55 protein-coding genes (1 of these 55 cut by a window edge) are annotated in these 57,671 nt (G+C 49.0%); 33 read left to right on the top strand and 22 right to left on the bottom strand.

The window, feature by feature from the left end:
* Positions 1 to 21: 21 nt before the first annotated feature.
* The 4 genes from ACRJJO_RS02210 to ACRJJO_RS02195 are packed head-to-tail and all read right to left on the bottom strand — an operon-like array spanning position 22 to position 2,819.
* Entirely contained in the window at positions 22 to 342 is a 321-nt protein-coding gene (locus tag ACRJJO_RS02210; protein ID WP_125219502.1) for a non-heme iron oxygenase ferredoxin subunit, read from the bottom strand.
* 15 nt (positions 343 to 357) lie between these two features.
* Positions 358 to 1,137 (bottom strand): class I SAM-dependent methyltransferase, encoded by a 780-nt coding sequence (locus tag ACRJJO_RS02205; RefSeq protein ID WP_431064331.1) that lies wholly within the window; start codon positions 1,135 to 1,137, stop codon positions 358 to 360.
* A gap of 6 nt (positions 1,138 to 1,143) precedes the next feature.
* A complete protein-coding gene (sufU, locus tag ACRJJO_RS02200) occupies positions 1,144 to 1,596 on the bottom strand; it encodes a Fe-S cluster assembly sulfur transfer protein SufU (protein WP_125219500.1) in 453 nt (150 codons plus the stop codon).
* Positions 1,596 to 2,819, bottom strand: a complete 1,224-nt coding sequence (locus ACRJJO_RS02195) for a SufS family cysteine desulfurase (RefSeq protein ID WP_431064330.1) — start codon at positions 2,817 to 2,819, stop codon at positions 1,596 to 1,598. The genes sufU and ACRJJO_RS02195 overlap by 1 nt, the downstream gene beginning before the upstream one ends.
* 229 nt (positions 2,820 to 3,048) lie before the next feature.
* On the opposite strand from ACRJJO_RS02195, the gene ACRJJO_RS02190 reads away from it, so the two are divergent.
* Entirely contained in the window at positions 3,049 to 3,609 is a 561-nt protein-coding gene (locus ACRJJO_RS02190; RefSeq protein WP_431064329.1) for a Uma2 family endonuclease, read from the top strand.
* An 85-nt stretch (positions 3,610 to 3,694) separates the two neighbouring features.
* Here ACRJJO_RS02190 and sufD read toward each other — a convergent pair whose 3' ends face one another.
* From sufD to ACRJJO_RS02165, 5 genes are all read right to left on the bottom strand, one after another.
* Positions 3,695 to 5,017, bottom strand: a complete 1,323-nt coding sequence (sufD, locus tag ACRJJO_RS02185) for a Fe-S cluster assembly protein SufD (RefSeq protein ID WP_431064328.1) — start codon at positions 5,015 to 5,017, stop codon at positions 3,695 to 3,697.
* Between the two features lies 1 nt (position 5,018).
* Positions 5,019 to 5,771 carry a Fe-S cluster assembly ATPase SufC gene (gene sufC / locus ACRJJO_RS02180; protein ID WP_431064327.1) on the bottom strand — a complete coding sequence of 251 codons (753 nt, stop codon included), beginning with the start codon at positions 5,769 to 5,771 and terminating at the stop codon, positions 5,019 to 5,021.
* 64 nt (positions 5,772 to 5,835) lie between these two features.
* A complete protein-coding gene (sufB, locus tag ACRJJO_RS02175) occupies positions 5,836 to 7,284 on the bottom strand; it encodes a Fe-S cluster assembly protein SufB (RefSeq protein ID WP_404361291.1) in 1,449 nt (482 codons plus the stop codon).
* A gap of 14 nt (positions 7,285 to 7,298) precedes the next feature.
* Positions 7,299 to 7,748, bottom strand: a complete 450-nt coding sequence (locus ACRJJO_RS02170; RefSeq protein ID WP_404361290.1) for an SUF system Fe-S cluster assembly regulator — start codon at positions 7,746 to 7,748, stop codon at positions 7,299 to 7,301.
* 105 nt (positions 7,749 to 7,853) lie between these two features.
* Positions 7,854 to 10,127: a DNA internalization-related competence protein ComEC/Rec2 gene (locus ACRJJO_RS02165; RefSeq protein WP_431064326.1), complete on the bottom strand. Its 2,274-nt coding sequence runs from the start codon at positions 10,125 to 10,127 to the stop codon at positions 7,854 to 7,856.
* An 83-nt stretch (positions 10,128 to 10,210) separates the two neighbouring features.
* On the opposite strand from ACRJJO_RS02165, the gene ACRJJO_RS02160 reads away from it, so the two are divergent.
* The gene (locus tag ACRJJO_RS02160) at positions 10,211 to 10,717 is read left to right on the top strand and encodes a DUF2062 domain-containing protein (protein ID WP_125219492.1); all 507 of its coding nucleotides are present in this window, start codon (positions 10,211 to 10,213) and stop codon (positions 10,715 to 10,717) included.
* A gap of 277 nt (positions 10,718 to 10,994) precedes the next feature.
* On the opposite strand, the gene lolD is transcribed toward ACRJJO_RS02160, so the two are convergent.
* Genes lolD through fur form a run of 3 tightly spaced genes read right to left on the bottom strand, consistent with a single transcriptional unit; the run spans position 10,995 to position 13,362 of the window.
* Positions 10,995 to 11,678: a lipoprotein-releasing ABC transporter ATP-binding protein LolD gene (gene lolD / locus ACRJJO_RS02155; RefSeq protein ID WP_431064325.1), complete on the bottom strand. Its 684-nt coding sequence runs from the start codon at positions 11,676 to 11,678 to the stop codon at positions 10,995 to 10,997.
* Complete coding sequence (locus tag ACRJJO_RS02150; RefSeq protein ID WP_125219490.1) at positions 11,671 to 12,918, bottom strand: lipoprotein-releasing ABC transporter permease subunit; 1,248 nt, start codon at positions 12,916 to 12,918, stop codon at positions 11,671 to 11,673. The genes lolD and ACRJJO_RS02150 overlap by 8 nt, the downstream gene beginning before the upstream one ends.
* A 27-nt stretch (positions 12,919 to 12,945) precedes the next feature.
* Positions 12,946 to 13,362: a ferric iron uptake transcriptional regulator gene (gene fur, locus ACRJJO_RS02145; RefSeq protein ID WP_014148470.1), complete on the bottom strand. Its 417-nt coding sequence runs from the start codon at positions 13,360 to 13,362 to the stop codon at positions 12,946 to 12,948.
* A 452-nt stretch (positions 13,363 to 13,814) separates the two neighbouring features.
* Here fur and ACRJJO_RS02140 point away from each other — a divergent pair, with 452 nt between their 5' ends.
* Complete coding sequence (locus ACRJJO_RS02140) at positions 13,815 to 14,282, top strand: outer membrane protein assembly factor BamE (RefSeq protein WP_125219489.1); 468 nt, start codon at positions 13,815 to 13,817, stop codon at positions 14,280 to 14,282.
* A gap of 56 nt (positions 14,283 to 14,338) precedes the next feature.
* Here the strand turns inward: ACRJJO_RS02140 and ACRJJO_RS02135 are convergent, their stop codons facing one another.
* From ACRJJO_RS02135 to ACRJJO_RS02125, 3 genes are read right to left on the bottom strand one after another with little or no spacing between them, the layout of a single operon-like run.
* Positions 14,339 to 14,608 carry an RnfH family protein gene (locus tag ACRJJO_RS02135; RefSeq protein WP_216844647.1) on the bottom strand — a complete coding sequence of 90 codons (270 nt, stop codon included), beginning with the start codon at positions 14,606 to 14,608 and terminating at the stop codon, positions 14,339 to 14,341.
* Between the two features lie 7 nt (positions 14,609 to 14,615).
* Positions 14,616 to 15,047: a type II toxin-antitoxin system RatA family toxin gene (locus ACRJJO_RS02130; protein WP_125219487.1), complete on the bottom strand. Its 432-nt coding sequence runs from the start codon at positions 15,045 to 15,047 to the stop codon at positions 14,616 to 14,618.
* 2 nt (positions 15,048 to 15,049) lie between these two features.
* Complete coding sequence (locus tag ACRJJO_RS02125) at positions 15,050 to 16,411, bottom strand: sodium-dependent transporter (protein WP_431064324.1); 1,362 nt, start codon at positions 16,409 to 16,411, stop codon at positions 15,050 to 15,052.
* A 103-nt stretch (positions 16,412 to 16,514) separates the two neighbouring features.
* Between ACRJJO_RS02125 and smpB the strand changes: the two genes are divergently transcribed.
* From smpB to ACRJJO_RS02100, 5 genes are all read left to right on the top strand, one after another.
* Positions 16,515 to 17,000, top strand: a complete 486-nt coding sequence (smpB, locus tag ACRJJO_RS02120; protein ID WP_431064323.1) for an SsrA-binding protein SmpB — start codon at positions 16,515 to 16,517, stop codon at positions 16,998 to 17,000.
* A gap of 79 nt (positions 17,001 to 17,079) precedes the next feature.
* Positions 17,080 to 17,433 carry a HopJ type III effector protein gene (locus ACRJJO_RS02115; RefSeq protein ID WP_431064322.1) on the top strand — a complete coding sequence of 118 codons (354 nt, stop codon included), beginning with the start codon at positions 17,080 to 17,082 and terminating at the stop codon, positions 17,431 to 17,433.
* Between the two features lie 39 nt (positions 17,434 to 17,472).
* Complete coding sequence (locus tag ACRJJO_RS02110; RefSeq protein WP_431064321.1) at positions 17,473 to 18,552, top strand: NAD(P)/FAD-dependent oxidoreductase; 1,080 nt, start codon at positions 17,473 to 17,475, stop codon at positions 18,550 to 18,552.
* Positions 18,518 to 19,090, top strand: a complete 573-nt coding sequence (locus tag ACRJJO_RS02105) for a class I SAM-dependent methyltransferase (RefSeq protein ID WP_431064320.1) — start codon at positions 18,518 to 18,520, stop codon at positions 19,088 to 19,090. Before ACRJJO_RS02110 ends, ACRJJO_RS02105 begins: the two co-directional genes overlap by 35 nt.
* A 123-nt stretch (positions 19,091 to 19,213) precedes the next feature.
* On the top strand, positions 19,214 to 19,576 hold the full coding sequence (locus tag ACRJJO_RS02100) for an exosortase system-associated protein, TIGR04073 family (RefSeq protein ID WP_404361282.1): 363 nt from the start codon (positions 19,214 to 19,216) through the stop codon (positions 19,574 to 19,576).
* Between the two features lie 295 nt (positions 19,577 to 19,871).
* Here ACRJJO_RS02100 and ACRJJO_RS02095 read toward each other — a convergent pair whose 3' ends face one another.
* Positions 19,872 to 20,141 (bottom strand): oligonucleotide/oligosaccharide-binding-fold domain-containing protein, encoded by a 270-nt coding sequence (locus ACRJJO_RS02095; protein WP_431064319.1) that lies wholly within the window; start codon positions 20,139 to 20,141, stop codon positions 19,872 to 19,874.
* A 222-nt stretch (positions 20,142 to 20,363) separates the two neighbouring features.
* Between ACRJJO_RS02095 and hemP the strand changes: the two genes are divergently transcribed.
* From hemP to ACRJJO_RS02060, 7 genes are all read left to right on the top strand, one after another.
* A complete protein-coding gene (gene hemP / locus ACRJJO_RS02090; RefSeq protein WP_431064318.1) occupies positions 20,364 to 20,549 on the top strand; it encodes a hemin uptake protein HemP in 186 nt (61 codons plus the stop codon).
* Between the two features lie 344 nt (positions 20,550 to 20,893).
* On the top strand, positions 20,894 to 23,014 hold the full coding sequence (locus tag ACRJJO_RS02085) for a TonB-dependent siderophore receptor (protein ID WP_431064317.1): 2,121 nt from the start codon (positions 20,894 to 20,896) through the stop codon (positions 23,012 to 23,014).
* Between the two features lie 62 nt (positions 23,015 to 23,076).
* Positions 23,077 to 24,684 carry a pyridoxal phosphate-dependent decarboxylase family protein gene (locus tag ACRJJO_RS02080; protein ID WP_431064316.1) on the top strand — a complete coding sequence of 536 codons (1,608 nt, stop codon included), beginning with the start codon at positions 23,077 to 23,079 and terminating at the stop codon, positions 24,682 to 24,684.
* Positions 24,677 to 26,008: a lysine N(6)-hydroxylase/L-ornithine N(5)-oxygenase family protein gene (locus ACRJJO_RS02075; protein ID WP_431064315.1), complete on the top strand. Its 1,332-nt coding sequence runs from the start codon at positions 24,677 to 24,679 to the stop codon at positions 26,006 to 26,008. Before ACRJJO_RS02080 ends, ACRJJO_RS02075 begins: the two co-directional genes overlap by 8 nt.
* Positions 26,005 to 27,177, top strand: coding sequence for an MFS transporter (locus ACRJJO_RS02070; RefSeq protein ID WP_431064314.1), 1,173 nt, complete (start codon positions 26,005 to 26,007; stop codon positions 27,175 to 27,177). The genes ACRJJO_RS02075 and ACRJJO_RS02070 overlap by 4 nt, the downstream gene beginning before the upstream one ends.
* A gap of 43 nt (positions 27,178 to 27,220) precedes the next feature.
* Positions 27,221 to 29,611 carry a GNAT family N-acetyltransferase gene (locus tag ACRJJO_RS02065; RefSeq protein WP_431064313.1) on the top strand — a complete coding sequence of 797 codons (2,391 nt, stop codon included), beginning with the start codon at positions 27,221 to 27,223 and terminating at the stop codon, positions 29,609 to 29,611.
* Positions 29,608 to 30,792: a PepSY-associated TM helix domain-containing protein gene (locus ACRJJO_RS02060; RefSeq protein ID WP_431064312.1), complete on the top strand. Its 1,185-nt coding sequence runs from the start codon at positions 29,608 to 29,610 to the stop codon at positions 30,790 to 30,792. Before ACRJJO_RS02065 ends, ACRJJO_RS02060 begins: the two co-directional genes overlap by 4 nt.
* Positions 30,793 to 31,275: 483 nt before the next feature.
* Here ACRJJO_RS02060 and hrpA read toward each other — a convergent pair whose 3' ends face one another.
* A complete protein-coding gene (gene hrpA, locus ACRJJO_RS02055) occupies positions 31,276 to 35,166 on the bottom strand; it encodes an ATP-dependent RNA helicase HrpA (protein WP_431064311.1) in 3,891 nt (1,296 codons plus the stop codon).
* A gap of 328 nt (positions 35,167 to 35,494) precedes the next feature.
* On the opposite strand from hrpA, the gene ACRJJO_RS02050 reads away from it, so the two are divergent.
* Entirely contained in the window at positions 35,495 to 35,878 is a 384-nt protein-coding gene (locus tag ACRJJO_RS02050; RefSeq protein ID WP_431064310.1) for a hypothetical protein, read from the top strand.
* Positions 35,879 to 36,090: 212 nt separating this feature from the next.
* Entirely contained in the window at positions 36,091 to 36,405 is a 315-nt protein-coding gene (locus ACRJJO_RS02045; protein ID WP_431064309.1) for a pyrimidine/purine nucleoside phosphorylase, read from the top strand.
* A 60-nt stretch (positions 36,406 to 36,465) separates the two neighbouring features.
* On the opposite strand, the gene ACRJJO_RS02040 is transcribed toward ACRJJO_RS02045, so the two are convergent.
* Both ACRJJO_RS02040 and ACRJJO_RS02035 read right to left on the bottom strand, forming a co-directional pair.
* On the bottom strand, positions 36,466 to 37,152 hold the full coding sequence (locus ACRJJO_RS02040) for a metallophosphoesterase family protein (protein ID WP_431064308.1): 687 nt from the start codon (positions 37,150 to 37,152) through the stop codon (positions 36,466 to 36,468).
* A gap of 143 nt (positions 37,153 to 37,295) precedes the next feature.
* Positions 37,296 to 38,417, bottom strand: a complete 1,122-nt coding sequence (locus ACRJJO_RS02035) for an aminotransferase class V-fold PLP-dependent enzyme (protein WP_431064307.1) — start codon at positions 38,415 to 38,417, stop codon at positions 37,296 to 37,298.
* Positions 38,418 to 38,622: 205 nt separating this feature from the next.
* Between ACRJJO_RS02035 and ACRJJO_RS02030 the strand changes: the two genes are divergently transcribed.
* On the top strand, positions 38,623 to 39,030 hold the full coding sequence (locus tag ACRJJO_RS02030; protein WP_404361276.1) for a ketosteroid isomerase-related protein: 408 nt from the start codon (positions 38,623 to 38,625) through the stop codon (positions 39,028 to 39,030).
* Positions 39,031 to 39,103: 73 nt separating this feature from the next.
* Here ACRJJO_RS02030 and ACRJJO_RS02025 read toward each other — a convergent pair whose 3' ends face one another.
* Entirely contained in the window at positions 39,104 to 39,544 is a 441-nt protein-coding gene (locus ACRJJO_RS02025; RefSeq protein ID WP_431064306.1) for a VOC family protein, read from the bottom strand.
* 193 nt (positions 39,545 to 39,737) lie between these two features.
* Between ACRJJO_RS02025 and hypB the strand changes: the two genes are divergently transcribed.
* From hypB to ACRJJO_RS01990, 7 genes are all read left to right on the top strand, one after another.
* Entirely contained in the window at positions 39,738 to 40,595 is an 858-nt protein-coding gene (gene hypB, locus ACRJJO_RS02020; protein WP_431064305.1) for a hydrogenase nickel incorporation protein HypB, read from the top strand.
* A gap of 9 nt (positions 40,596 to 40,604) precedes the next feature.
* Positions 40,605 to 41,729: a hydrogenase formation protein HypD gene (hypD, locus tag ACRJJO_RS02015; protein WP_431064304.1), complete on the top strand. Its 1,125-nt coding sequence runs from the start codon at positions 40,605 to 40,607 to the stop codon at positions 41,727 to 41,729.
* Between the two features lie 20 nt (positions 41,730 to 41,749).
* Entirely contained in the window at positions 41,750 to 44,023 is a 2,274-nt protein-coding gene (gene hypF, locus ACRJJO_RS02010; RefSeq protein ID WP_431064303.1) for a carbamoyltransferase HypF, read from the top strand.
* Positions 44,024 to 44,565: 542 nt separating this feature from the next.
* Positions 44,566 to 44,745, top strand: coding sequence for a hypothetical protein (locus tag ACRJJO_RS02005; RefSeq protein WP_431064302.1), 180 nt, complete (start codon positions 44,566 to 44,568; stop codon positions 44,743 to 44,745).
* A complete protein-coding gene (locus tag ACRJJO_RS02000) occupies positions 44,742 to 45,059 on the top strand; it encodes a hypothetical protein (RefSeq protein WP_431064301.1) in 318 nt (105 codons plus the stop codon). Before ACRJJO_RS02005 ends, ACRJJO_RS02000 begins: the two co-directional genes overlap by 4 nt.
* A gap of 169 nt (positions 45,060 to 45,228) precedes the next feature.
* Positions 45,229 to 45,384: a hypothetical protein gene (locus ACRJJO_RS01995; RefSeq protein ID WP_431064300.1), complete on the top strand. Its 156-nt coding sequence runs from the start codon at positions 45,229 to 45,231 to the stop codon at positions 45,382 to 45,384.
* 145 nt (positions 45,385 to 45,529) lie between these two features.
* Positions 45,530 to 46,204 carry a response regulator gene (locus ACRJJO_RS01990; protein WP_404361269.1) on the top strand — a complete coding sequence of 225 codons (675 nt, stop codon included), beginning with the start codon at positions 45,530 to 45,532 and terminating at the stop codon, positions 46,202 to 46,204.
* Between the two features lie 473 nt (positions 46,205 to 46,677).
* On the opposite strand, the gene hypE is transcribed toward ACRJJO_RS01990, so the two are convergent.
* Positions 46,678 to 47,703, bottom strand: coding sequence for a hydrogenase expression/formation protein HypE (hypE, locus tag ACRJJO_RS01985; protein ID WP_431064299.1), 1,026 nt, complete (start codon positions 47,701 to 47,703; stop codon positions 46,678 to 46,680).
* 200 nt (positions 47,704 to 47,903) lie between these two features.
* On the opposite strand from hypE, the gene ACRJJO_RS01980 reads away from it, so the two are divergent.
* The 7 genes from ACRJJO_RS01980 to ACRJJO_RS01950 all read left to right on the top strand — a co-directional run bounded on the left by ACRJJO_RS01980 (position 47,904) and on the right by ACRJJO_RS01950 (position 54,778).
* Positions 47,904 to 48,491, top strand: a complete 588-nt coding sequence (locus ACRJJO_RS01980; protein WP_431064298.1) for a HupE/UreJ family protein — start codon at positions 47,904 to 47,906, stop codon at positions 48,489 to 48,491.
* 20 nt (positions 48,492 to 48,511) lie between these two features.
* On the top strand, positions 48,512 to 48,748 hold the full coding sequence (locus ACRJJO_RS01975) for a HypC/HybG/HupF family hydrogenase formation chaperone (protein ID WP_341328889.1): 237 nt from the start codon (positions 48,512 to 48,514) through the stop codon (positions 48,746 to 48,748).
* The gene (gene hypA / locus ACRJJO_RS01970) at positions 48,741 to 49,091 is read left to right on the top strand and encodes a hydrogenase maturation nickel metallochaperone HypA (RefSeq protein ID WP_431064297.1); all 351 of its coding nucleotides are present in this window, start codon (positions 48,741 to 48,743) and stop codon (positions 49,089 to 49,091) included. The genes ACRJJO_RS01975 and hypA overlap by 8 nt, the downstream gene beginning before the upstream one ends.
* Before the next feature lie 126 nt (positions 49,092 to 49,217).
* On the top strand, positions 49,218 to 49,385 hold the full coding sequence (locus ACRJJO_RS01965; protein ID WP_404361265.1) for a rubredoxin: 168 nt from the start codon (positions 49,218 to 49,220) through the stop codon (positions 49,383 to 49,385).
* Between the two features lie 11 nt (positions 49,386 to 49,396).
* A complete protein-coding gene (locus ACRJJO_RS01960; protein WP_431064296.1) occupies positions 49,397 to 50,410 on the top strand; it encodes an NAD(P)/FAD-dependent oxidoreductase in 1,014 nt (337 codons plus the stop codon).
* A 60-nt stretch (positions 50,411 to 50,470) separates the two neighbouring features.
* Complete coding sequence (locus tag ACRJJO_RS01955) at positions 50,471 to 52,741, top strand: PAS domain S-box protein (protein ID WP_431064295.1); 2,271 nt, start codon at positions 50,471 to 50,473, stop codon at positions 52,739 to 52,741.
* Positions 52,742 to 53,023: 282 nt separating this feature from the next.
* Positions 53,024 to 54,778 carry a protein kinase domain-containing protein gene (locus ACRJJO_RS01950; RefSeq protein ID WP_431064294.1) on the top strand — a complete coding sequence of 585 codons (1,755 nt, stop codon included), beginning with the start codon at positions 53,024 to 53,026 and terminating at the stop codon, positions 54,776 to 54,778.
* Between the two features lie 430 nt (positions 54,779 to 55,208).
* Here ACRJJO_RS01950 and ACRJJO_RS01945 read toward each other — a convergent pair whose 3' ends face one another.
* Entirely contained in the window at positions 55,209 to 56,570 is a 1,362-nt protein-coding gene (locus ACRJJO_RS01945) for an autotransporter outer membrane beta-barrel domain-containing protein (protein WP_431064293.1), read from the bottom strand.
* A gap of 605 nt (positions 56,571 to 57,175) precedes the next feature.
* On the opposite strand from ACRJJO_RS01945, the gene ACRJJO_RS01940 reads away from it, so the two are divergent.
* Positions 57,176 to 57,671 carry the 5' end (the start) of a protein kinase domain-containing protein gene (locus ACRJJO_RS01940; RefSeq protein ID WP_431064292.1) on the top strand. Its footprint extends 1,388 nt past the window's final position, so only the first 496 of its 1,884 coding nucleotides appear in the window; it begins with the start codon at positions 57,176 to 57,178; the stop codon falls past the right edge of the window.

Below are 57,671 nucleotides of genomic sequence, written 5' to 3'. Positions count from 1 at the left end.
AAACGAAAAACGATTGAACGGCTAACCCCAACGATCGTCGCGAACTTGAAGACGGTGGTTTTCGATACGCAACGGAAAACATGCGATGTCTTCATAAGCCGGCGCGGACTTGACTGCGCCGGTTTTGACGCAGAATCGAGCGCCGTGTCTCGGACAAACGATTTCGTCTCCGTCGAGTTCGCCGCTGGCGATTTCTGCACCGTCATGCGTGCATACATCCTCAATCGCGAAAAATTCGCCGTCTATTTTGAATATCGCGACATCGGCGCCATCGACTTCAACAACGACATGTTCGCCATCGGCCAATGCATCTTGATCGACGACATCTATCCAATCGGACATGATAACTCCTGAGTTTTAGCTTTTGATATACACATCGTAACGCAACAGTTTGCCATGAAAACTCTGACTCGGTTTCCCGCCGAGCGGCTGCGCATAATCGGGACTCTTCACGACCACTTTTTTCTCTGCTGCCTGCATCGCGATTTCAAACAAGGCGTCTTTATCCGGATCATCGCCGAGTAGTTCGTGCAAGATTGTCATCGATTTTTTCGCCAACGCCGATTTTTTGCGTTTCGGCGGAAACATCGGATCGATATAGATGCAGTCGGGCTTCGGGTCGAGCCCAGCGAGAATTTGTATGGCATTGCCGGCGATCAATTCGGGTAATTCGAGCGATAGGTTTTTGACCCACTTCAATTCGCCTAAACGTCGAAAAGCATCTTGCAATAGCTCAACCATGACCGGCGAACGTTCGATGCAGCGCAGCCGGTAGCCCATTCTGAAAATATGCAGGCTGTCCTGGCCCCAACCAGTCGTCGCGTCGACGACGGTCTGCGTTTTTCGCCCCAAGGACTGACCGAGCGGCGTGTTTTTCGGCGCGGGCCAGGACCTTTGCTCGCCGGGCCGTGGTTCGATATCGACCGCCAGACCGCCTTTTTTCAGCAGTTCACGATCGAGCAGTTTCAGCACACCGTCGCGCCAGGTCAAATAAAATGATTCAAGCGGATCGAAGTTGGGTTCGGACGGCACTCTAAGCGGAACGCCCAATCTTTCGGCCAATCGCTTAAAATCAGCGGCATCGCCCTGCCCTTCATAAAGCACCGCGAGTTTACCGATATAAAGTTGCTCGGACAAAGGCGCTTATTCGGTCGAAACCGCTTGTTTTTCGTTCTTCAGCGCGGCATCGAGCGTATGCCAAGCCAGCGTCGCGCATTTGACTCGTGCAGGATATTCCCTGACGCCGGCCAACACGGCCAGCTTGCCGACCGCTTCGAGATTGATCTGTTCGTCCTTGCCGGTCGTCATTTCGTGAAAAGTCTTGAACAAGGCTTCGGCTTCGGCTTCGGTTTTGCCTTTGACGATTTCGGTCATCAATGAAACCGACGCGGTCGAAATGGCGCAGCCTGAACCCTGAAAGCTCGCGTCTTCGATCACATCGCCGTTCATTTTTAAGTAGAGCGTCAGGCGGTCGCCGCACAGCGGATTGAAACCGTCCACTTTCCTATCTGCATTCTCGATGATCCTGAAATTACGCGGATTGCGGTTGTGGTCGAAAATGACCTCTTGGTAGAGATCTCTTAAATCGTCAAACATTAACCAAATACCTCTATTAAAGATTCTATGCCGTTCATCAATACATCGATTTCTTGCTTCGTATTATATATCGCGAACGACGCTCGCGCGGTTGCGGGCACTTCGAAAAAGTCCATGACCGGCATTGCACAGTGATGCCCGGCTCTCACCGCGATGCCTAGGCTGTCCAGCATCGTGCCGATATCGTGCGGATGGATTTTGTCCAGTACGAAGGATAGGATAGCGCCTTTTTCGGCTGCTTCGCCGATGATTCGAAGGCCTTTGATTTTCTTAGCCTGTTCGGTCGCGTAATCGAGTAGCTCGGCCTCATATACGGCGACAGCGCCCATGCCGATTTCGTTCAGATAATCGATTGCTGCGCCAAGGGCTATTGCGTCGGCGATGCTCGGCGTACCGGCCTCAAATTTATAAGGCAGCGTATTGTACTCGGTTTCTTCGAACGTGACTTTGCGAATCATGTCGCCGCCGCCTTGATACGGAGGCATCGATTCGAGCAAGGCTTGTTTGCCGTACAACACGCCGATGCCGGATGGGCCGTATAGCTTATGGCCGGAAAAAGCATAAAAATCGCAGTCGAGATCGAGCACATCGACAGGCATGTGAGGTATCGCTTGTGCGCCGTCGAGTAATACCGGAATGTTCTTGTGATGCGCGGCTGCGATGATTTGTTTGACCGGATTAATCGTACCCAAGGCATTAGACATATGAGCGATCGAGATCAGACGCGTTTTATCGCCGATCAATTTGATGAATTCGTCGAGAATCAGTTCGCCGCGAAGATTGATCGGAGCGACTTTCAGTATCGCGCCGGTCTGCTCGCTCAACATTTGCCATGGCACGATGTTGGAATGGTGTTCCATCGCGCTGATCAGAATTTCGTCGCCGGCTTTGATGTTGGCTTTCCCATAGCTTTGCGCGACCAGATTGATCGATTCGGTAGTGCCCTTTGTGAAAATGATTTCCTTGCCCGATTCGGCATTGATAAAATCTTTGATCTTTTCCCGAGCTCCTTCGAACTTATCGGTCGAGCGTACGCTGAGCGTATGCACTCCGCGATGCACATTTGCATAATCATGGCGATAGACGTGACTGATGCAATCGATCACGACGTTCGGTTTCTGGCTTGAGGCCGCATTGTCCAGATAGACCAGCGGTTTATTACGGATTTTCTCGTTCAGGATCGGAAAATCGTTGCGTATTTTATCGATAGGAAATTGAGTCATGGTTTGCTAGTTTGGCGTATATTCTTTATATTTTATCTTTTTGTAACTATTCAGCGCATGCGGTAGGTTGGTGTCAGGCATTGATTTCTAAGCACGCGTGAATACATCCCTGTAAGCTCTGACTGCAACGTCCTGTTGCAGACAGACTTATAAAGCAATGCCCGACACCTTCTCATACATGAGTTATGCTGAATAATTACATCTTTTTTAAAATCAACCGGTTTCAATTATGGTGATCGCGAATCCTCGAAAACATCTGACCAATATCGACGAATGGCGCAGATTGGGCGAAGCCAGCATTTTCCCGCCCGACAGCCGTCTCGAACTGATCAACGGAGAAATCTTGGAAATGTCCCCAATAGGCTGCAATCATGCCGGTCATGTCATTCGGCTAATGAATTTCTTTGCCATGCGCGTAGCGGGAAAGGCTATCATGAATGCGCAAAACCCGTTGCAACTCTGCGATCTGTCCGAACCGGAACCTGACTTCATGCTCTTGAAGCCGAACCCGGATTTTTACTCGACCCGTCATCCTGTCGCCAACGATGTCTTATTGCTGATCGAAGTTGCCGATTCGTCGCTCGATTTCGACCGTAACCAGAAAATGCATCTTTATGCTTTACACCAAATTCCCGAGTACTGGCTTCTCAACCTGAAAGATTCCTGTGTCGAAATTTACCGAAAGCCGGCCGGCGATCTTTATGCAGAGAAGCGAACATTGACGTTCGGTGATTCGATCGCCTTGTCCGAACTCCCTGAAATCACAATCGATATCGGCGACATACTTTAACCCAGCCTTGGTATAACCCCAGCCTACGCCGTGTTTTGAACTGGTCGGCTGGGATGAAACAAAGCGAAATCCCGGCAAATACCCCTTACAGCCAATCTTGCGTGATCCCTTGCTGCGGAAAGCGCTTCAGCACTTCGGCAAGCACCAGGTCGTGTAGGCTTTTTTGCTTTATCTTAGTAACCATCTCGTTCGCGAACGCGAAAGTCAGCATGTTACGGGCGGTTTCCTCATCGACGCAGCGCGATTGCAGATAAAACACCGACTTTTCGTCGAGCTGTCCGACCGTCACGCCATGCGCGCATTTGACATCGTCGGCATAGATTTCCAGCTGCGGCTTGGTGTCGACTTCAGCATCGTTCGATAACAATAAATTGCGATTGTTCATTTCCGAATCGGTCTTTTGTGCATCCTCGGCGACAACGACACGCCCTTGAAACACGCCGCGCGCTCTGTCGTCCAACACGCCTTTATAAACTTCGCGACTGACTGCATACGGTTCAAGGTGATTGATGCGCGTATGGTTGTCGAGATGCTGCCGTTTGATACCCAGATACAAACCGTTCAAATTACATTCGCTCGCATGGCCGAGGTCGACATGAATATCGCTTCTCGCCAATAGGCTTCCGAAGGCGAAATTGTGATGACTGAAACGTGCGTCACGAGACTGTTTCACATAAGTACCGCCGAAGTGATACGCTTTTTCCGATTCGCATTGCAGTTTGAACATAGTCAAATCGGCGTTCGGCTCGACGAACACTTCGGTGACCGCCGCCGATAGATAGGCTTGATCGACGCCGACGTAGGTTTCGATCATTTGCGCCTGCGCCATCGATTCGGCAATCACGAGATTACGCGTCGCCGCCAAGCGATTCGGGTCGGTGACGACATGCAGCAATTGCACGGGCTTGTCGAGCAAGGTTTTGGCCGGTATGCGTATGAATGCGCCATCGCCGAACCAAGCGGTATTAAACGCGACGAAACTGTGCTCATCAATGCTAACCGCTTTGCCGAAGTAAGATTCGACTTGCTCGGCATCGGCGTCAAGTAGTTCGTTTAGGCTCTTTATCGTGACGTTTTTCGGAATGCCTGCTAGGTTGGACAATTCAGCCGAGTAATAGCCGTCGACTAACACAATTTGCCAGCAATCGGCCAAACAATAATTTTTGAGCCAATCTTTGTCTATTTGTTGATCGCTCGGCTCAAGACGAGGTTCGAACAAATTTTTCTCGATGCTGGATACGTTCGTATAGCGCCATTCTTCTTCCCGCAGCGACGGAAAACCGCGCCCGGAAAATTGTTTCAGCGCATCATTGCGCAATTCGAGCAGCCACGGCAGCGATCCTCCGGGCAACTTCGCTTCGATTTTCGAATATTCTGCCGTATAACGGCTAGCGGTTTGCGTAGTCATATCAAGCGGCCTGTTTGTTTTCAACCCAGCTATAACCTTTTTCTTCGAGCTCCAATGCCAACTCCGGCCCGCCCGATTTGACGATTTGTCCGTGCGCCAAGACATGCACGAAATCCGGCTTAATGTAATCGAGCAGCCGTTGATAATGCGTAATCATCACGAACGAACGCTCCGGCGAACGTATTGAATTGACGCCCTCTGCGACGACTTTCAATGCATCGATGTCGAGACCGGAATCGGTTTCGTCGAGAATGCATAGTTTCGGCTCTAACACCGCCATTTGCAGGATTTCATTGCGCTTTTTCTCTCCGCCCGAGAAGCCTTCATTGACGGCCCGGTACAGGAATCTTTCATCCATTTCGAGCAGACGAACTTTTTCTTTGATCAACGTCAAAAAATCCATCGCGTCGACTTCGGGCAAGCCTTGGTGTTTGCGAATCGAGTTCAGCGCAGCTTTCAATAAGTAAATATTGCTGACCCCCGGTATTTCGACCGGATACTGAAAGGCCAAAAACACGCCTTCGCGGGCTCTGATTTCAGGCGCCATTTCAGTCAGGTCTTTGCCTTCATAAGTTACTTGACCTTGGGTGACGGTATAACCGCTCTTGCCTGACAAAACATGGGATAGGGTGCTTTTTCCGGAGCCGTTAGGCCCCATGATGGCATGAATTTCGCCGGGTTTCACTTGAAGATTAATACCTTTCAAAATTGGTTTGTCGCCCACGCTAACGTGGAGATTTTCAATGTTGAGCATGTTGATTTCCTAAAAATTTATATGGTTTGATCGTTATAAAGCCGCGTTCATTAGATGATCGTCGCTAACCTACCGATCCTTCCAAACTAAGCCCTAACAAAGCCTGCGCCTCGACTGCAAATTCCATCGGCAATTCCTTGAAGACCTCTTTACAGAAACCGTTGACAATCATGGAAACCGCGTCTTCGGCCGAAAGTCCGCGCTGCTGGCAGAAAAACAATTGATCCTCGCTGATTTTCGATGTCGTCGCCTCGTGTTCGACCTGCGCTGAAGGTTGTTTGACCTCGACATAAGGGAACGTATGCGCGCCGCATTTGTCGCCGACCAAGAGCGAATCGCATTGCGTATAGTTGCGCGCATTTTCGGCACCTTTCAAGACTTTGACCAAGCCGCGATAAGTGTTCTGCGCCCTGCCCGCCGAAATGCCCTTAGAAATGATCGTGCTGCGCGTGTTTTTGCCGATATGAATCATTTTCGTGCCGGTATCGGCTTGTTGATAATTGTTAGTCAACGCGACAGAATAAAATTCTCCGATCGAATTATTGCCGGTCAATACACAGCTTGGATACTTCCAGGTGATCGCCGATCCGGTTTCGACTTGCGTCCACGATACCTTGGAGTTTTCACCACGGCAATCGGCGCGCTTAGTCACGAAATTATAGATACCGCCCTTACCCTCCTTGTCGCCGGGATACCAATTTTGTACAGTTGAATATTTGATTTCGGCATTATCCAATGCGATCAATTCGACGACTGCGGCATGTAATTGGTTCTCGTCGCGCATTGGCGCTGTGCAGCCTTCGAGATAACTGACATAGCTGCCTTCGTCGGCGATAATCAAGGTTCTTTCGAATTGTCCGGTGTTGGCTGCATTGATTCGAAAATAAGTCGACAACTCCATTGGGCAGCGTACGCCTTTCGGAATATAAACGAAAGAACCGTCGGTAAACACGGCAGAGTTCAGTGCTGCGAAAAAATTATCTCCGGTCGGCACGACCGAGCCGAGATACTGTTGAACCAAATCCGGATATTCGCGCAAGGCTTCGGAAATCGGGCAAAAAATTACCCCGGCTTCTTTCAGCTTACTCTTAAATGTAGTCGCGACCGAGACGCTGTCGAACACCGCATCGACCGCAACACCGGCCAGGCGCTCCTGTTCGTCGAGCGGAATGCCGAGTTTTTTGTAGGCTTCTAGAATTTGCGGATCGACTTCGTCGAGACTTTTCGGTCCGTCTTCCTTACGCTTAGGCGCCGAGTAATAACTCACTGCTTGATAATCGATCGGGTCGAACTTGACGAAAGCCCACTCCGGCGACTTCATCGTTTGCCAATGACGAAACGCCTTCAGTCTGTACTCCAGCATAAACTCGGGTTCATTTTTGATTTTCCAGAGCTTATGAATCACTTCTTCGTTCAGACCGGGCGGAAAAGTGTCGGTTTCCAATTCTGTGACAAAGCCTTGCTTGTATTCTTTTCCGATCAGTTGTTCGATTTCTTTTGCGCTTGCTGACATTTCGTTCTCCGTCGTTACCGGTAAAGACTCGCTACCGGCACATAAAATTCTTCCGGCTTCGATGCCGGCAAAATCAAATCCGCTAGTGTAATTGAATCAAGCGCATTAAAGATAGCTTGATTGATTTTTCCCCAACTGCCGCGGATTTCGCAGCCGCCGGCCTGTTCGCAGTTTTGTTGCGAAATACTGCATTCGGTTAAAGCAATAGGGCCTTCTACGGCGCTAATAATGCTCGCCACAGTAATATGTTCGGGTACGTTCGCCAGCTCATAACCGCCTTTCGCTCCTCGAGTCGAGCAAACTAGGCCGGCCTTGGCGAGTTGTTTTAGAAGCTTACTGACCGTTGCCGGTGCAATACCGGTTATATCGGCGATTTCATTGGCGGCATGCATCTGGAAACGGTTTTTTGCCATATAGCTTAAAATCACTGTCGCATAATCTGTTAACTTGCCTAGACGCAACATACCCTGCTCCAAAAATTCAGGACTATTTTAGTCCTATTTAATACCATAGTAAAGTACTTGGTTATTATTTTTTTTCCATTAGGCTTTTTTATGGGGTTAGGTTAATCATGGGGACGCATGCCAATAGCGCCGATGGGCTAGGCGCTGTGCTTCCAATTTTAGCGTGCGTTTTGTCGTCGTTACGGTCAAAGCACCATGGCGCCCAGTATCAAACCAATTGATGTTTAAATCATCCAAACGTTCGATGACTTCTTGATGAGGAAATCCGAAACGGTTCTTATAACCGGATGGAATCAGTGCGTAACTTGGGGAAACGGCTTGCAAAAATGCATGCATCGAAGATGTCTTACTGCCATGATGCGGAACGATCAAAATATCGGCAAGCAAATCGTAAGCGTATTTTTCAATTAACCAAGCTTCAACGTTTTTTTCAATATCGCCGGTCAACAAGATACTTCCCTGTTCTGTAACAACCTTGAGTACGCAGGAGTTATCATTATTTGAGCGAAAACTGGCCGTTTCGTCGGGCGCCAACATAATAAAAGAGACGCCGTCCCATAACCAACTTTGACCGGTTCTACAAAAATCAGCCGACACATGATCGATTCGCTCCGGCACACTACTCAAAACTGCATCCGTCCTAATACCCCTGAGTAATGAAGCCGCGCCGCCGATGTGGTCGTTATCGCCGTGACTGATAATAAGCTTATCGACTCGATCTATGCCATGATAATGTAAAAACGGCAATAAGACCGATATGCCGCTATCCGATCCGGAATCGAAACGAATTCCGGTATCGAATACCAAAACATGCTTTGCGGTTTGCACTACGGTAGCCAAACCTTGGCCGACATCGAGTAAGGTTAGCTTGACCCCGCCATCTTCCGGACGATCCAAGCTCGGAAAAAATAATGGACAAAGCATTAGGCATCCTAGCCAGCGCCCGCCTAACCCTCGTGGCGTTAATAAAATAAAAACACCCAGCACAAAAAAAGCCACTGCAATCAACGTAGGTTGAGGGTAAGAAAGTATCGCGAATGGCCAATCGGCTAATTCAGCCAAAAACCAAAACAATCCTTTTAATATTGTGTCGACTACCAACAATAAAGGTTCCGCTAACTCAGGTATCGGCCCGAGAAGAAACATGGAAGGAAGCAGAATGGGTACAACCAGAAAGCTAACGACAGGAACTGCGATTAAATTTGCCAGTGGCGCAATTAATGACGTCTGCTGAAAAAAGAATAACAATACCGGCGCAAGTGCTAATGCCATCGCCCAATGAATTTTTAGCGCCGCCAGCCAACGGTTTGTTTCCTGAAGTCGCCCCCCTGCAATGAAGACTATAAAGATAACCGCCAAAAACGAGAGCCAAAAACCGGGGGATAATATCGCCAAGGGATCCATCGACAATACGGCAAATAAAGCTAACGCTAATGTATTGGAGAGAATGACGTTTCTTTGCCAAATGACCGAGAACATAACTGCTGCCAACATGATCAAGGCGCGTTGTGTCGGCACCGAAAACCCGGCCAAACTGGCATAGAGCGCAGCGATAAACAGCGCCGCAAGCGCGCCGGCATGATGGGGCGACAGTCTCAATACTCCGGTTCTGGCCCAGAATTTAACGACCGTTAAATAAATCAATCCTGAAATTAGTCCGATATGCAAACCGGAAATCGCTATTAAATGAACGGTTCCGGTGTTACGGAAGATATTCCATTGCGCTGAACTAAGCTCCTGCCTATCGCCGATTGCCAGAGCCTTGATAATGCCGATTGTATCGCTTGAAACACCTGCATTATTAAGCTTATCCGAAAGTTGTTGACGCCAAGTTGAAATATTAAAAAACGATGATTTGTCCGAAACCATTACAGGCGATGGTCTATCACGAACATAACCGGTTGCCCCGATACCTTCGCTCAGTAACCAACGCTCATAATCGAAACCGCCCGGATTCAAATTGCCATGCGGTCGTTTTAGTTTGACCGAAAACGACCAATACTGGCCGGCTTTAATTTCGTCCTTGGGATTATACCAACTCAAGCGCAGTTTCTTAGGGATGCCTTCAGGACCTTGAATATCGGTTAGGTTGAAACGAACACGCCTATCGCTTTGACGGGGCAGACCGGTAATGCGTCCCTGTATCGGTATTATCTTGCTTTCCAAATCGATCGGGAGTCGATTCGATAAAGCAATCGAAGCAAAAACAATCGCCCATAGCATGCCGAACAAAAAGGTCGCGGCTTTTCGAAATTTTAGTCTGAGTAAAATTCCGATCAGAACGCAAGCAGAGGCCAGCCAATGCCAATCATCAGGTAATTGTGGAAATTGTTGAACAATCCAAATGCCGGCTGCGAAGAAAAACGCGGATCTAGCCATCAGTTCTCTGAGTTATTTATGCTTTTTCGGCTTTTAAAAAACCTGATAAACTAAAGGTCTGAAAAACTATAATTACAAAGATCATGCCTAAAAAGCTCATCAAAAAGTATCTGCCTCATCCCGATAAAATCAAAGAACACAAAAACCTACAGTTTTTGGGTGAGCGCTTACACGAGCCGAATTTATGGCATTTAAACCGCCGTTCGGTAGCGCTGGCTTTTGCAATCGGTTTATTTACAGCCTGGATTCCTGTCCCCGGCCAGATGGCAATCGCCGCGGTTGGCGCTTTTTATTTTCGGGCCAATTTACCTTTGTCGGTCGCGTTGGTGTGGATCACTAACCCATTTACGATGCCGCCGATGTTTTATTTTGCCTATCGAGTCGGACTGCTACTGTTAGCGAGAAAGCCGCATGAAGATGTTGAATTTACCTTTGAAAATGCCATGGCGGAATTAGGCGATATTTGGGCTCCGTTTTTGTTGGGTTGCTTGGTCATCGGTACAATAAGTTCAGCTGCCGGCTATTTCGGCATGAGCAATCTGTGGCGCTATCATGTCGGTAAACGCTGGACTAAGCGGCAGAAGCGCTAGTTTATTTGCTAAAAAAATACCTTGATTCGCCAAAAGTCACGAAAAGTGCTCGATTAATGGCTTGTTTTGGCCTCATGATTCATTCGTTGGTTTAAATGCCCACCCATTGCTACCCCGTCGGGGATGGCAAGGTCTATTTAGGATGTGGTTCCAAAAAACCGACCTTTTTTAGTTTCGTGCGAATAAGTGAAAGTCGATGGAATATGAATGATGCGGTCTTGACAAGCAATTGAAAAGCCACATTATTTCACCATTCACCATTCACCATTCACCATTTCTAGTGATTGACGATCAGACCATCTTCCATATGCAACACGGTATCCATGCGCTGAGCCAGATCCGGATCATGAGTGACAATTAGGAAGCTCACTTTAAGTTCACGATTCAACTCTAACATTAGTTGATAAATTTGCTCGGCCGTTTTACTGTCTAGATTACCGGTCGGCTCGTCGGCTAATACGCATTTCGGTTGATTGATCAACGCCCTAGCAACTGCGGCCCGCTGCCGCTCTCCACCGGAAAGTTCGCCGGGCTTATGCTCCACTCGATGCCCTAAACCGACTCGTTGCAATAGCTCATCGGCCTTATAACGAGCTTGACCGACCGTTTCACCGCCGATCAACAACGGCATCGCCACATTTTCCGATACTGAAAATTCGCCCAGCAAATGATGAAATTGGTAAATGAAACCCAATGAGCTGTTTCTCAGTTTATTTAATTTAGTCGAATTGACTTTATTGAGATTGACGCCGTCCAAAACGACCTCGCCGCCATCGGGTTTATCGAGCCCGCCAAGCATATGCAGCAAGGTGCTTTTACCGGAACCGGAAGCGCCCATGATAGCCACACGTTCGCCAATGCCGATACTTAAATCGACGCCTTTCAATACATCGACATTGAGTCCGCCTTGCTTGAAACTTTTGGTCAAGTCGCGGCACTGTAAAATAGTCGAATCATTCATATCTTAAAACTTCCGCGGGATTGATTTTTGATGCTTGCCAGGCCGGATAAAGGGTTGCGAGTAACGATAACGAAAAAGCCATCCCAGCGATTGTATACACATCCTCCCATTCCAGTTTCGAAGGCAACTCGCTGATGTAATAGACATCGGCCGCCATAAACTGCACGCCGAAAAATTGTTCTATCGCGGGCACAATGGTTTCTACATTCAGCGCCAAGGCAATACCTCCCGCGGTACCCAACAAAGTGCCGACTACACCGATGATTCCACCTAAAACGATGAAAATCCCCATGACCGAAGGCGAAGACAGACCCTGAGTTTTCAAAATAGCGATATCACCGCGTTTATCCGTTACAACCATGACCAGCGTCGATACAATATTGAAAGCGGCAACCGCAACGATTAACAGTAAAATGATAAACATGACCCGCTTTTCGGTTTGAATCGCGCGGAAAAAATTACTGTGCGCTTGCGTCCAATCGCTAACTCGATAATCTTCATACAATGCTTGAGCGATAGATCGACTGATTTGCGGTGCATTGAACAAATCGTCAAGCTTTAAGCGTAGGCCGGAAACCGCCTCCCCCATTCTGAATAATCTTGATGCATCATCTAAATGGATAATCGCCATATTTCGGTCATACTCATACATACCGACTTCGAAAACACCACTGACGGTAAATCGGCGCATACGAGGCAATATTCCGGCTGGCGTCGACGTAATTTGAGGGGTGATTACAGTAATTTTGTCTCCGACCATCGCACCGAGATAGGCGGCCAATTCCGCACCTAAAACGATATTGTATTCGCCGGGTACCAGTTGTTCGAGAGAACCGGCTTTCATTTTTTCAGCAACCTCGGAGACCTGATGCTCCACATTCGGCAAGATGCCACGCAACATCGAGCCGCTGACTCGTCGGTCCGCATTAATCATGACTTGGCCATTAATGAATGGCGCTGTCCCTTCTATATTAGGATAGCTTTCAATCAAGCCATTTAGTTTTTGCCAGTCATCCAATTGGCCATCGAGTCCCGTAACGGTGGCGTGCGAGGTCATGCCCAAAATCCGTTCGCGCAATTCCGCTTCGAAACCGTTCATCACCGACAAGACGGTGATCAATGCGGTCACTCCCAAAGCGATGCCGAGTATGGATGTCAGCGTGATGAATGAAATAAATTGCGTACGGCGTTTTGCCCGCGTATAGCGCAGGCCAATATACAAAATGAGAGGTTTAAACATTCAGTGATGGATAGAGGATGGACGGAATTAGGATTTTTTGCAATTAACGCACAATCCATATAAATACAAGCTGTGATCGGTTAATTCATACCCCAACTTGTCGGCAATCTCTTTTTGCCTGCTTTCGATGACCGGGTCGGTGAACTCGTCGACTTTTCCGCATTTGACGCAAACAATGTGATCATGATGACCGCCTGTATTTAGTTCGAAGACCGAATTTCCACCTTCGAAATGATGTCTTGCAACCAAACCAGCGGCTTCAAATTGAGTCAAAACTCGATAAACAGTGGCTAGCCCGATTTCTTCATTTTCACTCAACAGGATTTTGTAGACCTGTTCGGCAGTTAGATGACGATCGTCTTTTTGGCTTTCAAGAATTTCAAGAATTTTAACGCGAGGTAGAGTGACTTTTAAGCCTGCGTCCCTTAAATCTTGTTTTTCCAAAATAAAATCTCCTATTAATAAATGGATCGTTTTGCTGTCCGGGATAAATTAAATCTGTTCGGTACCTATATCCTTTGCTAGTCAAAGTTCGGTGCCGGGGTGCCCGTCAAAAGACACTGTAAATACGTCCATGTAGGCTCTGTGACAGCATCCATGTCATCTCCTCACCTAGCGTTAGGTGAGGGGCCTAACACCCCGGCACCTCCTCAGGCTAATGCCGAAATTTGAAGTGCGAAAGGTATAAAAAGCAGCGAACTAAAATCAAAAAGCTATTGTAGCCTTTTTTATTAGTAATGAGCATACAGTTTAACAGTGTAGAACTGCATTCTAGGATAATTATTGCAATTGATGTAAGATTGCCGTTTTGCTTATCCCTTAGACGCTAAATGAAAAAGCCGCTTGTCTTTTCATGCTTCCTAGCAAGCTTTATACTCGCCTCATGTACAACCATCATGGAAAACTTGCCGGGTGTCTATACTTTGGATATTCAACAAGGCAATATGATCGACCAGGAAATCATCGATCAGTTGCGTCCCGGCATGAATAAACGCCAGGTTTTATACATCATGGGTTCGCCCATGTTGCTCGACCCTTTTCAACAGCAACGTTGGGATTATATTTTTTCTGAACAATTAGAAGGCGGACCTAGACTGCAAAAAAAAGTGACGCTGCTCTTTGATGAGGATCAATTGATAGGCGTACAAGGCGATTTCAGACCCAGCTCAAAACCCACAGAACGAGTTTCGCACGAGACAACACTTGTGCTACCCAAGCGCAAATTAGAAAAAACAGTTTGGGAAAAAATAACCGGTGTTTTTGGTAGCGATGAAACATCAAGTAGCACGATTGAGTTCAAAAAACCGGCGGACGACAACACAATCGATAATGATCCGCTCACTTCATCTTCCAGGGTCAATTAGATCAAGAATTCCCTCAGAGAGTTGAACTTTCTGAAGGAATTTTACAAGCCAATCACTTATTCTTTTGCAGCCTTGCTTCTTCTTGACTCCTTAGGGTCGTGCAGTAATGGTCGGTAAATTTCTACTCTGTCAAACTCCTTTAACACCCGATCCAGTTTGCAGGCGCTACTAAAAATACCAACCTTGGCTTGAGACAAATCGATTTCAGGAAAGCGCGTTATAACCCCGGATTTTATAATAGCTTCCTCGACTGTTGCACCCTCCGGTACTGTAGTATTTAAAATAACCTGGTTTTCCGGTTTAGCATAAGCGACTTCTACTCTAATGAATTTTTCAGCCATATATTTCCTTTGCACGCTCGGTAAACGAGGCCACCATAGTATTGCATATTTGATTAAAGACAGCCCCGAAAGCCAGACTCGCCAATTTTCCGGACATTTCGAATTCAAGATCCAATGAAATTTTACTCGCATCCTCACGCAGAGGCATAAAGTCCCATTTGCCTTCCAGGTGCGTGAATGGCCCGTTCAGTAGTTCAATCGTAATCCGACCGCCATGGTCCAGTTGGTTACGGGTTGCAAACGACTTTTTGAAACCTCCCTTAGCAATCATTAATTCGGCTTCGACAACATCGTCCTTGCGAGACAAAATCCTGCTGCCTGAGCACCAGGGTAAAAACTCCGGATACGCTTCGATATTATCGACCAGATCGAACATCTTTTGCGCGGAGTATTTAACCAACGCGCTTTTTTGTACCAACACCATTTTTAAAGCACTCCGACCACGTTCAAAAACACCAGAAAAACTGCTGCGGGAGAGACGTATCGAACCAGAAACCACCAGCCTTGGTAATATATTGGTTTGGAACTGCGCAATTCATGCTCGCTATCTTCGGGTCTCATGATCCAACCGGCAAAAACGGCCACACAGAAACCGCCGATGGGTAACAATAAATTAGCCGTCAAATAATCCAATAAATCGAAAATGGATCGGTCGAAAATTTTAAAATCCGACCAAACATTGAAAGAAAATACCGTGCCTAATCCTACCACCCACGTGGCAAGCCCGGCCCAGACACATGCTTTCTTGCGATCGACTTCTTTGTTTTCGACCAGCCATGCAACAGCCGGTTCGATTAGTGAAATTGACGAAGAAAGCGCCGCAAAAACCAGCAGAACGAAAAACAAAATGCCAAACAGCCAGCCGCCGGTCATATTGCCGAATGCAATCGGTAGCGTTTGAAAAATCAACCCGGGTCCGGCAGCGACTTCCAGGTTATTTGCAAAAACAATTGGAAAAATCGCGATACCGGCCAGCAAAGCAACAGCGGTATCGGCTCCGGCGATCAAGATACTGGTCCGTGTAATCGAAATGCTATTCGGTAAATAAGAACCGTACACCATGATCGCGCCTATGCCTAGGCTCAATGTAAAAAACGCATGCCCCATTGCGGTTAAAACGGCTTGACCGGTAATTTTGCTAAAATCCGGATTGAACAAAAAGTTAATGCCTTGTTGGTAAGACCCGGTCGTCATCGCATATGCAACCAGCAACATTAAAATAACAAACAAACCGGGCATCAAAAATCTGACTGCTTTCTCCAAGCCGCCGGCTACCCCTCTCGATACCACTAGCATGGTCATCAGCATAAAAATACTATGCCAAAAAATCTGTTGCAGCGGACTGCTCATTAGACCGCTAAAAGTATTCTTGATTGCTGTGCCGTCCGCACCGGAAAAGCTACCTAAAAAAGCTTTGAAAACATAGGCGATACCCCAACCGGCTACTACGCTGTAATAAGACAAAATCAAAAATCCGGAAATAACGCCCAACCAACCCACATAATGCCATTTAGGATCGGCATTCGCCTCATCGGCTAAATCCGACATCGTATTAATGGGGCTTTGCCGTCCGCGGCGACCTATGAGCGTTTCCGCCATCATAATCGGAAGGCCGATCAACAGAATACATAGCAGATAAACGATAACAAAAGCTCCGCCACCGTTTTCTCCCGCAATATAAGGAAATTTCCAGATATTGCCTAAACCGACCGCCGAACCGGTCGCCGCTAAAATGAATGCTAAGCGCGACGACCATTCACCATGAATTGATTTCTTTGTTTGCGTCATTTCCGTGCCTGTTCTTTGCTATAAAGCTAAATAATTATTAATAAATCGAGTAAAATACCAAAATTATTAGATCCCGTCAGTTTATAAATCCACTTAACACGCCATGGCCGATAAAAAATCGAAGAAAAAAAACAAGTCGCAAAACAATACTATCGCCACCAATCGCCAGGCTACGCACGAATATTTTATTGAAGAACGCTTTGAAGCGGGTCTAGTCTTAGAGGGGTGGGAAGTCAAGAGCCTGAGAGAAGGCCGGGCGCAACTAAAGGAAAGTTATGTACAAATCAAGCGAGGCGAAGCGTGGTTGTATGGCGCTCATATCTCGCCGCTATTGTCCGCTTCCACACATGTCAATCCGGATTCGATACGCGGTAGAAAACTGTTGTTGCATCGCCAGGAATTGAACAAATTGATCGGCAGCGTCGAGCGCAAAGGGTATACGTTGATTCCCTTATCGATGTATTGGAAAAACGGCCGAGCCAAAATTGAAATCGGCTTGGCCAAAGGCAAAAAATTACATGACAAGCGGACAGCGTCTAAAGATCGAGATTGGCAGCGTGAAAGAGAACGCCTGATGAAACATGCCTAAATACATGGTTAACAGTGAACGGTAAGCGTCCGCGAATTTTTCAGGCGGCAATGATTCGATAACAATACCTTACATAACAATGACTTTGACACGATTTCTAGACAACATAAAAAACAATCGACCGGTCGGTTTCGATGAAACGATGGCCGTGATTGCCGAACACTACGAATATCAACCTGCCGAATTTAGCAACGGCCTCGAAGATAATGAATTGATCAATAAAGCGGGTACAAACGAAGGCTCCTGCAAAATTTTCGCGTTCGCAAGAATGAACGGACTCGATGAGCAACAAACTTTGAATCTGTTCGGCGATTATTATCGCTTGGACGTGTTGAACGATCCGACCGGAACCGGCCATCAAAACATCCGAAATTTCATGCGCTACGGCTGGCAAGGCATACAATTCAAGGGTATGCCGCTTACGCTCAAATAGCCGTTTCGGAGCGATGTCTACGTGGCGGCTAAAAACTAAATGGATATCGATTTTCTGATCGTAGGACAAGGACTGGCCGGAAGCCTGCTTGCTTTTGAGCTGATACAACGCAACGCACGGGTCATGGTCGTCGACGACGGCCGCGAAAATGCTTCACAAGTCGCGGCCGGCCTCATCAATCCTGTTACCGGCATACGCCTGGTCAAAACCGATCGGGTCGACGATTTATTGCCGGAAGCAAAAGCGCTCTACAGCCGCCTGTCGAAAGTCTTCGCCCGGAATTTCCTCGTAGAAAAAACGATGTTTCGCCTGTTGTGCAACGAGGCCGAAGTCGCGCAATGTCAAAAGCGCTTGAATGCCACGGAATATGCTGCCTACCTATCGAAAATACATCCACGAGAATCATTCGCTTATCCGTTTCAAGACTGTCGATGGCTATTGGAGCAAAAACAAACCGGCTATCTAAATACCCGTCCGCTGCTCGACGCTTTGCGGGACTTCTTTATCGGCATCGACAGTTATCGAAATCTCACGTTCGATTTTCGTGGCGCACAAGTGGTTGAGTCTTTCTATCGGCAAGGACTCAAGCCGAAACGGATCGTTTTTTGCGAAGGATACCGCTTAATCCATAACCCTTGGTTTTCCTGGTTACCATTGCAAGCGGTCAAAGGCGAGATACTGACCATCGAAAGCGACTTTGCCTTACCGGAACAGATCATCAATTTCGGCAACTGGCTGATTCCCATCGGGAAAAACCGTTGCCGGACCGGTGCGACATTCGACAGGCATTGCACCGATACAGCCATTACAGAGCAGGCCAAGCACCAATTGATTCAATCGCTTGCCAAGATAGATCCACGTTTCGGGTCCAAAACGCGCATCGTCGATCAACAAGCCAACATCCGCCCCTGCACGCCGGACCGAATGCCTTTTCTAGGCAGGCATCCCGCAAATCCCCAGCTTTGGGTATTCAACGGTTTCGGCGTCAAGGGCAGCCTGCAAATCCCGTGGTACAGCCGTCATTTGGCCGATGCCTTGCTTGACGGCTCAGACTTGGATAAACACTGCAACATCCGGCGATATTATGAAACGCATTTCCTTGGTTCACGAAGCGCATAAAGCCCTACAGACTGTATTGCAAGCCGGCGATTACGCGGTCGATGCCACGGTCGGCAACGGGCACGATACGCTGTTTCTGGCTCGGCATGTCGGCCCCGACGGCATCGTGTTCGGGTTTGACATTCAACAACGCGTGATCGATCAAACGCGGCGCGGACTCGAACTGGGAAAAATCGACACTCGGGTTGAGCTGTTCAGGGTGAGTCATGCGGAAATGACAAACATAATTCCCATGCAATTTCACGGGCGCATCAAAGCGGTCATGTTCAATCTGGGATATCTTCCCGGCGGCGACAAATTGCTGATCACTCGAACCGATACGACGATTGCCGCGCTGAATCAGGCCCTTCGAATGCTTGCACCGGCTGGATTATTGACGATACTTGCCTATCCGGGCCATCCCGGCGGCGATCAAGAAGCCGATGAAGTCGACAAATGGTGCGCCGGATTGGAGGGTTCCCGTTACGATAAGTCATGCATCAACAGTCAGGAAAATCAAAATAGTACGCCCCGGCTATACCTCGTTAGACCAATCTGAAATTCTAGAACACGAGTTAAGCGTCACTTAAGTTTTATATGTTTGGCCTTTGACCGGTCATATCGATTCCTCTATACTTTAATAGCGATACGATACTATTTATCACTACAACGGAGAGAATCAATGTATAAATTCAAACCCATCGCGATGGCCTTAGTCTTGACATTCGGCGCTTATGCTCCAAGCAGTCATGCGGAGGAAAGCTATTTTTCACAAGTTGGCGATAAGTTTTTAACCGGGTTTGCAAACATTTTTACCGGTATCGGCGAAGTACCTAAAAATATCGTCGATGCCAGTAAAAAAACCAATCCGGTCGTCGGTTCAACCGGAGGTTTGATCAACGGTACATTGCATACATTGGGAAGAACCGCATCCGGAGTCTTTGACGTGATAACCAGTCCGATTCCAACCAAAAGCATGGTAGAACCCAAATATGTTTGGTCGGAATTCGATCAAACCACAACCTACGGCGGTACTTTCAAGTAATCTCCAACCCTGCTCCCCGAAATTCTTCAGGGGAGTTTTTTTGTCCTTTCCGATCTCAATTTTTCCTTAAAAAGTTACCCACAAAAGCTGTGGATAACTCTGTGGATTGATTGTTTTTTTAATCGCTAAAGTACCGGTTTTATTGCGCTTCAGTTAAATTGTCCAAAATCGATACAGGCAGCTTATTAAACCAAAAATCAATAACTTACATTGAAACTTGATGTTTCAATGGCTTATGGAAACAAGCTGGATAAGTCCTTGATTTATGCTGTGCACAACTCGTAGCGACTCCGAACTATTGCCGCTGATCCCAGGCCTTTTCGATGCAGGCGACCGGGCACGCATAGACCTTGTTGGTTTCCACCTGTTCGGCGGCCATAATCCATTTCGGACGCATCGTTTGCAGCCAGCAATGCACAATCAATTTCGCCATAACCGGCCTCGATTTAATTGAATCCGGCCTGCTGTAGTTTTCGGCGGGGTTCTCATGACGCAGGTCCTGAATGCTCAATGCTGCGACGATGATCGCTACTTCGTTTAGATACTGATATTCGTCCGCGCGCAAACAGTTACAGCTTGGCTCTTAATTTGGCTGATAACTTTACGCAATCAGAAATAACTATATTGACAAGCAGAGGGACATTAATTAAAATCATTTACAAATAGGAATCATTATCGTTTGTATTATGATATGATTTTATTTTGCAATTTCTACTCAAATCGATGATTCGCATTGAAGACGTAAAGACAATCGATAATATCTTCAAAGCATCGTCATAGGAGGATCATGAACAACGAATTCAACACGCCATTGTTGAGCGACGCGCAAGCGAAACAAACGACCGAGACCGAAAAGCGCAGAATCAGCAGTCAGGCTCTCTTCGGTTCCCAGAGAGAAATTTTGATTACCCACTCAGATGACGAGTATCGCCTGCGTATCACCAACAACGGCAAATTGATTTTGACCAAATGACATCTGCGTCGATTCATCCGCTATATGGATACACGAGAACCAGCCGTGTGTTCTATTGAGATTGAAGACATGCTTTGAGGATCATGATTGGACTAAAAATAAAACTTCCGTCAGCCGTAACCTGCGACGTCGAGTATTCGCGACTTGCAACAATACCGAGTGCTGTGTACGGCTAAGCCGCGCAACACGATTAATATGCATTTCAACCCCAAACCTACCAGCCACCCAGCAATTTCCCGCCAGGCAGCCAGAATCATGAATCGAGCAATTTTGAGAGAAAGTTTATGCCGAAACAATATTCGCCTGCAAAAGGATCAAACGCAGCTGCCGCTCTAATTGCGCTCGTGCCGCTGAGCGCCGCGCTCAGCACTGTGGCATTGGCCGAAGAACCGGAAAGATCTGAAGATAAAACGACCGAAGTCCAGGCAATTGTCTTGCCGGAAATGAAAATAACCGAAAAAGCTGATGCCGAGGGTTACCGGGCAATCGATAGCCGCGTCGGCACCAAGACCGATACACCGCTAATCGAAACGCCGCAGTCCATCTCTGTCGTCACCAACGCCCAGATGGAAGCGCAAAACGTGAGCAACCTAGCGGAAGCCCTGCGCTACACTCCGGGCATTCAGAGCGAAACATTCGGCTTCGAACCGCGATTGACATTCATTAAAATCCGCGGCTTCGACGCTACCGATACCGGCGTCTACCGAGATGGACTCAAACTCAGTAATCCGGGGTTTTCCGTGGGCTACAGCTTGGAGCCTTATGGAGCCGAACGCGTTGAGGTACCCCGAGGTCCGGTCTCCGTGCTTTACGGCCAAGCCAGTCCGGGCGGCATGGTTAATTATGTGACCAAGCGGCCGGTCTTCGATTCGTTTGGCCAAATCAGATTCGAGGCCGGTTCTTTCGAACGGTTGCAAGGCGAAGTCGATGTCGGAGGAACGATCGACGAAAGGAAAACGCTTGCTTACCGCTTGACCGGATTGGTACGCGACAGCGACACGCAGGTCGATTTCGTCGAGGACAACCGAATTTACGTCGCGCCGGCTCTCACCTGGAAGCCCACCGAGGACACCACTCTGACCTTCCTAAGCCACTACCAAAAGGACGACACCAAGGCGTCGCAGCGGCTTCCGGCGGAAGGAACCTTGCGTTCTAATCCGAACGGAGAAATTCCGACGGACCGCTTCACCGGCGAACCCAATGTCGACGGCTACCAGAGAGAAGAATTCTCCGTTGCCTATCTGTTGGAGCACCGCCTCAACGAGGCCGTCACACTCCGGCAGAACGCACGCTATTATAGTAATGAAGTGGACGATCGCACCATCTTTCCGACCGCCTTGCTGGGAGATCGGCGCACGGTCAGCCGCGCCCTATTCGAAAGCTTCGGCGAAGTGCGCGGCTTCACTCTGGACAACCAAGCACAGTTCGAATTCACGACGGGGCCGTTGGGACACATGTTGCTGTCGGGGGTCGATTTTCAACATACCGACTCCGAATCCCTCCAGACCTTCGGCGCTGCCCCCACTCTGGATCTTTTCAATCCGGTGTATGGTGCGCCCGTGGCCTCCGCAGCAACCTTCAAGGATGAATTATCCACTCAGGATCAAATCGGTCTTTATTTGCAAGACCAAATTAAGGTCGATGAAAAATGGCGGGTCTCCCTGGGTGGCCGTTACGATTTCGCCGACAGCGAAACCACCAATCGCCTCACCGGCGTTCGCACTCGGCAGAACGACAGCGAATTCACCGGCCGCGCCGGTCTGGTCTACTTAGCCGATAACGGTTTGGCGCCATACTTCAGTTATGCCCGTTCGTTCCTGCCGGTAATGGGCACGGACGCATCCGGTAAAACCTTCGTGCCGGAAACCGGAGAGCAATACGAATTCGGCGTCAAGTATCAGCCGGCCGGTTACAACAGCTTCATCACAGTCGCCTATTTCGATCTGACGCGGAAAAATTTTCTCACGCCCGATCCTATGACTTTCATCAATGTGCAAAGAGGCGAAGCGCATTCCCGCGGCGTCGAACTGGAAGGCGTCGCCAGCTTGGAAAATGGCCTGAACTTAACCGCCAGTTATACCTACACGGATGCTGAAGTCACCGAGAGTTCGTTTGCTGCGGAAATCGGCGAGCCCCTGGAATACGCACCCGAACACAAGGCGTCCCTGTGGACCGATTACACCATCCGGACCGGAATCGCCCAAGGGCTTGGCTTCGGCGGCGGGGTTCGCTTCCTTGGGCCGTCATACGGCAACAGCTTCGCCGCCCGCAACGACATTCGGATACCGGGGGCGGTTTTAGTCGACGCCGCGGTTCATTACGAATGGAAGAATTTTCAGTTGGCAGTCAATCTGCACAACGCTTTAGACAAGGAATACATTGCCACCGCCTTCACCAGCGGCGGCGAATTCGCCACGTTCGGTCCAAGGCGCGCTGTTACGGGTTCCATCGCTTACAACTTTTGACGAAAGTCTTGAATCATGCGGTTTGATCTTCTGAAAATTTGACTCTCAACGGGAGTAAGAACATGAACAGCGACACAACATTATTAACACTCGTCCAGGCAGACAATCGAAAAAATGAAGGTAACTTCAAATATCGCGAGCACATATTCACTGACAAGAATCTCGACTTTTACGAAAGCAGTCTGCTTCAAGGCATCAAATTGGTTCGAAATACTTTGACAACGGCAGCCAAACCGTTCAGTGGCGTTCTGCCTGGGGAATTGGCAACAGAGATCGACGCTATCGACATGAATCGTCCTCACGACGAAGTTGCCGATGCCTTGGCTGAGCTCAAGGCGATATACCTTGACCATGCGGTCTACTTTCATCATCCGCGTTATGTTGCACATCTGAACTGCCCTGTCATGGTACCTGCCCTTCTGGCGGAAATTCTGTCGTCCTCAATCAACTCCTCGGTTGATACCTGGGACCAAAGCGCAGGTGCAACATTGATCGAACAGAAGTTGATCGACTGGACAGCCGAAAAAATCGGGTTGGGCGCTTGTGCCGACGGTATCTTTACCAGCGGCGGCACCCAGTCTAATCTAATGGCCATGCTGTTGGCGAGGGACAATTTTTGTTCCGGAAAGTGGCCGGAGTGCAACAATAGAACCCAAGGATTGCCGGACCAATTCCGGAAACTTCGCACTTTCAGTTCCGAGGCGAGCCACTTCAGCGTGCAAAAAGCCGCGGCCATTTTGGGCCTGGGCTATGAGTCGGTAATTACGGTTCCTTGCGACCGATACTTCAGAATGGATATTCAGGCTCTAACACGAAGCATCGAAAGCTGTTTGGCCGATGGACTGATACCGATGGCGATCGTCGCTACCGCCGGAACTACCGATTTCGGAAGCATCGACCCTTTGCCGGAAATAGCCGAAGTGAGCCGCACCCACGGACTTTGGTTGCACGTCGACTCCGCCTACGGTTGCGGCTTGTTGGTTTCCCGAAAATTTCGCCATTTGCTGGCAGGCATCGAGTCCGCCGATTCGGTCACAGTGGACTATCACAAATCGTTTCTCCAGCCGGTGAGCTGCAGCGCCTTTCTGGTCAAGGACAAGCGCCATTTCGCCGCCATCCGGCACCATGCCGATTACCTAAACCCCGAAAGCGAAGCCGAAGAGGCCGTACCCAATCTGGTCGAAAAGAGCATTCAGACCACCCGCCGATTCGATGCGCTGAAACTCTGGCTCACCCTGCGCACGCTTGGAGCCGACCAAATAGGAGCGGCTTTCGACCACACGATTCATCTGGCTAAACAGACCTATCTGTTGCTGTTGTCGGACCCCGGCATCGAAACCCTTCATCAGCCGCAGCTCGGCACAGTAGTATTCCGTTACCGGCCTTCGCGCCGGCATTCCGATCAGGAACTGGACGACGCCAATGCCTATATCCGCAAAGCCCTGCTCAGATCGGGCGAGGCGCTGATAGCGGGGACCAAGGTACGCGACCGGCGATATCTCAAATTCACCCTGCTCAACCCGTGCACCACCATTCACGACATGCAAGCGGTGCTCAAGCTGATCAAACATCACGGGCAAATCTACTTCAAAAAGCAGGGCCAGAAGCCAAAACATGCGGCCGTTGGGCTTGTCGCTCAAACCTTCATGGGGGATGTGTGCGATGCATGAGACGACTTACGACGTGATCGGTATCGGCGTGGGACCGTTCAATCTGAGCCTGGCCTGCCTACTGCAGCCCATTCCAGAGGTCAAGAGCCTGTTCCTGGAAAAAAAACCGGGCTTCAACTGGCATCCGGGCATATTGTTGGAAAACGCGCACCTGCAGACGCCTTTTCTCTCGGACCTGGTCACTCTGGCCGATCCCACTAGTCCTTTCAGCTTCCTGAACTACATCAAGGAGAAAGGCCGAATCTACTCCTTCTATATCCGGGAAAATTTCTTTCTGCAGCGCAGCGAGTACAACCAATACTGTCAGTGGGCGGTAAGCAGACTGGACAATATCCGCTTCGGCATGGAAGTGGAACGCATCGACTACAGCGAAAGTTTGAACTCTTATGTCCTGACAACCCGAAGCGCAAGTACCGGGCAAGAGGAAAATTTTCTCGCCAGGAAACTGGTCCTGGGGACCGGCACTGTGCCCTATATTCCCGATTGCTGCCGCCCCATTGCCGAACAGGCGGCCCACTCGTCAAGCTACTTAGCCCGGAAACGGATGCTGCAGGAGAAAAAGTCGATTACCGTGTTGGGCAGCGGGCAAAGCGCCGCGGAAATCATCTACGACCTGCTGCAGGACATCGACCGATACGGCTACGAGCTAAGTTGGATTACGAGGTCGCCGCGCTTCTTGCCCTTGGAATACAGCAAGTTGACACTGGAAATGACGTCGCCTGAATACGTCGATTATTTCCATGGCCTACCCGCCGGCAAGCGCGACGCCTTGATCGGCAAACAAAAAAATCTGTACAAGGGCATCAACGGCGCTTTGATCAACGACATTTTCGACCTGATGTATGTCAAACGTCTCAAGGGCGACATATCGGTCAATCTGTTCACCAATTCCGAATTGACGGGTGCGGCATACGACCGCAATGCGGACGGTTTCGAACTGACCTTCTTTCAACAGGAACAGGAAGCAGCCTATCGTCACTTCAGCGAAGGTCTGGTTTTGGCGACCGGATACGCCTACCGCCAGCCGGATTTCGTAGCGGGCATCAGCGAACGAATTCGCCGAGACAAACAGGGACGCTATGCCGTGGCGCGGAACTACAGTATCGACCGGAACGCCGGTGAAATATTCGTCCAGAACGTCGGACTCAACACCCACGGTTTCGTGACGCCCGACCTGGGCATGGTCTGTTACCGCAACGCCTGCATCATCAAGGAAATCACCGGCCGGGAATACTATCCGATCGAACGGCGCATCGCCTTTCAGCAGTTTTCGGTACCGGAAGAAAAAATGCTCGCAGTAGAGCCGTTAGAGGCTAGAGTATGACGGCTTGCTCGAAATTTTTTTTGGTCGCCATGATCGGCGTTTCCGTGATCAGCGATTCGATGCTCATGCCCTTTTATCCGCAGTTCTTCGAGTCCGCATTTTCGGTTACCGACCCGCAACAGACCGGACTTTATCTAAGCGCCGTTTGTCTCGCCGTGATGGTGTCGTTTCCCGTATGGGCCGCGGTTTCCCGACAGATACCGGTGCTCAGGCTCTTGATTTATACTCAATGTGCCGCCGGCTTGTTGAGCCTTTTGTGTTACCGCGCGGACTCGCTGGCGTATTTCTGGCTGGTGTCGCTGACCATGCTGCTGTTCAAAGGCAGTTATTTGCTCATCTACCCCTATATCATGAGCCTTGAACCCAAAGATAAACACGGACGAACGATAGGAATGCTTGCCGTTCTCGTACATCTAGGCGGAATCTTGGGAGCTGCTGCGGGTGGAATAGTGCTGGAGGGCTTCGAGCCGCGGCAAGCGTTCCTTCTGATGGCTGCGGGCGATTTCGTACAAATGCTGATATGCGTATTTCTCCCCTCACCGACCGCATCGGAACCCGAAACGTCGAAAACTCCGGGCGGGCCGGAACCTGCCGAAGTTCCCTCCGGAATTATCTTGAGACTCGGCCTGATCATGCTGCTGTTTTATTTCAGCGTATTTCTGACACGCCCCTTTTTCGCCAGCTATTGGAAATCGATTTCCTCGTGGGACGGCGAGATCGTCTCGGGCCTAGTTTTCGCCATACCCGGTGCGATGGCACTCCTGGCCTTGTGCCTGAAAAGGGGCACGACGGCTAAAAACGGTATCATTCCGGCGATCCTTGCGGGCACTACCGGTCTGCTGCTCCAGGCTTCCGGGCAGGGGGCGCTGGTGCTGTCGGGGCGCTGCCTGTTCGGCTGGGCGTTGTTCAAAGCGACCGTGCGCTTGGATTGGTTGTTATTCGAATCCGCCAGTTCACATTCCTATGCCGCCGACTTCAGCAAAATCTATTTTTTCCAAAGCCTCGGGGCCCTGGTCGCATCCTATGCCGCCGGTTCCATCGTAGCGGAGTATGGCCTGCGGGCGACCTTTCTCGCCGGCGCGATCGGGTTGGCGGGCACGGCCTGCCTGTATGCGCTGCTCTTCAAAGCCGGGGCGAAATCGCCCGCGACCGTGCTCGAAACGCCCTGACTCCATGATCCTATATTCAAATTTTCAACGAAAACGAACCATAATGAACACAGAACTCCAAAATTTCAACAGATTCGTAGCGTCGATCGGCACTTTCCGTTTGCGCCCTTTGACCATTCCTAACGACATCGACCTGATCCACCGCTGGGTCAGTCTGGACTATGCCCGCTACTGGGGAATGCAGGGTTTCTCTTTGCAACGGGTCGAAGAGGAATACCGGAAGATCTGCGAGCAGGCTTCGGTCTATCTGGGCTATTGCAACGAAACGCCGGCGTTTCTACTGGAATGCTATGATCCGAGACTCGATCCGGTCGGCGAGCACTATGCTCCGCAACCGGGGGATCTGGGCATGCATATCCTGGTAGCGCCGGCCGTCCGCCCTATCCCCAATTTTACTCGAGCCGTGTTCTCAGTGATCATGGATTTCATGTTCAGCGACCCGGCGGTGCAAAGGGTCATTGTCGAACCGGATATCAACAACACGAAAATTCATGCGCTGAACAGGTGGGCGGGCTTCGAATACCGGAAGATCATAGAACTACCCGGCAAGCAGGCGCACTTGGCGTTCTGTACCCGGGAGCAGTTTCGATGCGCACTGGACAAAGCCTCAAAACCCGAGGAGCTTGTTTCGCACCTGCAGCCCGATCTGTGGACTCGAGCGAACAAACATCACCTGCGCAAGGCCATCAGTGAGTTCGCCCACGAATCGCTGATCGAGCCGGAGTTGCTCGAGCACAAAGGCGATTGGGGATGCTACCGGGTCTCCACCGACATGCCCGGAATCGAGTATCGTTTCCGCGCGCGGGTGTTGAGCCTGGAGCATTGGCACATCGATCCGGATTCCCTGGAGAAATTCGTCAACGGCGAGCCTGCGGAACCGGACTCCCTGAGTTTCATCGTCGAAATCCGCAACCGGCTGGGAATCGCTCCCGCCATGCTGCCCACTTACATGGAGGAAATCTCCAGCACCTTGTACAGCAGCGCTTTCAAGCACGCCAAGACCGGAGTCGATGTCCCGGCCTTGCTTCATGCCGATTTTCAGACCCTGGAAACCGCCATGATGGAAGGCCATCCCGCCTTTCTCGCCAACAACGGCCGCATCGGTTTCGATGCCGCCGACTATCATGCCTATGCGCCCGAGGCTGCCTCGCCGGTCAGGCTGATCTGGCTTGCAGCGCACAAAAGCAAGGCGGAGTTCTCTTGCACGGAGGACCTATCTTATCCGCAGCTAATGGAACAGGAACTGGGCGCCAAAGCCCTGGAAAAATTCAGCCTCCTACTGGAACGACAAGGCCTGGCGCCCGACGATTATTGGTTCATGCCGGTTCACCCTTGGCAGTGGTACAACAAGCTGGCGGTGGTTTTCGCCGCCGACATCGCCGCGAGCGAATTAGTCTGCCTAGGCTACGGAGACGACCGGTATCTAGCCCAGCAGTCGATCCGCACGTTCTTCAATACCAGCCATCCCCACAAGCGTTATGTGAAAACGGCATTGTCCATCCTCAACATGGGATTCATGCGCGGGCTGTCTCCCTATTACATGAGCACAACCCCAGCCATCAATGACTGCATCAACGATCTGATCGAGCAGGATCCCTATCTCTCGGAAAAACGTTTCAGCATTCTGCGCGAGGTCGCGGCGGTCGGCTACCGCAACCGCCATTATGAGGAGGCCGCAGACAAGCATAGCCCCTACCGGAAAATGCTGGCGGCATTATGGAGGGAAAGCCCAGTACCCGGGCTACAACCCGGCCAGCGACTGATGACCATGGCCGCACTGCTGCATGTCGATGCCCGCGGAACGGCCCTGCTGCCTGAACTGATCAAAGCCTCCGGCATCGACACGGAAGCGTGGCTGCGCCGTTACCTGGACTGCTATCTGAGCCCCCTGTTACACTGCTTTTATACCTACGACCTGGTGTTCATGCCTCACGGCGAAAACCTGATCCTGGTGTTGGAAAACCATGTACCGGTGCGGGCTATCATGAAGGATATCGCAGAAGAAGCGGCGATCATGAACAAGGATCTGGTTTTGTCGGAAAAAGTGCAGAGGCTAGCAGTGTACGTGCCGGAAGAATTGAAGATCCTGTCCATCTTCACCGACTTCTTCGACTTGATCTTCCGCTATCTGGCGCACATCCTGTTTTCCCATGATAACTATCCGGAAAAAAAGTTCTGGCGACTCGTGGCCGACTGCATCCTGGCCTATCAGCGCAGCCATCCCGAGCTGGCGGACAAATTCGCACGCCACGACCTGTTCGCGCCTGAGTTCATCCGCTCCTGCCTGAACCGGTTGCAGCTCGGAAACCCTCAGCAGATGATCGATTTGGCCGACCCGGCGAAAAATCTGAAGTTTGTCGGCACCCTGAAAAACCCCATCGCCGAATTCAGGCCCGAAGCGATGCGGCACGAATCGGAGGAGGCCTGCACATGACCGGGCGGGAATCGGGTGCTGCGACCGCCATGCCGGGCCACCGGTCTATAAAGATCTGGTACTGGCTGCACAAGTGGACCAGCTTGATTTGCACTCTATTCATGCTGCTGTTGTGCCTGACCGGTCTGCCTCTGATCTTCACCGATGAGATCGACCATGAGTTGGGTTATCGTACCGAAGCTCCGGCGCTGCCCGAAACAGGGCAACGGGCGGATCTCGACCGGATCGTCGCCGATGCGCTGGCGCGCAAGCCGGGGCATGCCGTACAGTTCCTGGTGGGCGATGCGGACGAGCCGAACCTTTGGCATGTCAGAATGAGCGAGACGGTGAATGCAGCAGAAGCCTCCGCGTTCTATAGCTACGATGCGCGCACCGGCGAGTTTCTTCAGGAATATCCGCTCGGGAAAGGCGTCATGAACGTGCTGCTTCGTCTGCACGTCGACCTGTTCGCAGGGCTCCCCGGCATGCTGTTTCTCGGTTTCATGGGCGTGCTGCTTCTGATCTCGCTCGTCTCGGGCACGGTGCTTTACGGCTTTTACATGCGCAAGCTGCGCTTCGGCACGGTCCGCCGGAATAGATCGCAACGGGTCAAATGGCTCGATCTGCACAACATGCTCGGCATCGCCACCCTGGTTTGGCTGTCAGTCGTTGGCGCGACCGGCGTCGTCAACACTCTCTCGGAGCCTATATTCAATCGCTGGCAGGCGACCGAACTGGCCGACATGACGGCGCCTTACAAGAACCTGCCGTCAATGGCCGGTAGTCCTGCCGTCGGGAGCGCCGTAGCCGCCGCCTACGCAAACGAACCAGGGATGACGCTCAGTTTCATGGCGTTTCCCGGCAACGGTTTTGCAGGGCCTCGTCACTTCGTCGCATTCATGCAAGGAGACACGCCCTTGACTTCCAAACTGCTCAAGCCGCTACTCATCGATGCCGAAACCGGCAAAGTGGTAGACAGACGCGAGTTACCTGTTTACGTTAGCACTCTATTGCTTTCCCGGCCTCTACACTTCGGCGATTACGGCGGCCTACCGATGAAGATATTCTGGGCGCTCCTGGATCTCATCGCCATAGTCGTCTTGATCAGCGGTCTGTATCTGTGGATAAAAAAACGCCATGTCTCCTTCGAAGCCCGCTTCGGTTTAGCGCCGCTACCGGCTCAATCTCGCGAACCGGCTTAGTTGAAAAGTCGTCATGCGCAGCACACTGAATAAGCGGCAAATTTGGGGAATTCCGCTCCTGCTAGGCTTGACTACAGCGGTTGGACTCATCGCTGCGCTGATGGGTGACGGTGTATTGGATGTGGTTTCTTGGATCGCCCTGGCCATTCCCATTGCAACTATACTGCGCCATACACTGCGGAAGTTTTGACTGCAAGGATGGAATTCGAAAACCACCGATATCACAAGCAAATTGTTGACAGAGAAATACTGGTTTTTTTCAAGCCGGTTCTGATTCGATTTCAGATCAAAACGTTACTCACGTAACGACACCGAACCATTACGCTTGAAAAAGCATTTCACCACGAAGAGCATGAAGAATAAGAAGTTTAATTTAATAACTCGTTACGCGTTTGTATAAAACTTTCGCTCATCCGAGAGGTTAGAGAGGATGTCCGGCAACCTTTGAATTACTTTATGAACTTCATGGTTAAACTACCGATTTTAGGATTGCTGCTGATCCCAGGCTTTTTCGATGCGCTTTTCCGAAATAGGATATGGTGTTTTTAGTTGCTGAGCGAACACCGACACGCGAAATTCTTCGAGCATCCAGCGGAACGCTTCTTGTTCCGGCAGCACGACGGTTTTCTTGGCCCGGTTCGCGACATCTTTCCAGTAGCGCGTGCAATAACGCTGCACGAGCGGAATTTTCGGCGCATCGCCGGCGATTTTATCGAGACGGTAATCGATCGCCTTCAGATACCGCGGTATTTGCTTGAGTTGCGTCAGCGGCGTATTGCGAATAAATCCCGAATAAATCATCAGGTTCAACTGTTCGTTAATATCGATGACCGAGGCGTTGTCTTGCTGCAAACGAGATAGCCGGTTTTTGATCGCAACAATAATCTCGACGATGTCCAGCGCGATTCTGCCCACTTCGTTCGAAAACGAAATCAGTTCGCCTTTGTGCTCTCGAATGCTCTGTTCGAAAGCCGACTGCGACCTGATCGAACGGTCACCGACAAACAATTCCGAAAACACCGTATAGAGCAAGTCTTCCTTGTATGAAATGCCGTGATAGTCCTTCAACAGCGGATGATCCGGTAATTGATTGACGAAGAGCTCCGCAGCCGGCTTATGTGGCATATTTTTCGTCAGATAAGTTTTTTCCTTTTTCAATTGTAATTGGAACAACCGGGTCAAACCGGCTCTGTGCAATCGGTCGGCTTTTTCACGCGTATCGAAAATCTTGACGCCGACCGAATCGCCTTCGTCGACGATTGCAGGGAAGCCAATGAACGACTGACCTTCGTGTATGAATTCATAGGTTTCCGGCAAATCATCGAAGGCCCATTGAATGCAGCCTGTGAAATTCAATTCATCGGCGGCCTTCTTGTCGAAACTTTCGCCGGCCTCGACCGCATATTTATCCTGCAGTTTTTTTAGATCACGGCCGTAGTCGAGCAACTTACCGTGCTCGTCGACGATGCGGAAATTCATCGTCAAGTGCTCGGGCAGGGTTTCCGGATGCCACTCGGTCAACGGGATCGCCTCGCCGGTCAATTTGCGCAGGCGCATACCGAGCCATTCATATAATGAACCTTTAAAATCAGGCTCGATTTCGAGACACTGCTTGGCCGTTTGTGGCACCGGCACGAAATGCTTGCGTAGCTGTTTCGGCAACGACTTGATTAACGCGATTATTTTTTCCTCGATCATGCCCGGCACCAACCAATCGAAAGGTTGCGCGCTCACTTGATTGAGTTGATGTACCGGAATGACCGCGGTCACGCCGTCTTCATCGTGACCAGGTTCGAAGCGATATTGCAAAGCGAAGGTTAGGCGTCCGACTTTCTTGCTGTCCGGAAAATCCCATTCGTTGATGAAATTATCCTGTTCCCGCGTCAAATCCTCCTTGGTTAGGAACAAAAATTTCGGGTTGTCGCGCTCGACGCTTTTACGCCACTGATCGAACGTAATACCGTTGACGACCGATTCGGGAATTTTTTTGTCGTAAAACTGATACAACCATTCCTCGTCCTCGATCAAATCGACGCGCCGGCCCTTGTGCTGAATGTAGCCGACTTCTTCGAGTAATTGCTGATTGGCCTTGAAGAACGGCGCATAGGTTTGATAATCCTGATTGACAAGACCGAAACGAATGAAATAATCGCGCGCCGCCTTCGGATCGACGTGTTCGTATGGAATCTTGCGCTTCGCCCGCAAAGTCAAACCGTACAGTAGCGTGCGCTCGTAGATGCCGCTACGACCGGCCTTTTTCTCCCAATGCGGATCATAATAATTACGCTTGACCAGATGTCCGGAACAGGCTTCGATCCATTCCGGTTCTATGCGTGCGACCGTGCGTGCATAAACCTTGCTGGTTTCGACCTGCTCGGCGGCCATGATCCATTTCGGACGCGCCTTGTGCAGTCCCGAACCCGGAAAGATGAAAAACTTGAGTCCGCGCGCGCCGAGATATTCGTATTGTTCGTGCCGGAAGCCGATATTCGACAACAGGCCCGGTAGCAATGCACGGTGAATTTCGCCGTAACCGGCCTCAATCATGTTCGGCTTCAGCTTCAACTCGCCTTTGATCACCTGCATGATCTGCGCATGAATGTCGAACCATTCCTTCATGCGGACATAGGATATAAACTGATCCTTGCAATATTTGCGAAGCTTGTTGTTCGACAGATGCTTTTTCTGCTCCTCGAAATGATTCCATAGATTCAGCAAGGTCAGAAAGTCTGATTCTTCATGACGGAAAACGGCATGTTTCGCATCGGCTTGCTGCATCTTGTCGGCCGGTTTTTCACGGGGATCTTGGATACTCAACGCCGCGACAATAATCGATACTTCATGGAGGCATTGATACTCGGCAGCTGCCAACAGCATCCTGGCCAATTTAGGATCGGTCGGCAACATGGCCAGTTGCTTACCGGTTTCGGTCAAATTACCCTGTTTATCGAGCGCATTGACTTCATGCAGCATCGTTTTGCCGTCGCGGATCATCTTGTCCTCGGGCGGCTCGATGAACGGAAAATCCTCGATATCGCCGAGGTTCAGCGCAATCATCTGCAGAATCACCGACGACAGATTTGTGCGCAGAATTTCCGGTTCGGTAAACACCGGGCGTGCTTGAAAATCTTCTTCCGAATACAGGCGAATACAGATACCTTCGGCGACACGGCCGCAGCGCCCTGCTCTTTGATTCGCGCTGGCCTGAGAGATGCGTTCGATCGGCAGACGTTGAATCTTGCTGCGATGACTATAACGGCTAATACGCGCGTGCCCGGTATCGATCACGCAGCGAATGCCCGGCACCGTCAACGACGTTTCGGCTACATTGGTCGCGAGCACGATGCGCTGTCCGCCTTTCGGCTTGAATACCCTCTCCTGTTCGGCGACGCTCAATTTCGAATACAGCGGCAGAATTTCGTATCCGGTCGGATGATGCTTGCGCAGCGATTCGGTCGTTTCGCGTATTTCCCGCTCGCCGCTCAAAAATATCAAAATATCGCCGCGCATGTCGCGCGACAGTTCGTCGACGGCATCGAGAATCGCTTGTTGCAGATCGGCCGTCGTTTCGTCATCTTCCTCGATCTGGTTTATTGGCCTGTAGCGAATTTCAACCGGGTAGGTGCGACCAGATACCTCAATGATCGGCGCATCGGCGAAATGTTTCGAAAAACGCTCCGGGTCTATCGTCGCCGACGTGACGATCAATTTCAGATCGGGACGCTTCGGCAGCAGCCATTTCATGTAACCGAGTAGAAAATCGATATTCAGGCTACGCTCGTGTGCCTCGTCGATAATGATCGTATCGTACCGATTCAGATACGGATCGTTTTGCGTTTCGGCCAGCAAAATACCGTCGGTCATCAATTTGACCAGCGATTCCTTGCGCGTTTGATCGTGAAAGCGAACTTTATAACCGACCGATTTGCCGACCGGCTCGCCCAACTCCTCGGCAATGCGGTCCGCAACCGTGCGCGCGGCGATGCGGCGCGGTTGCGTGTGACCGATAAAGCCGGCAGAACCTCGGCCGATAGCCAAACAGATTTTCGGCAACTGCGTGGTCTTGCCGGAACCGGTCTCGCCGCAGACGATAACGACCTGATTGTCCAGAATCAACTGCGCGATTTCGTCTTTTTTGCCGCTGACCGGCAAATCGGGAAATGAGATGGCGGGAATCGACGCGCGCCGTTTCGAAAACAATGCTGCCGATTGTTCGATGCGGCCGCTCAAGTCAGTGAGTTTGTCGGACGGGACCTTGCCATTTTTGGCATCTTGGCGCAAACGGTCGAGTTGGCGTTTAAGGCGATGGCGGTCTTGATTCAGACATTCCGGTAATCGATGGGCAAGTTGTTTGAATTGTGCGTGTATGGACATTCGCTTTAGGCGATAAAAATTAGCATTATAACGTTAAACTTGATCATTTAGAGATTTGGCCAAGTTTACTTTGATTAATTTATGAATCAAAGCATGATTTTGGCATCCATTGTAAGAATTACTAAGTAAATATTTCTGAGTATGTTACTATGGATTTTGTAAGGTCATATCATGAGGCTTGCTCATGGCAAGGCCCTACATTGGCTAAAGTTAGACAAGACGCTCTATATGCGCATCAGGTTTGCGGAACACGCGTCTTACCCGCGTTCGTAATCCCGAGGTTTTAGCAATAGCCAAAATTATTAACTCACAAAAGGTAAACTAGAACATGAAATTTTTAAAACAGATCGTCATCGCTCTCGCCGTCACTTTTTCCATAGGAAGCTTCACTCAAGTCATGGCCGCAGGAAAGATTGAAAATGCAACGCCGGAAGAAGTCGCCGCATCTATTGCAGGCGCCGCGCAAAAGTCAGAGGATGCTTTGGCTGCACTGAAAAACGGCGAAGCTGACGAAACTGTACTGGAGCTGATTAAAGGAGCGCGTCAAGACTCTAAGCGCATTGAAGTTGGCAGATTGGATGTCAAAAGAACTAGAGCTGCAGGTCATTTGAAAAAAGCACGTAGAGCCGTCAGAAAAGGCGACAAAGCTCAAGCCGAGGCTTCTTTAATCGAAGCAATTAAAGGCTACCAAGAAGTTAAAGCCGAATATTAATTTACGTTAAACCGGCGCTTGGGCGACTGCAGGTTGCCCAAGCTTGACCAAAACCGCAAGATTTCAATAGGGTTCTTGCAGCCAAACCCCCATCCCGTGTAACTCCCTCCTGAGACTCCGCTCTCCGCAAGCAAACCTACTTTTTAATTTAGAACAGCCCAAAAAGTCTGCTAAAATTGCGTCCTTTTTACTGTGCATAATAAAGGATCGCTATGTCGGAATTCCATAATGTTTCTGTCATCAAAAAAGCTAACGTCTACCATAACGGTAATGTTACGAGTCGTACCGTTAAATTTGCCGACGGTAGTATCAAAACTTTAGGCTTTATGTTGCCGGGAGAATACACTTTTAACACCGCCGATAAAGAATTGATGGAGATAATCGACGGAGAACTTGAGGTTTTATTGCCGGACTCTGAGCAATGGCTAAATGTTAAGGGTGGCGAATCGTTCGATGTTCCTGCGAATTCGCAATTTCAAATCAACATCAAAAGCCCTACCGATTATTGCTGCTCTTATTTCAAATAACGCGCGCGGATTCAAATAACAATTACTCTTCCCAATATTTAATCATCATCAAATCAATGCTTAGTCGGTCTTTACCGGATAGACTCTACCGGAAAGATCGACAACACTCCGGTCGGCAACCCCGAAGACTTCGATATCATAAGGTAGCTTTGCGTAATAACTGTCATGCTGATGCCCATGAAAAATTTTTTTTACCCCCATGGCCTTGGCAATATCATCAATCACTCTAAAACCGTATTCATGGCAACCTGGCGCTTCATGCGTCACCAAGATATCGGCTTTAAGGCGTTTCAATGATTCCACTTCGTCATGCCAAATCGCTGATTTTAATTTAAGCGATAATCCATTTTTTTTAATATGCCCGGACTGGTTAGCGAGATAATGCGCTTTGTTTTTCCATCGGGGCTTTTGTGGCGGATACCAGATGCGTCCAAGGAATATTCCGCCTAAACCGGCTATTCGAAGCCCGGCGATTTCATGGACTTTCAAATGAAGGCCGTATTCGGCCAATTCGGAGTTGAAAAGATAATGATAACGGCGTGGAAAGTCGAAATCGTGGTTGCCTGGAATCCACCAAATTCGTGTCAAAGCGATTATCTTTTGTAGATAGTGCTCCAAAGGCCGTTCAAGGTCGCAATCGCCTAATAAAACTACTGCATCAGGTCTGTTTGCAATCGCCGAATCAATCAAGGATTGAAAATCTCCATGGGGATCTCCGGCAAATAAAATCCTATTATTCCGGCTCATAGAATATCGATAGACATTTTGAAGAAACCTCTTGGTATAGAAAAGTAGCCGATTTTGACGTGCGGAGGTATTTCAAGCAAGTGAAATTCCTAAACACCCTTTGCCGATTAAATTGAAGCGTAATAGGTCTAAATAAAAGCCCCTTACAATCCAGATAAGCTATCCAGTACACGCTCGATTTCTTTCACCGAATGATAAAAGTGCGGTGAAAAGCGGACTCCTTGACCTCTCAATGCGCAAACGATACCGCAGGCTTGCAATTGCTCGAACAACAGTTTATTCGACAGTGTTTTATGTCTAAATACAACAATGCCGGATTTTAATTTACGAGTTCGGTGGCTAATCAATTCCAAGCGTTCATTTTGCATAATGCCTTCGGCAAGCCGATCGGCATTGCCGATAACCGCTGCTTCAACATAATCCATACCGGTTTCCAGCAATAATGACAAACTGGCCGACAAGGCATGAATGCCCAGTATATTGGGACTACCGCACTCGAATCGCTTCGCGCCGGGATGTACTTCCCAGGGCTTGTTTTCATAGTTGTGGATATGTTTAACCATGTGCCAGCCGAACTGAGTCAATTGCAATTGCGCTCGGGCGGCCGGATGAGAGTAAAAAACCCCCAAGCCTTCGGGGCCGCACATCCATTTATGACCGTCGGCCATCACAAAATCGGCTTGATAGGCTTGCACATCGAATTCAACAGCGCCTAAACTTTGAATCGCATCGATGCAAAAAAGAATCCCGTTGGCTTTACAAAAACGGCCTATTTTTTCCAAATCCAGTCGCAGACCGGAAGCGAATTCTATCGAACTCACGGTCAATAAGCGTGTATTGTTGTCGACTAATGCAAATAGGGCCTCTTCCGGGGCGTAAGTACCGTTCAAGTCTGCCTGGCGAAATTCGACGCCCCGTCCTGCCAAGGATTGCCAGGGTATTCGATTCGAAGGAAACTCCTCGTTCGTCGAGACGATATTGTCGCCGTCGTTCCAATCCAAGCCGTAAGCGACAAACGAAAGCGCTTCTGACGTATTTTTAACCAACGCGATATCGTCAGACGAAGGCGCATTCAACAAAGCTTGAAATTGACCGCGAAGCTCGTTTTCTTTTTTGAGCCAATCGGGGTAATGGTAAGCACCGAACTGCGTATTTTGCTCGGCAAATGCTTTTACGGCATTGCATGCCCGTAGTGGCCACGGAGCAACAGCAGCATGGTTTAAATAAATTAATTCCTCGGCCAATGGAAATTCAGGATGATTCATACGTCAAGTCCGTTCTAGTAATGTCCCAGGGAAGACTAAACAAGCAACTGCCGTAATGCAAGCATCTGCGTCAATTAGACGCGCCTGTCACCGCCGAATCAGACCCGATCGAAAGTGAATGCCATGCATTCTATGGCGTAAAAACCAATACAACGATAAAATAGCCGGTTTTATAAAAATCACCTTTTAATCCCTAGAGGCCATTATGAATCAAGATACCATTAACCTAGTTCAACAATACTACGCAGCTTTCAATGCCGGCGACATGGATACCTTTTTAAACTTGCTGACCGATGACGTCATTCACGATATCAATCAAGGCGAGCGCCAAATCGGCAAAGAAGCCTTTACGCAGTTCATGGCTTGCATGAACAATAATTACAAGGAAGAATTGGTCGACATGGTCATCATGGCCACCCCGGACGGCAAACGCGCCGCCGCGGAGTTCGTTGTCTTGGGCGAATACTTACAAACGGACGAAGGCTTACCGGAAGCTGCCGGACAAACTTACAGACTGCCTGCGGGCGCCTTCTTCGAAATCCGCGATAACAAAGTCGCTCGCATTTCCAATTATTACAACTTGGAAGACTGGATTGCTCAAGTTAATAGCTAATTCGGCTTTCAATCGATTCCCGAGTCCCGGCGCGGGAATCGAATGCCTAAATTTCCAAATCCGGCGGACCTGATTACCACGTTCCGGTATTTTGCATCGACGCCCAAGGTTCTCTCGACTCCAGCGGCTCGCTTTTTTGCAGTAACTCGATCGAAATTTGATCCGGCGAGCGAATGAAAGCCATATGACCATCCCGAGGCGGCCGATTAATCGTAACGCCTGCATCCATCAATTTTCGGCAAGTTTCGTAAATGTCGTCGACCTCGAAAGCCAAATGGCCGAAGTTGCGGCCGCCGGTGTATTCCTCAGGGTCCCAATTGTAGGTCAATTCCAACAACGGCGCCTCTTGGATCTCGGCCTGCTCCTTATCTTTCGGCGCCGCCAAATAAACGAGCGTAAAGCGGCCCGGCTCGCTCTCCATTCGCTTGGTTTCGATCAATCCGAGCTTATTGCAATAAAAATCCAATGCTTCGTCCAAATCGCGAACCCGGACCATCGTGTGTAAATAACGCATGTTGTTGACTCCTTATATTTTAAATAGACGAGTTTATGGGAATTCCACTCTGAGATTCAACCTTCCAACCTTACTCAAAATTGCCGAATTTTGAATACCCTCAAACCACCGAAGTGCTATTATCGGCTTGTGCCATTCATGGTGCTCATATAACATAGTTATGCACTTTTTAGAAGTTACAGAGGCTATCCCTATGTGCAATACCTGCGGTTGTAATATCACGCCCGGTAATCGTCCTTTCGTTTTAGCGGAAAAACCGACTAACGGTACCACGACGGTCACGGTGCTGAAAAATTTACTCGCCAAAAACGATAGCCAAGCCGAACATAACCGGAGCCATTTCGATGCCCGGAAGGTCTTGGCGATCAACCTGATGTCCTCGCCCGGCTCGGGCAAAACCGCCTTGCTCGAAGCGACGATCAAGCGACTGAACGGTTCTTTAGGTCTGGCCGTAATCGAAGGCGATCTTGAAACCGAGAACGATGCCGCCAGAATTCGCGCGCATGGCGTACCTGCGCATCAAATCACGACAGGGACTGCGTGTCATCTCGATGCGCATCTGGTTCACGATGCCCTCCATCATATCGACTTGTCGTCTATCGATATCTTGTTCATAGAAAATGTCGGCAACCTCGTTTGTCCAGCCAGTTTCGATTTAGGCCATCATCTGAACGTCACCCTGCTCTCGACGACCGAAGGCGACGACAAACCGGCCAAGTATCCTGTCATGTTCCGAGCGGCGGATTTGATGCTGATCACTAAGACCGACTTATTGCCGTTTCTCGACGATTTTTCACCGGAAAGGGCCGAACAAGCACTACGTAATTTAGCCAGTAAAGCGCCGGTGTTTAACCTATCTTCTCGGCAAAATGACGATTCCGGATTGGATGCCTGGATCGATTGGCTGCACCAACAACTCCAAGCGCATCGAAATAAACTGGCACAACAACAAACGACACGCCCGAACGTCCAGCGCGACGGCCAACTATTACACGCCGATCCGGCGCAAGTCCGCTTTCGCCCGGTTGTTAAAGCCGGCGCACCAGCCTGAGGTCTTCCGATGGCACTCGACGCACGACAATGGCTCGATAAAATCCGCGCACTGCCTTTGACCTCGCCGATGCGCATCATGAACGTTTGCGGCGGTCATGAGCGTTCGATTTCGATGGCGGGACTCAGAAGCGCCCTGCCCGACATGATCGATCTGATTCCGGGCCCCGGCTGCCCGGTTTGCATTTGTCCGGAAGAAGATATTTATCAAGCGATACAAATCGGCTTGAACGAACCCGATAGCATCGTCGTGGCGTTCGGCGATATGCTGCGCGTGCCGGTCAATGTTTCGAGCAAATCAGTACGCTCTCTCGAACAAGCCAAAGCCGCCGGCGCTGACATTCGCCCGATCGCCTCGCCTTCCGAAGCGGTTCGAATCGCGAAATCCGAACCCGGTAAAACCGTCGTGTTTTTCGTCGCCGGTTTCGAAACAACTTGCGCCCCGGTCGCCGGCATGCTCGCCGAAGGCATCCCCGATAACTTATTGCTGCTAATGAGCGGCCGCCTGACGTGGCCGGCGGTTGCAATGCTACTCGACTATGAAACGCCCTCGTTCGATGCGCTGATAGCCCCGGGCCATGTTTCAACCGTGATGGGGCCTGAGGAATGGCAATTCGTCGTGGACCGCCACGGCTTCCCGGCCGCGATTGCCGGTTTCACGCCAGACAGTTTATTGGCGGCGATTTATTCTGTCTTACGACAAAAACTCGACGGCCGAATTTTTTTGGATAATTGCTACGAACAAGTCGTTAAACCGCATGGCAATCCAACTGCCCGCCGATTAATCGAAAGCACATTGACGATCATTGACGCCCCTTGGCGAGGAATCGGCATCATACCGGCATCGGGACTTGAGCTTAGCGCCGGCTATGCACAGCATAACGCCCGGCTTCGTTTTCCCGTTCATGCCGAAAATGCGAGAAAAAATGCCGGTACGATGCCGCCGGGCTGCGACTGTGCGAGAGTCGTGCTGGGACGCATCAAGCCGGTCGATTGCAAGCTCTACGGCGCCTCCTGCACGCCGCGCTCGCCGGTTGGGCCGTGCATGGTTTCCGATGAAGGCGCCTGCCGAATTTGGTGGTCGTCGGGAATCAGGACTCAATCAACCGAACACGAAAAAACAACCTGCACTTAATTTGCTGAACCCGCCTTGTATTGAAACCCATTCAAACACCTTCTTCTTGCAAAACCGATGCGCGCCGCTTGATAGTCGCCGGCCAAGTGCAAGGCGTCGGCTTTCGTCCTTTCGTATGTCGTTTGGCTCATGAATTAAACTTAAGCGGTTGGGTTATCAACCGGACCGGTACCGTTGAAATTTTGATACAAGGCGAGCCGAACCGGATCGACCGGTTCATGGAACGTCTCATTGATAACGCCCCTCCTCTCGCAAAACCGACACTCGCAAGTTGGCAAACCGCCGAGCCCGACGACCTGGATTCGTTTTCGATTCTCGATAGCATTGCCGAGTCGGCTTCTGCCATTCACATACCGCCGGATTATTATTTATGCGGCGACTGTCTTGCCGAATTGAATGAACCGAAACAGCGCCGTTACCGTTACCCGTTCATCAATTGCACGCAATGCGGACCCCGTTACACGCTGATCAAAAAACTGCCATATGACCGCGTCAACACCGCGATGGCCGAATTCGAGATGTGTTCCGACTGTCGAAAAGAATACGAAAATCGCCTGGACAGGCGATTTCACGCTCAACCTTTGGCATGCCAGGTCTGCGGACCGTCATTGACTTTTTACATCCCCGGCGAAAAACCCATTTCGGATACCGGAAAGGCCTTGACCGCCTGTATCGAAGCCTTACGTGCGGGGGCAATCGTTGCGGTCAAAGGAATCGGCGGTTATCACCTGATCTGCGATGCAAGCTCGGAGGCAGTAGTCCAACGCTTGCGAGAACGAAAACAACGCGCCTGCAAACCGCTCGCGGTTCTCCTTCCTTGTCGCGGTCCAAAAGGTCTAACAGCCGTGATGGAATACGCAGAACCCGACCCGGCAGAATTGACTTTATTGCAAGACCCGCTCCGTCCTATCGTCTTGGTCGAGAAACGAAACGGCAGTCCACTGGCCGAATCCGTCGCGCCCGGTATCACCGAAATCGGCATCATGCTGCCTTATAGCCCATTGCATCATCTATTAAGCGCCGACTTTGGCGGTCCGTTAGTTGCGACATCCGCCAATATCAGCGGCGAACCCGTCATGACCGACGGAGATGAAGTCGAGAGGCGGTTAAGCCGGGTAGCCGATGCTTTTTTACATCATAACCGTCCGATATTGAGACCGGCGGACGATGCGGTCTTCAGAAAAATTGCCGGTAGCATGAGACCGATTAGACTGGGCCGCGGCTGTGCACCTTTGGAAATGACACTCCCGTTTACGTTACAAGAGCCGGTGCTTGCAGTGGGCGGACACATGAAAAATGCCATAGCATTGGCTTGGGACGACCGCGCCGTGATATCTCCGCATATCGGCGACCTCGGATCGAGGCGGAGTCAGGAAGTCTTCGAACAAACCATAAACGAGCTCGCAACGCTCTACGGCATAAGCGTCAGAAAAGTCATTCGCGACGCGCACCCTAATTACAGGTCGAGCCGATGGGCCGAACAATCGGGACTTCCAGTAACGCAAGTATTTCATCATCATGCCCATGCCTCGGCATTAGCCGGCGAATACGGCTTATTCGAAACAATGCTGGTTTTTACCTGGGACGGGACTGGCTACGGTGAAGACGGCACGATCTGGGGAGGCGAAGCGTTATTGGGCAAGCCCGGGGAATGGCGACACGCGGGATCTTTAAAACCCTTCAGAATACCCGGCGGCGACAAAGCTGGTCGCGAACCGTGGCGAAGCGCAGCGGCTTTATTTTGGGAATGCGGCCGGGAATGGCAAGAATGCCCATTCCCTACCGAACTCTTGAAAAAAGCTTGGCAACACGAGCTCAATGCACCCTTATGCAGTTCCGCCGGTAGATTGTTCGATGCCGCATCGGCATTGCTAGGGCTGGTATCGAAAGCCGATTACGACGGCCAAGCTCCGATGGAACTGGAAGCTTTGAGCGCCGATAGCGGACCGGGGCCAATGCTGCCCTTGGAACAAAACGGAAACGGTATTTGGCGGAGCGACTGGACGCCTTTATTGGCAATGCTGCAGAATAAGAAATTATCTAAACAGGAACGAGCCGGTCAATTTCATGCAAGTCTAGCCGAAACGATCCGAGGCCAGGCTATCCGGATTAGAACAACGCACCGAATCGACAGGATTGGTCTCTGCGGCGGCGTGTTTCAAAATAAGCGATTGACCGAATTGGCGATAGAATACTTGAAACAGGAAGGCTTCGAGGTTTATCTACCGGAACGGTTACCCGCCAATGACGCCGGCATCAGTTACGGACAAATCATCGAAGCCTGCTCGGTTTGAACCATTGTCGACAAACTCTATACTTTTCGTAGCGATAGTCACTGGATTAATGACAATTTAGAGCTGACCCGATACAGTTTGACTTATTCTGATTTCACGCAAAAACTGACTAGCCCCCGCACTTTACTGCCATTAAGTTAAGCCATTCGTAGTGAGCCTGTTGAGCCATGAACAGCTTAACAAATCAACTCGGACTTTTCTGTTCTCCTTTCGACTTAGTTCAGCACGAACGGTCTGTAACATATGCTAACTGCTCTTTTTATGTTCAAGGCCTTTGCCTTTGCAAGACAGCACTCCGCATTTAATTGATCAGTTCCCTGCATTTAAAGCCCATTAGCACTTGGTCACCCTCTTTTTTAAAAAAATAGTTACCTCCGGGTTCATTCGATTTAAATCCCTTAAATTCTGCAAGCCGCAACACATTTATTCTCGCTGCGTAAGTTTCACGAAAGTTTCAAGAAAGTTTCGCGAAAGCTTGGTGAAAGGCATGTGAAAGTATTAATCAATAACATGAGCTTGCCCCATTTTTAAAAGGATTGAATATGAAAAGAACAATCTTGATTCCGACCGATTTTTCGGTGGAATCGCTGAATTTGGTCAACTATACCCTAGCTAACGCCGGAGACGACAAGCTGTATTTCGTTTTGACGCATTGCCGATTTCTTTCCGATTGTCCATCGACCTTTTGTATTTTTCAAAGACCGAATTGCTTCAGTCCTTGAAGAATCCAGAATTCAAAAAAGCATGCAAGGCCTTACGTCAAAGTTATTCAGCCGACAAAGTACTAATTAAAACGGAACTCTTTACCGGCTTGAATCAAGCCGCTTTCAAAACCTTTATCGACGGCAACCAAATCAATGAAGCCGTCATTCCGAAACGTTACAACCCTAGGTTAAACCGGCAAAAAAGCTTCAATCCGATTCCTTTCATTCGCAGAAGCCACCTGAAAATCACCGAAGTTTCATTAGGCGCTAAGCAAAACGCCCAAGGTAACCAAGACTTAATACTATTGCCGAATGGCTTCCTACGTGCTTAGGGTAATCAAGTCGGGCATTTGTTAACTTGATATTTTGCAAGCAATTTATGAGAACTATTAAAAAACATATTCAAGAAGGATTAGGCGGCTCCGATATTAGCAAAATAGTTGCTCTGCTCGATTTTTCAGAACCTTCCGCCGATTGCTTAGCTCACGCGACTGCAGTCAGGTGACAACTATTCTCTTGGGTCGTGTAACCTCGCAGGTCATTGCCGAAGCTCAAATACCGGTACTCGCGATCAAGCATTTCGGCGATCAAATGAGCATCATGAAAGCTTTATTGGCCAGCCGATTCTGGGAACGGCCGAATCCTAAAACTAACTAAAGGAGAAACGATAGATGACGTTTAATCCTCCGGAAATTCCGGGGGATTAAACCTACAACGACCAAAGAAAGAACGGCAAAAAACACCCGTTGGCTCGTTAACGAGCAACCGAGGAAACAATGTAATTTACAGCGCGATCAAAACCATGAAAATCTTACTCGTAGAAGACGATGCCGTTCTGGCGGATGGATTGGCATATACCCTCTCCCGATCCGGCTATGATGTCACCTGTGCACCGAACGGAAGTTATGCGGAAGGCGCTTTGCTCGCGCAAGACTTTGACCTGTTGATACTAGATTTAGGATTACCCGACATGGACGGCAGCGAAATCTTATGGAAACTGAGAATGCGCAAAGATACGGTTCCCATCTTGATTTTAACGGCTCGAGACGGATTAAACGACCGAATTGATGGGCTTAAGCGCGGCGCGGACGATTACATGGTGAAACCATTCGATTGCAGGGAATTGGAGTCACGCGTCCATGCTCTAATTCGTCGAAGTTACTGCGGTTTTAGTAAAGATATTGTGGTTGGCAGGCTAACCCTCGACACCCTTGAGCACCAAGTTCTAGTCGACGGAGATCCATTGATTTTGTTTCAGCGCGAATATGGCGTACTTGAAACGCTTATGCTACAGGCCGGATACGTAGTCAGTAAGGATAAAATCGCTCAGCGTTTATCGACTGGCGGAGATGAACTAGGCGATAATGCCATAGAAGTCTATATACACCGTTTACGTAAACGTCTAAAGCCTTTCGAAGTCAATATCAGAACTATAAGAGGGTTGGGATATTTGTTGGAAAACGGCAAAAATACTTAAATTTTGCGCGACTGGCCGGTATATTGCGGGATTAAGTGATTGAAACGTTTCACGTTACGATCTGTGAAACCTATCAACACCACGACTCATAACCAAAACGATTCATCTTTTATTTCGTTGAGTAAATAAGGACGTATTCACCCAGCGCCTAAATTCCATAGCCCATTGGTTACTGTGAAAGTTCGTAGATTTGGACTCTTTATATCTAATTTTTCGATATACAAAGCTCGGCAGAGAAAATGTCGGCTCCGAAGAGGGCGCGGTTGCTCGACCGGCAGGCGTCGGCGGCAGGGCAGATTTTTGCTCCTGCAAAATCTGCATTCATGCCATCCATGGCAATCAGATTCCGCCGTCGAGCCTACACGGACGTATTCACGGCGTCCTGTCAAGCGAGTCATCAAACCGCCAAAAACCTTCTGCTTGTATAAGTTATTTTGTGCATATTCCTAAGGTATGTTTGACAGCTCGAAGACCTAACATATCCGCGGCAGTGGGTCGTCTTCAAGCTCCTCTAGTATTCGTTCTCCGCCTAACGCCGTCTCCAAAATCACCTGGGCCCTACCGGCATGAACTTCGCCGATAATCGCCGCATCGCTACAACCCGCGCTACGCATTCTTTTAAGCGCTTCTTCGGCATCGCCGGCACTGACTACGGCCATTACCCTCCCTTCGCAGGCTAAATAATAAGGGTCGTAACCTAGGATTTCGGCGACGGTTTTGACTTGTTCGTTAATCGGTATCGCCGTTTCGACCAGTTTGACCGTGTCGGCCACAGCCGAGGCAATTTCGTGCGCGACAGTCGCTATTCCGCCTCGGGTCGGGTCGCGCATAAATCGTAACCCGGGCAGATCCAGCAATGCACGCGTCACTGGGAACACACTTGCCGCGTCCGATTTTAACGTTCCGCTCAAGCCGAATTGCTCCCGCGCCAACAACACGGCACAACCATGATCGCCGACAGTTCCGCTAAGCAAAATGCAATCGCCGGCCTGAATATTATCAATACCCAGATTAATCGATCGACTACGCTGTCCGACCCCGGTTACGGCAAAATAAACACCGCCGCCCTGCCCCCGGCGTAATACTTTGGTATCGCCGGCTACGATATCAACGCCGCATTCTCGGCAAGCTTCAGCCATACTTCGAATAAGCCGATCAAGCACGACTATCTCCAAGCCTTCTTCGATAAATGCGTTGAGACTGAAGTAACGCGGCGTTGCGCCTGCCACAGCCAAATCGTTCACTGTTCCATGGATAGCCAGGCTACCGATATTACCGCCGGGAAATTCTAATGGATCGACCGTAAAACCGTCCGTCGTGATCATCAACTCACCATCCGGTTCGTCGAAAGGCATGGCGGCCGCATCGGCCCGGGTATCGAGCCAGGCATTATCGAGATATTTGGCGAATAAATGCTCGATCAATTCGCGCATGAAACGTCCACCATTACCATGTGCAAGCGTAATGTAGGTATCGGAAAATGAATGTTCTGTTATCATGATGACTTTAGTAAAAATCTTAGGTGGGTGTGTTTTTTAGGATGCGCAAGCCGTAAAGCCATTCAACAATCACGACTCTATTAACTGCTTTTGCCGCCAAGATACTAGCATGTTATAAAATCAATTGCCCTGGAGCGTTAAACTGGTTTTTTTACTACAAGCACTAAGTTTTATCCTCAAATTAGCCGAAAAGGTGTGACATGAATAAAAAGTCAATCAATGCAATTATCGGAATCACCGCGTTCTTCGCTTACGGTAATGCGGCTCAAGCCCATACCTTCGGCGCGGAAGGCGCGGGTTTTGCCGAAGGATTCATCCATCCGTTCATAGGCGTCGATCATTTGCTGGCGATGCTGGCAATTGGCATTTGGGCCGTACAATTGGGTCATAAAGCGCTATGGCGCTTGCCGGCCGCTTTTGTCGGTACGATGAGCCTGGCGGCATTATTGGCCTCGTATGGACCGGTCCTACCTTTGTTGGAATTAGCCATTGCCGCAACGGTATTGTTTTTAGGTATTATATTAATGTTTTCGGTGCGTTTACCAATCGCCGCCGGTATACTGATCGCCGGTTTATTCGCAAGCGTTCATGGCTACGCGCACGGATTGGAAATGCCGCAAGCCGCATCGCCTTTATTTTACGGCGCCGGTTTCATTGCAGCGACCTCACTAGTCCATGCGTTCGGCATTACGATGGCCGTGCTAATTAAACGCCAGCTTTGGTTGACTAGAGCCGGGGGGCTCGCAATTGCGACCGCAGGACTTTACCTAGCCACTGCCACAATTTAAAACTCATTTCAGGAATTCTCATGTGTCTTGCCATTCCTATGCAAATTGCCTCTATTAACGGTAGTCGCGCTGTTTGTTCGACCAAAGGCATCGAACGAGAAGTCAGTTTGTTTCTACTGCAGGATGAGCCGATAGCCATCGGCGATTATGTTCTCATCCATGTCGGCTACGCAATCCAGAAAATCAGTGCAGAAGAAGCACGATCGACCTGGGAATTACTCGATCAAATGCTGACCGAGGATGCGGAGCATGCATGAACTGTCGCTATGCGAGGATTTGCTGGATCAGGTAAAAAGTCTGGCACGGCAAAATCAAGCGACAAAAGTTGCCAGCATCACGGTTAAAATCGGTGTTTTATCGGGTGTAGAGCCTTTATTGTTGCAAAGTGCTTTTGAAATCAATCGCGTCGATACGATAGCCGATGGTGCCGTTTTGATTATTGAACGACAAGCGGCGCAAATCGTCTGTGAACAGTGCGGCATCGAGTCGGAGGTACCAGCTAATCGGCTCTATTGCCCAATCTGCCAAAGTCGGGAAACTCGGCTTACTGCCGGCAGCGAAATGATTCTCGAAAGGCTTGAATTGGATACTTTGGCTTGATTGTTATGTTAAAACTCATGTTTGCTTTGGCTTAGCTAATTGAGTTATAAATAAATCACTATCGGTATTTCATAGAAAATTGTTTTTGGCACGACTATTTTACTCACTATTAATTAAGGTAACTTCATGGCCGATTATAAAAAATATCAATGTTTAGAATGCGGACATATTTACGACGAGCAATTAGGCGATCCGGATAGCGGAATCGCCCCAGGTACTCGTTGGGATGATATTCCTGATGATTGGGTTTGCCCTGAGTGCGGAGCTGAAAAAAGCGCTTTCGAGCCACTCTAAGTACAATTGCCATGAAAGTCGTGATAATCGGATCGGGGTTTGCCGGCATAACCTTTGCCGAAAAACTACATACTTTAAACCCCGACGCTCGTATCACCGTGATAACACGGGAAAGCGACGGCTTTTATTCTCGGCCGTTGCTTTCTCACGGCTTCAGCAAGGATGCTATAGAGCAATCCATCATTCTCAAAACATTTGAAACTATTCGCCAAAAAGGGATTGAAGTTCTAACAGAGACCGAAGCGGAAGTTATCGATCGCCACCATAAAATCGTCAATTTGGCAGCCGGATCGAGAAAAACAACTATAGACTATGATGTTCTAGTTTTAGCCCAAGGCTCTGCAGCCTTCATCCCGCCGACCTTAATGGCCGATCGCAATAATTTTCATCTCCTTAACAGCCTTGCCGACCTCAAAGAATTACGTCAGATACGCAATACGTTGTTGAACAAGAACAAACCGCCTCATTGGGCAATTATCGGCGGCGGCTTAATCGGTTGCGAAGTGGCATCGGATTTAGCCGTTTCGGGTGATAAAGTCAGCTTGTTTCATGCCATGGATCGTTTGATGGAGCGGCAGCTGAGCAATGGAGACTCGGCAAAACTGCTTAAAATTTTGAAAAATAGCGGAGTTAACGTTTTATTTAACCAATCTGTCACCGGCATCGACAAGAAAAGCGGCGAAATACTTGTTAATTCCAATAACGGCGGTAAATTTGATGTGGCTCTAGTCTCTTGTGGATTCAAGCCGAGAACTGAACTTGCTGCCGCAGCGGGACTGGCTGTCAACCGAGGGATAAAGGTGAATTCATTCATGCAAACCACCGATCCGGCCATCTTTGCAATCGGTGACGTCGCCGAACTACCTAACGGTAAACTATATGCCTTTATTTTGCCGATACGCGGGCAAGCACAATGGCTGGCTGAATACTTAGTCGATGAAGATATTCAACCTTGGATAGCCCCGGACTTTAAGCCCAAATCGAAGGTACATGGTTTTGTCGCCGATAATCCACAGTTTTTTTAATTTTTGATCGATTACTACTGCCCAGTCTTTTGATTCACACTACCATATAAACCGATTACCATGCATTCGTTTATCGACGGCCCGGTTTTAAGCTTAATCATCGCCAGTATTGAAAACCGGACACCTTCGACACCGGTTATCGAAGCGGTCAACGAAAGCGCAATCGCGCTTTTTGGTTATCAAACGCAACAGCTAATCGATAAACCTCTCGACAGACTATTATCACCGTCTAATCCTGAGAAATTTTGGCAGGAAATGCTGGAGAAAATGCCTTTCGAGCAAACCAGCGTCAGTTTTCAAGCCGAACTGAAGGATGCAACCGATTCTCCATTTCCCGCATTGATTTCATTATGCCGTCTTGCTTTAAGCGAAGCCGATAATGTAAGCCGATTTGCTTTGCTGATTCAAAAGCTTGGTGAAAAAACTCAGCTCGACATCAACCTTATCTTAATGCTCAGAGCCGTTGAGCAAAGCGCTAGCGCAGTTATTATCACCGACCCTTCCGGACGCATCGAATACATTAATCCGAAATTCTGTGAAATGACCGGATACTCTAAGGAAGAACTACTCGGTTTTAACCCGAAAATTTTGCAGTCGGGCGATACGACAGCCGAGCAATATCTAAACATGTGGCAACAACTGTTAAGTCGGGGCGAATGGCGCGGAGAAATTAAAAATCAAAAGAAAAACGGTGAAGATTACTGGGCGTTTGAAAGCATCAGCACCATAAAAAACAGCCAAGGTCAAATTACGCACGTTCTCGCTGTCGAAGAAGATATCACCGAACGCAAGCATTTTGAAGCGGCACTTAAGGAAAGCGAGGAACGGTTTCGGCAAATGGCCGAAATGACCGGAGAATGGCTGTGGGAGCAAGATCCGAACGGATATTACATCTATAGCAGTAATGCGGTCGAAACCATCATCGGCTATATCCCTGAAGACGTCTTAGGAAAGCACTATACGGAGCTGTTGACACCTCAAGATCAAACCAGCTTTCAGACTTTTTCTTCGGTACATAAACCTTTCTATTCGCTACTGAATCATTATCGTCATAAAGACGGACACGAAGTAATCGCTGAATCTACCGGATTACCGATTACCGACAAACAAGGCAATTTGATTAAATGGCGCGGCGTGGACAGGGATATCACGGCACGTAAACATTATGAAGACGCATTAATAGAAAGTGAGAAAAGAACAAGGTTAATTATAGAAACCGCGCTCAATGCCATTATCATCATGGATTCCTACGGCATCATTACCGATTGGAACCAAAGAGCCGAACTCATGTTCGGATGGTCTCGCGAGGAAGCAATAGGTCAAAATGTCGCCGGGTTGATTGTTCCTAAACGCTTTCGTAAATCGCTGAACGACGAACTGCAAACTTTTTTGCAAACCGGCAAAAGCCCGGTTTTGAATAAACTGACCGAACAGATCGCTTTACGTAAGGATGGTGTCGAATTTCCTATCGAACTCAGTGTAGCGCCGCTAAAAATCGGCCATGCTTACGAATTCAGCGGATTTGTGCATGATATTACCGGGCGAAAAGCCGCCGAACGCCAAATACGCATGGCCCAGGTGAATTTAGCCATTGCGCAAAATGAAATGAGAATTGCTCAAAACATACAAGCATCGTTGCTTCCCTCTGCACCGATTATATCGAATCAGTTCAAAATCACCGGGTTTTGCCTACCTGCAACGCAAGTCGGAGGCGATTATTTCGATTATTTTTACCGTGACGAAACACATCTCGACATAGTCATTGCCGACGTCTCAGGTCATGCCGTGGGACCCGCTTTATTTATGGTTTCGGCAAGAAGCGCCATTAGGGCGCAAGCGCATTGGCCGGCATCGCCGGCGCAAACGCTTAATGTGTTAAACGACTTTCTGTTTGCCGATCTCAACCATTCCGACTACTTTATCACCTTATTCTACCTGCAATACGATACGCAAACTCACCACCTAAAGTATGCCAATGCCGGACATCCGCCTCCTCTACTTTACCGTCGTGATCGAGCTCAATGCGAGCAACTCGACACGGACGGTCTCATCGTCGGCGTTCGGGAACATGTCGAATTCGAGGAAAAAAGGACTATGCTGGCCGAAGGCGATTGTTTACTTCTTTACACGGACGGCTTGACCGAGGCGGAAAACCCCCAAGGCGACTTTTTCGGTACCGAACGGCTCGTGGATATTTTTTCTCAGTCCATTGAATACGAGCCGAACACCATAATCGATCATATTGTTCAACAGCTCAAACAATTTTGCCAAACCGAAGTGTTTAATGACGATATTACGCTGATGGTGTTTAAGAGGGTGAATAGTGAATAGTGAATAGTGAATAGTGAATAGTGAATGGACTGCTTGCTTGGATTTAGGTTCGGAAATACTTATTAATTTTTCTCTATTGAATTCAGTGTCCTGCGCTTACTGCAGTTGGTAGAGACATTTCCGCTTTTTTACAAGCACCGCTGGGTTTACAAAACCCGTCCGGCTAGTCATTCACTATGTACCTTTTACTATTTACTATTTACCATTCACTATTCCCGCCTATTATTTTGCATTATCATTTCGCTCATTAAGAGCCGTTACAGACCGATTCACCGGAAAATCATGGAAACCCCATTAAGCCACTTTGTTCAGGTATTAAATTCTTTTCGCGAAGGTGAAACAACCTTCGGCGATTTGTCGAAACAAATGCGTCAGCTGCTTAGTCAACATCCCGAACAATCAGGCGAACTGCGCAAGTTGCTGGATGACTTCTTTGAACAGGGCTATTTACCACCGCAAATTCACCAGGGTTTAATCGCACAAACAACCCTATCTCTGCATAAGGTCGACGAAACACGAATAAGCACGTCCTCTCACGAGCAAGATGAAACCATTGTCCGGCCAACAACAAAAACCAATACACCAAAACCGGGCGAAAGCATTCAACCGAATGTTGACTTCGAGAAAACCCGGTTGACTGATCGTTTCGAATCCACAGCCCAAAGGGGTGCGGTTAGTTCGGTTGATATAACATCCGGACAAACGATTAATACGACTCTCGGCACTAGATATTCCGGATCATCGGGATTTAGCTCAACCGAATCTGAAATAATTGGTATCGGCTCGGTGTTAAAAGACCGTTTCATACTGGAGGAATTACTCGGTAGCGGCGGCATGGGCGTCGTTTATAAAGCGCTGGATTTACGCAAACAGGAAGCTCAAGATAAGTCTCCTTATGTCGCATTGAAAATTTTAAACGACGAATTCAAGGATAACCCAACTTCCTATATTGCTTTGCAACGGGAGACAAGAAAGGCTCAAACACTGGCTCATCCGAATATCATTACCGTCTATGACTTCGACAGAGACCGATCGCATATTTTTATGTCGATGGAAGTATTGACCGGCCAATCACTAAAAGACTACATCAATAAAGTTATTCCTAACGGTATGCCGTTCAAAAAAGCCTGGCACATTATCAAAGGCATGTGCTTGGCTTTGGCTTATGCGCATAAAAACGGCATTATCCATTCCGACTTTAAACCGGGCAATGTTTCGATATTAGAGAACGGCGAAGTCAAGGTTCTCGATTTTGGTATCGCTTGTGCGGTAAGTCGCCCCGATAAGGAACAGGACGAAACCGTTTTCGATGCTCGTAGGGACTTAGGCGCATTGACACCGGCTTATGCCAGTCTGGAAATGTTTTCTAATAAAGAGCCCGACCCTAGCGACGATGTTTACGCGCTTGCTTGCGTCATCTATGAAGTTTTGACTGGAAAGCATCCTTACGGAAAATTATCGGCACTCAAGGCCCATGAGCTTAATTTACGGCCTAAAGTGGTGCCCGGACTAAGTCGTAGGCAGTGGAAAGGTTTGCAACGCGCCTTGGCCTTGGAAAGAAAGGACCGCACTCCCTCGGTCAAGCAGCTCATCACCGATTTGCAGCCACGATCGCCCCTACCGATTATTCTGGGCACAATGGCTATAATAGCCATTGCCGTTACGACCGGAGTCTATATCAAACTATCGCAGGAAACCGACCCGCTTCAAGATAAAATTATTGAACTAACGCCAAAGCAACAACTTAAGGTCAAAGACTTACTGGAACTGGCTGAGATACATTTTGAAGTCGGTTATCTGACCGCCCCGACCGGCAGTAATGCTTTATGGTCGTATCGACAAGCGCTCGAAATCGACCCTTATAATAAAGAAGCCAAAAACGGTTTGAAGAAGATTGCCGATATCCTGGCAGAACAAGCCGAGCAATTATATGATCAAGGAAAATACGATGAAAGCCTAAGCAAAATTGAAGAAGGGCTCGAAGCGATACCCAAGCATGACGAATTATTAGCTTTGAAGAAAAAAATTTTAAATTAATCGAATTTATACCCTCGTAGATAAAATTCGGCGCCAGGGGCTACCGTCAATGGGTGCCGTGAACCCAGCACCTAAATTCCATAGGTATTTGGCAATGATACAAAAATCATGGCTCATTTAGGTGCTGGGTAAATACGTCCATGGCTCTATGCCAACTCCATGCTGGCAAAGTCTTTATCGAGCACCCCGAAGCCTCCTCCGGCACTGCCGAAATTTGAAGTGCGAAAGGTATACATTGAATTTATCTATTGAGTTCATCCGTGATATTTGAACGATTCATAAAGCGCTCAATACTCTTTCCTTCATTATCTTCATGCCTTTCATGGTAATAAAAACAAACTATAAACATTGTGCGGCATCAGCACCCATAGAATGACATGGCAAGCTATTGAACTCTTCATTATCATCATGGTGCAATGCTTTTACTAGATTAAAACTCCATCCTGGCGCCGAAATTGATACTGTGGCTACTGATGTCTTGATAACCTAACATCACATCATACGAAACGAAGCCCGATAAGCCGTCGGCAAAAGTGCCCGACAAGCTCGTGCCAATCGTTGCAAAATTACGGTCAGCGCTTTGCGAAACGATGTTGAAACGCTGTCCTGTTGGGTCGTCTACAAAACTGGCGCCGATATTACGGCTACCGTCCTTGTATTGATGATGCCATTCGGCTCTGAATTGTGCGATCACGACACCGAAAGGCAAACCGAACGCATAGGAAGTCTCTCCGCCCAGCGTCGTTGTCCATGAGTCAACATTCTGATCGCTGAACGCCATACCAAAACCCGCACCGCCGCTTTCGCTAAACGAATCGACTGAAAGCCCGACATAATTGCCTCTGAAATAAGGCGTTAAACTAAATGCGCCGTAGGAAAAGTCATAACCAATCCCCAAACTATAGGCATGTTGGTTGCCGCCGGTCGAACCGCTAGCTTCGGTGCTGACGTTTAGAAAGTTTATTCGTCGGACCGTATCATATTGGTTTCCGCCATAGGATGCGATCGCGTCGAGATGAAAGTTATCCCAAAAATAATAGGTTCCGTAGATCGAACCGGTATAGGTATCGGTCGTCGTTTCGCCTTGATTTCTGCTGAAATCGGCATTTGAACGCAAATAACTAAAAGCGCCCCCTAAAACCAAGTCTTCAGTCAACTTATAATCGGCACCGCCGGTAAAACCGTAGTTGTCGTAATTGAAGCCGACCTGTTCAAACGTATTATTGACATCGCCGACTTGAATATTCATGTTTAGCCAGACGCCGAGATTGTGACCGAATAATCCGAAATCCTCATCGCCTGCCGCACCGCCAAGTGCGGACACCGCCTGACCGTTTCGATAAAATTGAAATCCCGATGCATGAATATTGCCTTGATGGCCGGAATGAATTCTAGAAAGCCTGTTTTTGAGCGTGCTCTCGACCAGACCGAGTTGTCCCGCTGTGATTCGAGTTGCCTGGGTGCCCTGTTGAATGAGTTGCTCCGGAGAGAGTTGCTGGAAGATGTTGGCGGCTTGTTCAGGATCAAATAAAATATTGCTTATTGAATCTAATTGTGTACATAAACTAGAGTCAGATATTGTCTCATTATCCGGCAGAAAACAATTGGAATACACATTTTGTAACGTAGATATCAAGTTTTGTTGGCTAGAATTGAACAGGCTCGTGTCGATAGAAGACGATTGGGCGAAACTGGCCGGAGGCATGGCTAACGCACTGATGGCTATCAAAGATGGCAACGAGATACTATACAAAACTGGCCTATTCGGTTTTGCTTTCGACTGGTTTAACATGACTCCCCCTAAATTTGGAATACTTAAAAAATGATGATATCGGGTGTGAATTATTCACACCCCCTATCATTCCCACGCAGAGCACTCATCGTTATACATAAGTCTTAATAAGCCAATGAAATCAATGCTGTTGCCGTTTAGCAACAGCATTGATTTATAAGTGTTTTTGGCACTTGTGTATAACGGTGAGCGCAGAGCATGGGAACGAGAATTAACGGGGGCTGAATAGTTACTTGGGTGTTATTATTTTTGTCGGGTTTAACAACCGAGGCCATCAATGACCGGCTTATTTTTGCCCCAATCCAGAATAAATTTGATAAGCGTCACTAATAAGACTCATTTTATCAGCAAATCAGGATTTTAAATTGCTCTGATTGTAAAATAGATTAACCGTAAGTTTTCTCAAGATTTTACAAAAATTTATCGGCTCATTGTTTAGTTTGTCGGCAATTATTCTGATTTCAGTGTGAGCCTCACCTCATTACCGCAAACGACGAATGATAAACGTCTAAAATTGAACTACATTGATTCTTTTTGAATTTTATTGTTGTCCAACACCGAAAAACCGCCAATTGTGAACCCCACTTAAATTCAGCCGAGGCCCAATGTTTAACGACGATTCTCATTCTAATACGCCGCTGATCGAAGAAGACGACTCGACACGTTTTGCCACAAACCGTCCTTTGACTATTGAATCCGACAATAAAAATTCAGGCAATCAGAGATTCAAGAATCTGAGTGTACTCGATATTCTCGGTCAAGGCGGCGTCGGCCGGGTTTATCTAGCCTATGACGAAACAATCGGCAGGCGAGTCGCCGTCAAGGAAATGCTGGATGAACTAAGCGGCGACGTCGAACTCGATCATTCGTTTTTACATGAAGCCAAAATTACCGGAAAACTCGAGCACCCGGGCATTGTTCCTGTTTATGAGCTGGGTCAACGAAACGACGGTAGGCCTTATTATGTGATGCGCTACATTAAAGGCGAAACGCTGGCTCGAAAATTCGAAAAAATATCCGATACCGATCCCAAAACCGGATTCAATCAACGCATTCAACTTTTGGATATTCTAATCGATGTTTGCAATACCTTAGCCTATG

This window comes from Methylotuvimicrobium sp., from assembly GCF_050611805.1.
Lineage (GTDB): Bacteria > Pseudomonadota > Gammaproteobacteria > Methylococcales > Methylomonadaceae > Methylotuvimicrobium.
The sequence above is the reverse complement of the archived record's forward strand: the minus strand, read 5'-3'. Positions and strand labels throughout refer to the sequence as shown.

What these genes read in the sequence shown, in the direction of transcription:
- sufB (WP_404361291.1), bottom strand. Translation starts at nt 7,284, where the DNA reads ATGTCAGCAAGCGCAAAAGAAATCGAACAACTGATCGGAAAAGAATAC.
- ACRJJO_RS02005 (WP_431064302.1), top strand. Translation starts at nt 44,566, where the DNA reads ATGAAAAGAACAATCTTGATTCCGACCGATTTTTCGGTGGAATCGCTG.
- ACRJJO_RS02130 (WP_125219487.1), bottom strand. Translation starts at nt 15,047, where the DNA reads ATGGTGTTGGTACAAAAAAGCGCGTTGGTTAAATACTCCGCGCAAAAG.
- ACRJJO_RS02040 (WP_431064308.1), bottom strand. Translation starts at nt 37,152, where the DNA reads ATGAGCCGGAATAATAGGATTTTATTTGCCGGAGATCCCCATGGAGAT.
- ACRJJO_RS02060 (WP_431064312.1), top strand. Translation starts at nt 29,608, where the DNA reads ATGACCGGGCGGGAATCGGGTGCTGCGACCGCCATGCCGGGCCACCGG.
- ACRJJO_RS02080 (WP_431064316.1), top strand. Translation starts at nt 23,077, where the DNA reads ATGAACAGCGACACAACATTATTAACACTCGTCCAGGCAGACAATCGA.
- ACRJJO_RS02190 (WP_431064329.1), top strand. Translation starts at nt 3,049, where the DNA reads ATGGTGATCGCGAATCCTCGAAAACATCTGACCAATATCGACGAATGG.
- ACRJJO_RS02100 (WP_404361282.1), top strand. Translation starts at nt 19,214, where the DNA reads ATGTATAAATTCAAACCCATCGCGATGGCCTTAGTCTTGACATTCGGC.
- ACRJJO_RS02045 (WP_431064309.1), top strand. Translation starts at nt 36,091, where the DNA reads ATGTCGGAATTCCATAATGTTTCTGTCATCAAAAAAGCTAACGTCTAC.
- ACRJJO_RS02065 (WP_431064313.1), top strand. Translation starts at nt 27,221, where the DNA reads ATGAACACAGAACTCCAAAATTTCAACAGATTCGTAGCGTCGATCGGC.
- ACRJJO_RS02075 (WP_431064315.1), top strand. Translation starts at nt 24,677, where the DNA reads ATGCATGAGACGACTTACGACGTGATCGGTATCGGCGTGGGACCGTTC.
- ACRJJO_RS02025 (WP_431064306.1), bottom strand. Translation starts at nt 39,544, where the DNA reads ATGCGTTATTTACACACGATGGTCCGGGTTCGCGATTTGGACGAAGCA.
- ACRJJO_RS01945 (WP_431064293.1), bottom strand. Translation starts at nt 56,570, where the DNA reads ATGTTAAACCAGTCGAAAGCAAAACCGAATAGGCCAGTTTTGTATAGT.
- ACRJJO_RS02210 (WP_125219502.1), bottom strand. Translation starts at nt 342, where the DNA reads ATGTCCGATTGGATAGATGTCGTCGATCAAGATGCATTGGCCGATGGC.
- sufU (WP_125219500.1), bottom strand. Translation starts at nt 1,596, where the DNA reads ATGTTTGACGATTTAAGAGATCTCTACCAAGAGGTCATTTTCGACCAC.
- hemP (WP_431064318.1), top strand. Translation starts at nt 20,364, where the DNA reads ATGAACAACGAATTCAACACGCCATTGTTGAGCGACGCGCAAGCGAAA.
- ACRJJO_RS01980 (WP_431064298.1), top strand. Translation starts at nt 47,904, where the DNA reads ATGAATAAAAAGTCAATCAATGCAATTATCGGAATCACCGCGTTCTTC.
- ACRJJO_RS01975 (WP_341328889.1), top strand. Translation starts at nt 48,512, where the DNA reads ATGTGTCTTGCCATTCCTATGCAAATTGCCTCTATTAACGGTAGTCGC.
- ACRJJO_RS02170 (WP_404361290.1), bottom strand. Translation starts at nt 7,748, where the DNA reads ATGTTGCGTCTAGGCAAGTTAACAGATTATGCGACAGTGATTTTAAGC.
- sufD (WP_431064328.1), bottom strand. Translation starts at nt 5,017, where the DNA reads ATGACTACGCAAACCGCTAGCCGTTATACGGCAGAATATTCGAAAATC.
- ACRJJO_RS02125 (WP_431064324.1), bottom strand. Translation starts at nt 16,411, where the DNA reads ATGACGCAAACAAAGAAATCAATTCATGGTGAATGGTCGTCGCGCTTA.
- hrpA (WP_431064311.1), bottom strand. Translation starts at nt 35,166, where the DNA reads ATGTCCATACACGCACAATTCAAACAACTTGCCCATCGATTACCGGAA.
- ACRJJO_RS01965 (WP_404361265.1), top strand. Translation starts at nt 49,218, where the DNA reads ATGGCCGATTATAAAAAATATCAATGTTTAGAATGCGGACATATTTAC.
- ACRJJO_RS02160 (WP_125219492.1), top strand. Translation starts at nt 10,211, where the DNA reads ATGCCTAAAAAGCTCATCAAAAAGTATCTGCCTCATCCCGATAAAATC.
- sufC (WP_431064327.1), bottom strand. Translation starts at nt 5,771, where the DNA reads ATGCTCAACATTGAAAATCTCCACGTTAGCGTGGGCGACAAACCAATT.
- ACRJJO_RS02165 (WP_431064326.1), bottom strand. Translation starts at nt 10,127, where the DNA reads ATGGCTAGATCCGCGTTTTTCTTCGCAGCCGGCATTTGGATTGTTCAA.
- ACRJJO_RS02035 (WP_431064307.1), bottom strand. Translation starts at nt 38,417, where the DNA reads ATGAATCATCCTGAATTTCCATTGGCCGAGGAATTAATTTATTTAAAC.
- hypE (WP_431064299.1), bottom strand. Translation starts at nt 47,703, where the DNA reads ATGATAACAGAACATTCATTTTCCGATACCTACATTACGCTTGCACAT.
- ACRJJO_RS01960 (WP_431064296.1), top strand. Translation starts at nt 49,397, where the DNA reads ATGAAAGTCGTGATAATCGGATCGGGGTTTGCCGGCATAACCTTTGCC.
- ACRJJO_RS01990 (WP_404361269.1), top strand. Translation starts at nt 45,530, where the DNA reads ATGAAAATCTTACTCGTAGAAGACGATGCCGTTCTGGCGGATGGATTG.
- ACRJJO_RS02110 (WP_431064321.1), top strand. Translation starts at nt 17,473, where the DNA reads ATGGATATCGATTTTCTGATCGTAGGACAAGGACTGGCCGGAAGCCTG.
- ACRJJO_RS02115 (WP_431064322.1), top strand. Translation starts at nt 17,080, where the DNA reads ATGACTTTGACACGATTTCTAGACAACATAAAAAACAATCGACCGGTC.
- ACRJJO_RS02050 (WP_431064310.1), top strand. Translation starts at nt 35,495, where the DNA reads ATGAAATTTTTAAAACAGATCGTCATCGCTCTCGCCGTCACTTTTTCC.
- ACRJJO_RS02070 (WP_431064314.1), top strand. Translation starts at nt 26,005, where the DNA reads ATGACGGCTTGCTCGAAATTTTTTTTGGTCGCCATGATCGGCGTTTCC.
- lolD (WP_431064325.1), bottom strand. Translation starts at nt 11,678, where the DNA reads ATGAATGATTCGACTATTTTACAGTGCCGCGACTTGACCAAAAGTTTC.
- smpB (WP_431064323.1), top strand. Translation starts at nt 16,515, where the DNA reads ATGGCCGATAAAAAATCGAAGAAAAAAAACAAGTCGCAAAACAATACT.
- ACRJJO_RS02195 (WP_431064330.1), bottom strand. Translation starts at nt 2,819, where the DNA reads ATGACTCAATTTCCTATCGATAAAATACGCAACGATTTTCCGATCCTG.
- ACRJJO_RS02030 (WP_404361276.1), top strand. Translation starts at nt 38,623, where the DNA reads ATGAATCAAGATACCATTAACCTAGTTCAACAATACTACGCAGCTTTC.
- hypB (WP_431064305.1), top strand. Translation starts at nt 39,738, where the DNA reads ATGTGCAATACCTGCGGTTGTAATATCACGCCCGGTAATCGTCCTTTC.
- ACRJJO_RS01950 (WP_431064294.1), top strand. Translation starts at nt 53,024, where the DNA reads ATGGAAACCCCATTAAGCCACTTTGTTCAGGTATTAAATTCTTTTCGC.
- ACRJJO_RS02140 (WP_125219489.1), top strand. Translation starts at nt 13,815, where the DNA reads ATGGAAAACTTGCCGGGTGTCTATACTTTGGATATTCAACAAGGCAAT.
- ACRJJO_RS02105 (WP_431064320.1), top strand. Translation starts at nt 18,518, where the DNA reads ATGAAACGCATTTCCTTGGTTCACGAAGCGCATAAAGCCCTACAGACT.
- ACRJJO_RS01955 (WP_431064295.1), top strand. Translation starts at nt 50,471, where the DNA reads ATGCATTCGTTTATCGACGGCCCGGTTTTAAGCTTAATCATCGCCAGT.
- hypA (WP_431064297.1), top strand. Translation starts at nt 48,741, where the DNA reads ATGCATGAACTGTCGCTATGCGAGGATTTGCTGGATCAGGTAAAAAGT.
- hypD (WP_431064304.1), top strand. Translation starts at nt 40,605, where the DNA reads ATGGCACTCGACGCACGACAATGGCTCGATAAAATCCGCGCACTGCCT.
- ACRJJO_RS02150 (WP_125219490.1), bottom strand. Translation starts at nt 12,918, where the DNA reads ATGTTTAAACCTCTCATTTTGTATATTGGCCTGCGCTATACGCGGGCA.